Source organism: Amycolatopsis sp. NPDC114505, from assembly GCF_055633615.1.
Genome location: NZ_JBVKDV010000002.1, coordinates 2,104,187 through 2,159,491, shown reverse-complemented (window position 1 = coordinate 2,159,491; position 55,305 = coordinate 2,104,187). Strand labels below are relative to the sequence as shown.

53 protein-coding genes and 1 pseudogene (2 of these 54 only partly in view) are annotated in these 55,305 nt (G+C 72.9%); 27 read left to right on the top strand and 27 right to left on the bottom strand.

Annotated features, from left to right (window positions below):
• Positions 1-1,130 carry the 5' portion of an MDR family MFS transporter gene (locus tag ACZ7OU_RS28070; RefSeq protein WP_470257410.1) on the bottom strand. 439 nt of this gene lie to the left of the window's left edge, so only the first 1,130 of its 1,569 coding nucleotides appear in the window; the start codon lies at positions 1,128-1,130; its stop codon lies off the left edge, out of view.
• 90 nt (positions 1,131-1,220) lie between these two features.
• Between ACZ7OU_RS28070 and ACZ7OU_RS28065 the strand changes: the two genes are divergently transcribed.
• On the top strand, positions 1,221-1,817 hold the full coding sequence (locus ACZ7OU_RS28065) for a TetR/AcrR family transcriptional regulator (RefSeq protein WP_470257409.1): 597 nt from the start codon (positions 1,221-1,223) through the stop codon (positions 1,815-1,817).
• Positions 1,818-1,927: 110 nt separating this feature from the next.
• On the opposite strand, the gene ACZ7OU_RS28060 is transcribed toward ACZ7OU_RS28065, so the two are convergent.
• From ACZ7OU_RS28060 to ACZ7OU_RS28045, 4 genes are all read right to left on the bottom strand, one after another.
• A complete protein-coding gene (locus tag ACZ7OU_RS28060; RefSeq protein ID WP_470237088.1) occupies positions 1,928-2,845 on the bottom strand; it encodes an ABC transporter substrate-binding protein in 918 nt (305 codons plus the stop codon).
• 76 nt (positions 2,846-2,921) lie between these two features.
• Positions 2,922-4,211 (bottom strand): LLM class flavin-dependent oxidoreductase, encoded by a 1,290-nt coding sequence (locus ACZ7OU_RS28055; protein WP_470257408.1) that lies wholly within the window; start codon positions 4,209-4,211, stop codon positions 2,922-2,924.
• Positions 4,208-5,344 carry an LLM class flavin-dependent oxidoreductase gene (locus ACZ7OU_RS28050; protein ID WP_470257407.1) on the bottom strand — a complete coding sequence of 379 codons (1,137 nt, stop codon included), beginning with the start codon at positions 5,342-5,344 and terminating at the stop codon, positions 4,208-4,210. The genes ACZ7OU_RS28055 and ACZ7OU_RS28050 overlap by 4 nt, the downstream gene beginning before the upstream one ends.
• Positions 5,345-5,475: 131 nt before the next feature.
• Positions 5,476-7,392: a hypothetical protein gene (locus ACZ7OU_RS28045; RefSeq protein WP_470257406.1), complete on the bottom strand. Its 1,917-nt coding sequence runs from the start codon at positions 7,390-7,392 to the stop codon at positions 5,476-5,478.
• A 434-nt stretch (positions 7,393-7,826) separates the two neighbouring features.
• Here ACZ7OU_RS28045 and ACZ7OU_RS28040 point away from each other — a divergent pair, with 434 nt between their 5' ends.
• Together ACZ7OU_RS28040 and ACZ7OU_RS28035 are read left to right on the top strand one after the other, a co-directional pair.
• Positions 7,827-8,417: an RNA polymerase sigma factor gene (locus ACZ7OU_RS28040; protein WP_470237092.1), complete on the top strand. Its 591-nt coding sequence runs from the start codon at positions 7,827-7,829 to the stop codon at positions 8,415-8,417.
• Positions 8,410-9,288, top strand: a complete 879-nt coding sequence (locus tag ACZ7OU_RS28035; RefSeq protein WP_470257405.1) for a CU044_5270 family protein — start codon at positions 8,410-8,412, stop codon at positions 9,286-9,288. Before ACZ7OU_RS28040 ends, ACZ7OU_RS28035 begins: the two co-directional genes overlap by 8 nt.
• Before the next feature lie 2 nt (positions 9,289-9,290).
• On the opposite strand, the gene ACZ7OU_RS28030 is transcribed toward ACZ7OU_RS28035, so the two are convergent.
• Positions 9,291-9,986, bottom strand: coding sequence for a nitroreductase (locus ACZ7OU_RS28030; RefSeq protein WP_470257404.1), 696 nt, complete (start codon positions 9,984-9,986; stop codon positions 9,291-9,293).
• On the bottom strand, positions 9,983-10,492 hold the full coding sequence (locus ACZ7OU_RS28025; RefSeq protein ID WP_470257403.1) for a DUF4863 family protein: 510 nt from the start codon (positions 10,490-10,492) through the stop codon (positions 9,983-9,985). Before ACZ7OU_RS28025 ends, ACZ7OU_RS28030 begins: the two co-directional genes overlap by 4 nt.
• Before the next feature lie 109 nt (positions 10,493-10,601).
• On the opposite strand from ACZ7OU_RS28025, the gene ACZ7OU_RS28020 reads away from it, so the two are divergent.
• Together ACZ7OU_RS28020 and ACZ7OU_RS28015 are read left to right on the top strand one after the other, a co-directional pair.
• Positions 10,602-11,228: a TetR/AcrR family transcriptional regulator gene (locus ACZ7OU_RS28020; protein WP_470257402.1), complete on the top strand. Its 627-nt coding sequence runs from the start codon at positions 10,602-10,604 to the stop codon at positions 11,226-11,228.
• 45 nt (positions 11,229-11,273) lie between these two features.
• A complete protein-coding gene (locus ACZ7OU_RS28015) occupies positions 11,274-12,161 on the top strand; it encodes a S1 family peptidase (protein WP_470257401.1) in 888 nt (295 codons plus the stop codon).
• A 2-nt stretch (positions 12,162-12,163) separates the two neighbouring features.
• On the opposite strand, the gene ACZ7OU_RS28010 is transcribed toward ACZ7OU_RS28015, so the two are convergent.
• Positions 12,164-12,544, bottom strand: a complete 381-nt coding sequence (locus ACZ7OU_RS28010) for an ATP-binding protein (RefSeq protein ID WP_470257400.1) — start codon at positions 12,542-12,544, stop codon at positions 12,164-12,166.
• A gap of 221 nt (positions 12,545-12,765) precedes the next feature.
• Between ACZ7OU_RS28010 and ACZ7OU_RS28005 the strand changes: the two genes are divergently transcribed.
• Together ACZ7OU_RS28005 and ACZ7OU_RS28000 are read left to right on the top strand one after the other, a co-directional pair.
• Positions 12,766-13,008 (top strand): hypothetical protein, encoded by a 243-nt coding sequence (locus ACZ7OU_RS28005; RefSeq protein WP_470237099.1) that lies wholly within the window; start codon positions 12,766-12,768, stop codon positions 13,006-13,008.
• Positions 13,009-13,080: 72 nt separating this feature from the next.
• Positions 13,081-14,226, top strand: coding sequence for an NAD(P)/FAD-dependent oxidoreductase (locus ACZ7OU_RS28000; protein ID WP_470257399.1), 1,146 nt, complete (start codon positions 13,081-13,083; stop codon positions 14,224-14,226).
• Positions 14,227-14,264: 38 nt separating this feature from the next.
• On the opposite strand, the gene ACZ7OU_RS27995 is transcribed toward ACZ7OU_RS28000, so the two are convergent.
• From ACZ7OU_RS27995 to ACZ7OU_RS27985, 3 genes are all read right to left on the bottom strand, one after another.
• Positions 14,265-17,954 carry a CARDB domain-containing protein gene (locus ACZ7OU_RS27995; RefSeq protein WP_470257398.1) on the bottom strand — a complete coding sequence of 1,230 codons (3,690 nt, stop codon included), beginning with the start codon at positions 17,952-17,954 and terminating at the stop codon, positions 14,265-14,267.
• Positions 17,955-18,075: 121 nt separating this feature from the next.
• On the bottom strand, positions 18,076-18,948 hold the full coding sequence (locus ACZ7OU_RS27990) for a TIGR03619 family F420-dependent LLM class oxidoreductase (protein ID WP_470257397.1): 873 nt from the start codon (positions 18,946-18,948) through the stop codon (positions 18,076-18,078).
• 42 nt (positions 18,949-18,990) lie between these two features.
• Positions 18,991-19,896 (bottom strand): FkbM family methyltransferase, encoded by a 906-nt coding sequence (locus tag ACZ7OU_RS27985; RefSeq protein WP_470257396.1) that lies wholly within the window; start codon positions 19,894-19,896, stop codon positions 18,991-18,993.
• A 42-nt stretch (positions 19,897-19,938) separates the two neighbouring features.
• Between ACZ7OU_RS27985 and ACZ7OU_RS27980 the strand changes: the two genes are divergently transcribed.
• The 4 genes from ACZ7OU_RS27980 to ACZ7OU_RS27965 are packed head-to-tail and all read left to right on the top strand — an operon-like array spanning position 19,939 to position 24,573.
• Positions 19,939-21,174 carry a sialidase family protein gene (locus ACZ7OU_RS27980; protein ID WP_470257395.1) on the top strand — a complete coding sequence of 412 codons (1,236 nt, stop codon included), beginning with the start codon at positions 19,939-19,941 and terminating at the stop codon, positions 21,172-21,174.
• A gap of 5 nt (positions 21,175-21,179) precedes the next feature.
• Positions 21,180-22,073 (top strand): isocitrate lyase/PEP mutase family protein, encoded by an 894-nt coding sequence (locus tag ACZ7OU_RS27975; protein ID WP_470237104.1) that lies wholly within the window; start codon positions 21,180-21,182, stop codon positions 22,071-22,073.
• Between the two features lie 57 nt (positions 22,074-22,130).
• Positions 22,131-24,122, top strand: a complete 1,992-nt coding sequence (ligA, locus tag ACZ7OU_RS27970; protein WP_470237105.1) for an NAD-dependent DNA ligase LigA — start codon at positions 22,131-22,133, stop codon at positions 24,120-24,122.
• A gap of 58 nt (positions 24,123-24,180) precedes the next feature.
• Complete coding sequence (locus tag ACZ7OU_RS27965) at positions 24,181-24,573, top strand: hypothetical protein (RefSeq protein ID WP_470237106.1); 393 nt, start codon at positions 24,181-24,183, stop codon at positions 24,571-24,573.
• Positions 24,574-24,577: 4 nt separating this feature from the next.
• Here ACZ7OU_RS27965 and ACZ7OU_RS27960 read toward each other — a convergent pair whose 3' ends face one another.
• Together ACZ7OU_RS27960 and ACZ7OU_RS27955 are read right to left on the bottom strand one after the other, a co-directional pair.
• Positions 24,578-24,718 (bottom strand): hypothetical protein, encoded by a 141-nt coding sequence (locus tag ACZ7OU_RS27960; RefSeq protein ID WP_470237107.1) that lies wholly within the window; start codon positions 24,716-24,718, stop codon positions 24,578-24,580.
• A 41-nt stretch (positions 24,719-24,759) separates the two neighbouring features.
• On the bottom strand, positions 24,760-25,599 hold the full coding sequence (locus tag ACZ7OU_RS27955) for a phytanoyl-CoA dioxygenase family protein (protein ID WP_470257394.1): 840 nt from the start codon (positions 25,597-25,599) through the stop codon (positions 24,760-24,762).
• Positions 25,600-25,681: 82 nt separating this feature from the next.
• Between ACZ7OU_RS27955 and ACZ7OU_RS27950 the strand changes: the two genes are divergently transcribed.
• The gene (locus ACZ7OU_RS27950; protein ID WP_470257393.1) at positions 25,682-26,653 is read left to right on the top strand and encodes a LacI family DNA-binding transcriptional regulator; all 972 of its coding nucleotides are present in this window, start codon (positions 25,682-25,684) and stop codon (positions 26,651-26,653) included.
• Between the two features lie 4 nt (positions 26,654-26,657).
• Here ACZ7OU_RS27950 and ACZ7OU_RS27945 read toward each other — a convergent pair whose 3' ends face one another.
• Positions 26,658-27,107, bottom strand: coding sequence for a hypothetical protein (locus ACZ7OU_RS27945; protein WP_470257392.1), 450 nt, complete (start codon positions 27,105-27,107; stop codon positions 26,658-26,660).
• Between the two features lie 132 nt (positions 27,108-27,239).
• Between ACZ7OU_RS27945 and ACZ7OU_RS27940 the strand changes: the two genes are divergently transcribed.
• Both ACZ7OU_RS27940 and ACZ7OU_RS27935 read left to right on the top strand, forming a co-directional pair.
• The gene (locus tag ACZ7OU_RS27940) at positions 27,240-28,421 is read left to right on the top strand and encodes a sensor histidine kinase (protein ID WP_470257391.1); all 1,182 of its coding nucleotides are present in this window, start codon (positions 27,240-27,242) and stop codon (positions 28,419-28,421) included.
• A gap of 29 nt (positions 28,422-28,450) precedes the next feature.
• Positions 28,451-29,089 (top strand): response regulator, encoded by a 639-nt coding sequence (locus ACZ7OU_RS27935; protein ID WP_470257665.1) that lies wholly within the window; start codon positions 28,451-28,453, stop codon positions 29,087-29,089.
• Here the strand turns inward: ACZ7OU_RS27935 and ACZ7OU_RS27930 are convergent.
• On the bottom strand, positions 28,982-29,530 hold the full coding sequence (locus tag ACZ7OU_RS27930) for an RDD family protein (protein WP_470257390.1): 549 nt from the start codon (positions 29,528-29,530) through the stop codon (positions 28,982-28,984). The genes ACZ7OU_RS27935 and ACZ7OU_RS27930 overlap by 108 nt on opposite strands.
• A 157-nt stretch (positions 29,531-29,687) precedes the next feature.
• Here ACZ7OU_RS27930 and ACZ7OU_RS27925 point away from each other — a divergent pair, with 157 nt between their 5' ends.
• On the top strand, positions 29,688-31,355 hold the full coding sequence (locus ACZ7OU_RS27925; RefSeq protein WP_470257389.1) for an alpha/beta fold hydrolase: 1,668 nt from the start codon (positions 29,688-29,690) through the stop codon (positions 31,353-31,355).
• 342 nt (positions 31,356-31,697) lie between these two features.
• Here the strand turns inward: ACZ7OU_RS27925 and ACZ7OU_RS27920 are convergent, their stop codons facing one another.
• The 4 genes from ACZ7OU_RS27920 to ACZ7OU_RS27905 form a co-directional block, all read right to left on the bottom strand.
• The gene (locus ACZ7OU_RS27920; protein WP_470257388.1) at positions 31,698-32,807 is read right to left on the bottom strand and encodes a hypothetical protein; all 1,110 of its coding nucleotides are present in this window, start codon (positions 32,805-32,807) and stop codon (positions 31,698-31,700) included.
• A gap of 36 nt (positions 32,808-32,843) precedes the next feature.
• The gene (locus ACZ7OU_RS27915; RefSeq protein ID WP_470257387.1) at positions 32,844-33,920 is read right to left on the bottom strand and encodes an NAD(P)/FAD-dependent oxidoreductase; all 1,077 of its coding nucleotides are present in this window, start codon (positions 33,918-33,920) and stop codon (positions 32,844-32,846) included.
• Positions 33,920-35,353: a LodA/GoxA family CTQ-dependent oxidase gene (locus ACZ7OU_RS27910; RefSeq protein ID WP_470257386.1), complete on the bottom strand. Its 1,434-nt coding sequence runs from the start codon at positions 35,351-35,353 to the stop codon at positions 33,920-33,922. The genes ACZ7OU_RS27915 and ACZ7OU_RS27910 overlap by 1 nt, the downstream gene beginning before the upstream one ends.
• Positions 35,354-35,529: 176 nt before the next feature.
• Positions 35,530-38,151 carry a CHAT domain-containing protein gene (locus ACZ7OU_RS27905; RefSeq protein WP_470257385.1) on the bottom strand — a complete coding sequence of 874 codons (2,622 nt, stop codon included), beginning with the start codon at positions 38,149-38,151 and terminating at the stop codon, positions 35,530-35,532.
• Positions 38,152-38,317: 166 nt separating this feature from the next.
• Between ACZ7OU_RS27905 and ACZ7OU_RS27900 the strand changes: the two genes are divergently transcribed.
• The 5 genes from ACZ7OU_RS27900 (at position 38,318) to ACZ7OU_RS27880 (ending at position 44,597) form a co-directional block, all read left to right on the top strand.
• The gene (locus ACZ7OU_RS27900; RefSeq protein ID WP_470257384.1) at positions 38,318-39,409 is read left to right on the top strand and encodes a S8 family peptidase; all 1,092 of its coding nucleotides are present in this window, start codon (positions 38,318-38,320) and stop codon (positions 39,407-39,409) included.
• A gap of 11 nt (positions 39,410-39,420) precedes the next feature.
• On the top strand, positions 39,421-39,990 hold the full coding sequence (locus tag ACZ7OU_RS27895) for an RNA polymerase sigma factor (RefSeq protein ID WP_470237119.1): 570 nt from the start codon (positions 39,421-39,423) through the stop codon (positions 39,988-39,990).
• Positions 39,991-39,995: 5 nt separating this feature from the next.
• Positions 39,996-40,451, top strand: coding sequence for a hypothetical protein (locus tag ACZ7OU_RS27890; RefSeq protein WP_470257383.1), 456 nt, complete (start codon positions 39,996-39,998; stop codon positions 40,449-40,451).
• Between the two features lie 82 nt (positions 40,452-40,533).
• The gene (locus ACZ7OU_RS27885; RefSeq protein WP_470257382.1) at positions 40,534-41,730 is read left to right on the top strand and encodes a metal-dependent hydrolase family protein; all 1,197 of its coding nucleotides are present in this window, start codon (positions 40,534-40,536) and stop codon (positions 41,728-41,730) included.
• Positions 41,731-41,867: 137 nt separating this feature from the next.
• Complete coding sequence (locus ACZ7OU_RS27880) at positions 41,868-44,597, top strand: helix-turn-helix transcriptional regulator (protein ID WP_470257381.1); 2,730 nt, start codon at positions 41,868-41,870, stop codon at positions 44,595-44,597.
• Here ACZ7OU_RS27880 and ACZ7OU_RS27875 read toward each other — a convergent pair.
• Positions 44,580-45,392, bottom strand: coding sequence for an alpha/beta hydrolase (locus tag ACZ7OU_RS27875; RefSeq protein WP_470257380.1), 813 nt, complete (start codon positions 45,390-45,392; stop codon positions 44,580-44,582). The two genes, ACZ7OU_RS27880 and ACZ7OU_RS27875, sit on opposite strands and share 18 nt — an antisense overlap.
• Before the next feature lie 50 nt (positions 45,393-45,442).
• Between ACZ7OU_RS27875 and ACZ7OU_RS27870 the strand changes: the two genes are divergently transcribed.
• Positions 45,443-46,048: an SGNH/GDSL hydrolase family protein gene (locus tag ACZ7OU_RS27870; RefSeq protein ID WP_470237124.1), complete on the top strand. Its 606-nt coding sequence runs from the start codon at positions 45,443-45,445 to the stop codon at positions 46,046-46,048.
• Positions 46,049-46,267: 219 nt separating this feature from the next.
• Positions 46,268-46,384 (top strand): annotated as a pseudogene (locus ACZ7OU_RS27865) (DUF6924 domain-containing protein); the annotation flags it as partial.
• A 3-nt stretch (positions 46,385-46,387) separates the two neighbouring features.
• On the opposite strand, the gene ACZ7OU_RS27860 reads toward ACZ7OU_RS27865, so the two are convergent.
• From ACZ7OU_RS27860 to fae, 5 genes are read right to left on the bottom strand one after another with little or no spacing between them, the layout of a single operon-like run.
• Positions 46,388-47,509 carry an iron-containing alcohol dehydrogenase family protein gene (locus tag ACZ7OU_RS27860; protein ID WP_470257379.1) on the bottom strand — a complete coding sequence of 374 codons (1,122 nt, stop codon included), beginning with the start codon at positions 47,507-47,509 and terminating at the stop codon, positions 46,388-46,390.
• A gap of 10 nt (positions 47,510-47,519) precedes the next feature.
• Positions 47,520-48,437, bottom strand: coding sequence for an NAD(P)-dependent oxidoreductase (locus ACZ7OU_RS27855; RefSeq protein ID WP_470257378.1), 918 nt, complete (start codon positions 48,435-48,437; stop codon positions 47,520-47,522).
• A 1-nt stretch (position 48,438) separates the two neighbouring features.
• Complete coding sequence (locus tag ACZ7OU_RS27850; RefSeq protein ID WP_470257377.1) at positions 48,439-49,929, bottom strand: aldehyde dehydrogenase family protein; 1,491 nt, start codon at positions 49,927-49,929, stop codon at positions 48,439-48,441.
• Positions 49,917-51,026: a mandelate racemase/muconate lactonizing enzyme family protein gene (locus ACZ7OU_RS27845; RefSeq protein WP_470257376.1), complete on the bottom strand. Its 1,110-nt coding sequence runs from the start codon at positions 51,024-51,026 to the stop codon at positions 49,917-49,919. The genes ACZ7OU_RS27850 and ACZ7OU_RS27845 overlap by 13 nt, the downstream gene beginning before the upstream one ends.
• Entirely contained in the window at positions 51,023-51,556 is a 534-nt protein-coding gene (gene fae, locus ACZ7OU_RS27840; protein ID WP_470257375.1) for a formaldehyde-activating enzyme, read from the bottom strand. Before fae ends, ACZ7OU_RS27845 begins: the two co-directional genes overlap by 4 nt.
• Positions 51,557-51,700: 144 nt before the next feature.
• Here fae and ACZ7OU_RS27835 point away from each other — a divergent pair, with 144 nt between their 5' ends.
• The 5 genes from ACZ7OU_RS27835 to ACZ7OU_RS27815 all read left to right on the top strand — a co-directional run bounded on the left by ACZ7OU_RS27835 (position 51,701) and on the right by ACZ7OU_RS27815 (position 54,241).
• Positions 51,701-52,513 (top strand): IclR family transcriptional regulator, encoded by an 813-nt coding sequence (locus ACZ7OU_RS27835; protein ID WP_470257374.1) that lies wholly within the window; start codon positions 51,701-51,703, stop codon positions 52,511-52,513.
• Positions 52,514-52,540: 27 nt separating this feature from the next.
• Entirely contained in the window at positions 52,541-52,876 is a 336-nt protein-coding gene (locus ACZ7OU_RS27830) for a hypothetical protein (RefSeq protein ID WP_470257373.1), read from the top strand.
• A 48-nt stretch (positions 52,877-52,924) separates the two neighbouring features.
• Complete coding sequence (locus ACZ7OU_RS27825) at positions 52,925-53,455, top strand: hypothetical protein (RefSeq protein ID WP_470257372.1); 531 nt, start codon at positions 52,925-52,927, stop codon at positions 53,453-53,455.
• Positions 53,456-53,506: 51 nt separating this feature from the next.
• The gene (locus ACZ7OU_RS27820) at positions 53,507-53,668 is read left to right on the top strand and encodes a hypothetical protein (protein ID WP_470257371.1); all 162 of its coding nucleotides are present in this window, start codon (positions 53,507-53,509) and stop codon (positions 53,666-53,668) included.
• Between the two features lie 69 nt (positions 53,669-53,737).
• Positions 53,738-54,241, top strand: coding sequence for a hypothetical protein (locus ACZ7OU_RS27815; protein ID WP_470237136.1), 504 nt, complete (start codon positions 53,738-53,740; stop codon positions 54,239-54,241).
• Positions 54,242-54,294: 53 nt separating this feature from the next.
• Here the strand turns inward: ACZ7OU_RS27815 and ACZ7OU_RS27810 are convergent, their stop codons facing one another.
• Positions 54,295-54,768 (bottom strand): DinB family protein, encoded by a 474-nt coding sequence (locus ACZ7OU_RS27810; RefSeq protein WP_470257370.1) that lies wholly within the window; start codon positions 54,766-54,768, stop codon positions 54,295-54,297.
• Positions 54,765-55,305, bottom strand: partial view of a class I SAM-dependent methyltransferase gene (locus ACZ7OU_RS27805; protein WP_470257369.1) — the 3' portion only. 65 nt of this gene lie beyond the right edge of the window; the window shows 541 of its 606 coding nt (coding positions 66-606); its start codon lies off the right edge, out of view; its stop codon occupies positions 54,765-54,767. The genes ACZ7OU_RS27810 and ACZ7OU_RS27805 overlap by 4 nt, the downstream gene beginning before the upstream one ends.

Below are 55,305 nucleotides of genomic sequence, written 5' to 3'. Positions count from 1 at the left end.
ACCGCCATCGCGATGCCGACGATCCACAGTGGCGTCGCGTGGTCGACCGTGCCCAGCCCGAGGAAGCCGAGCACGAGGATCACCGCGCCGGAGACGATGTACGGCTTGATCTTCCCGGTGCGGCTGATCAGCCGTCCGGAGACCGTCGAGGACACGAGCACGCCCGCCATCAGCGGCATGGTCAGCAGGCCGGCTTCGGTGGGCGTGTACCCGCGGCCGATCTGGAAGTACTGGCCGAGGAACACCGCGCCGCCGAACATCGCCATGCCCACCGCGAGGCTCGCGACGATCGCCAGCGCGGGTGTCCGCTGGACGACGATGTGCAGCGGCACCACGGGTTCACGGACCTTCTTTTCGACCACCACGGCGACCGCGAGCAGCACGATCCCGGCCGCGACCATGACGGCGGTCGGCCACGACAGCCAGTCGAACGTGTTGCCCACGAAGGACACCCAGATGAGCAGGACGCTCACGCCGGCGGCGATGAGGCCGGCACCGAGGTAGTCGACGCGGACGTTCTCGCGGCGGACGGTCTCCAGCTTCAGCGTGCGCTGCAGCACGACGAACGCGAGCACCGCGATCGGCACGCCGACGAAGAAGCACCAGCGCCAGCCGAGCCACGGCACGTCGACGATGAGGCCGCCGAGCAGCGGGCCACCGACCGTCGCGACGGCCATGACGGCGCCGAGGTAGCCGTTGTAGCGGCCGCGTTCCCGCGGCGGGATGATCGCGGCGATCACGACCTGGACCAGCGCCTGCAGGCCGCCGACGCCGATGCCCTGGAACGCCCGCGCGGCGATCAGCTGCCCGGTGTCCTGGCTGAAGCCGCTGATCATCGACCCGGCCACGAAGATCACGATCGCGACCTGGACCAGCGTCTTCTTGTTGAACAGGTCGGCGAGCTTGCCCCAGATCGGGGTGGTGGCCGTGGCGGCCAGCAGGGTGGCCGTGACGACCCAGGTGTACTGCGTCTGGGTGCCGTTCAGCGAGCCGATGATCAGCGGCAGCGACGTCGACACGACGGTCGAGCTGATCATGGCCACGAACAGCGCGAGCAGCAGCCCGGACAGGGACTCGAGCACCTCGCGGTGCCGCATCGACCCGGGCGAGCCGGTTGTTTCGGACTTCATGGGATCCCTTCGCACGTTCCGGACCATCATTGCCCACTGGGCAAACTTGCACAATGGGCAATCTATTCCCCGGTCGCTACGCTGGGTCGCATGGACACCCTCGACACGCTCCGCACCCGCAAGAAGGCGGCGACGCGGCAGTCGTTGCACGAGGCCGCGCTGCACCTGGCGATGGAGCGCGGGCTGGACGGTGTGACGGTCGAGGACATCGCCGACGCGGTGGGCGTGTCCCGCCGGACGTTCTCGAACTACTTCACGAACAAGGAAGACGCGATCCTGCACGCCGACCGCGAGCGGACGGGCATGCTGGTGTCCCTGGTGTCCGGCCGGCCGGCGGAGGAGCAGCCGTGGCAGGCGCTGCGGACGGCCAGCCGCGAGCTGTACCACGGGCGGGAGGTCCCGGATCGGGAGTGGGTGGCGCAGCTGCGGTTGCTGCGGCGGCACCCGTCGCTGCTCGCGCAGCAGGCCGGCGACCAGATCACGTTGGAGCGGGACCTGGCCGCGGTGCTGGTCGCCCGGGGGCACGACCTCGACGAGGCATTGGCGCGTCTGATGACGGCGACGTTCCTCGCGGCCGTGCGGACGGCGAGTGTGCTGTGGCTGGAGGATTCGGCGGAGCGGTCGCTGCCGGATCTGGTGGAGGAGCTGCTGGGCCGGGTCAGCTTCAGCTCGGGCGGAACGCCTTGAGCAGGGCTTCCGCGTAGCTTCCGGTCAGCGGCGGCCGGCTGCTGCAGGTCACGTCCGGGTGAAACACCTCGGCTCGTGCGGGCCGGAACCCGCACGAGCCGAGGCCGGGATCAGGCCAGACCCTGCTGCGCCAGCCAGTCCTTCGCCACGTCCGCGGCCTTCTCGCCTTCGGAGTCGACGCGCTTGTTCAGCTCGCGCATCCCCTCCGTCGTGAGCTTCGCGCTCACCGCGTTGACCGCGGCCGTGAAGTCCGCGCCGCGCTCGTCGAGGACCTTCTTGGTCACCGCCGGGACCACGTTCTCGGTCGGCACCATCGCCAGGTCGTCCTTCAGCGCGACGTACTTCGGGTCACCCGCCAGCGGGCTCACCGAGTCGACCGGGATGACCGTGACCGCGCCGGAGTCGAGCTGCTGCGCCCGCGGCCCGAGCTCCTGGACCGTCTGGAACGTCGCGTTCGTCAGCTTGTAGACGTCCGTGAAGCCCTTGAAGCACGTCAGCCGCTTCTCGCACTCCGGGCCACCGGCCAGGACGACCTTGTCGAGCTTCTTCAGGTCGCCGATGGTCGCGAGGCCCTTCGACTGCGCGAGGTCGGCCTTCACGATGTAGGTGTTCTTGTCTTCGGCCGCGGCGTAGTCCAGCAGCGAGACACCGCTGGGCTCGAGCAGCTTCGCCAGCTGCTCGTGCTCGCCCTTGGCGTCCTTCACCGGGTCCGCGCCGAACCCGGCGGCGATCGCCGAGCCCTGGTACTCCGGGATGAACTGCAGCTCACCGGACTTCAGCGACGGGTAGATCAGCTCCCGCGAGCCCAGGTTCAGCTTGCGCGTCACCGGGTAGCCCTTGGCCTCCAGGGCCTGCGCGTAGATCTCGGCCAGGATCTGGCTGTCGGTGAAGTTGAAGGACGCGACGACGATCGGCGCCCCGCCCTTGCCCGCCGCGGCGGGCTTGTCGTCCCCACCGCCGCACGCCGTCAGGCCCAGAGCGGCCACCGCCACCAGCGCGGCCACTCGGATGTTCCGGGTCCAGCCCACGTCCCACACTCCTCAGTCAAGATCGGACGGTCTCCGACCCTAGCCAGACCCACCGACAGAAACCACATACTGGGATTCACGAAGCGAGGTGCTCACGCAGCGTCGAGCCCGCGTATTCGGTGCGGTACCGGCCCTTGCGCTGCAGGATCGGCACCACGTGGTCGACGAACGCGGTCAGCTCGTAGGGCAGCGTCGATCCCATGATGGTGAACCCGTCGACCGCGCCGGCGTCCTGCCAGGTGAGCACGTGGTCGGCGAGCTGCTCGGGCGTCCCGACGAAGTGGACCTGCCCGGCTCCCCCGGTGATCGCCGCCGCGATCTCGCGCAGCGGGGCGTCCGGACGCTCCCGGGCCGCCGCCGCGAGCTGCTGCAGGCGCGAAGACCCGCCTTCGGCCCGCAGCTCGGCGGGCAGCGGGGCGTCCGGGTCGAACGCGTCCGGGTCGAGACCGGCGGTGTACAGCGCGTTCTGCCAGCGGAACTCCGGGCTGGCCAGCTCCTCGAGCCGCTCCGCCCGGGCCTTCGCCTCGGCCTCGGTGCCGCCGAGGGTCACCATCAGGGCGGGCAGGACGCGCACCCGCCGAGGGTCCCGGCCCGCCGCGACGACCTGGGCATCCAGCTCGGCGCGGAACTTCACCGCCGCCTCCAGCGACGGCGGGCCGGAGAACACCAGCTCCGCGTACCGGGCGGCGAGCCCGATCCCGGCGGCCGACTGTCCCGCCTGGACGAGCACCGGGTGGCCCTGCGGCGACCGCGGGAACGGCAGCACGCCTTCGACGTCGTAGAACTTGCCGTGGAAGCGCGGCGCGTGCAGCTTGGCGCGGTCGGCCCAGACGCCGTTCTCGCGGTCGCCGACGATCGCGTCGTCGTCCCAGCTGTCCCACGCCCGGGTGACGACGTCGACGAACTCGTGCGCGCGCTCGTACCGGTCGGCGTGGTCGGGGTGGGCCTTCTCGCCGAAGTTGGCCGCGGCGAGCGAGGTGATGGTGGTGACGATGTTCCAGCCGGCGCGCCCGCCGCTGAGGTGATCGAGCGTCGCGAACCGGCGGGCGAGCTCCCACGGCTTGTTGTAGGTCGTCGAGCCCGTCCCGATCAGGCCGATCTTCTCGGTGACCGCGGCCAGCGCCGACAGCACCGAGATCGGGTCGAACTGCGTCTGCGGCAGGTGGGTGGCGCGGTACTCGGCGATGGCGATGTTGTCGGCCAGGAAGATCGAGTCCATCAGGCCGCGCTCGGCCGTCTTCGCGATGTTCGCGTAGTACGGCAGCCCGAGCACCCCGCGGACGTCGTCCTCGACGACCCGCCACGCGGACTCGTGGTAGCCGTTCGGCCAGATGAAAGCGTTGAAGTGCAGGGAATCTCCGGTCACAGCGCGGCTCCTTCGATGGTGGCGGCCGCGTCGGCGGCGGTGCGCCCGTGGACGGCGGGGCGGCCGCCGTACGGGTCCTGGTCCGTCCAGAGTGCCGTGGGCGCGGCCGCGCGCACCACGGGGACGACTTCGGCGGCGAAGCGCTCGAGCATGGCGAGCTGCTGCTCGTGCGGGAGCATGGTCGGCAGGCTGAAGGACTGCAGGTCGTGCCCGAACGCCTCGTGCCACCACAGGATCTTCTCGGCGATCTGCTGCGGGCTGCCGACCAGCACCGGCCCGCGCGCGATCGCGTCGTCGATGGTCGGGAACTCCATCGCGTTGCCCGGCGTGTGGTTCCCGGGCTGGTTGAAGAAGGCGACGATCTTCTCGTAGGTCGGGCCGAACGCCTCCCGCGCCTCCTGCGTCGTGTCGGCCAGGTAGAGGAAGCCCGCCCCGGCGCCGACGAAGGCGAACCGCGGGTCGTGGCCGTGCTCGGCGTACTGCTTGCGGTAGTGCTCGATCAGCACGGTGTAGTTGTCGCGCGGCTGGATCGCGTTGGCCGAGAAGAGCGGGTCGCCCCACTTCGCGGCCAGCTCGGCCGAGGTCGCGGTGGTCGCCGAGCCGTGCCAGATCCGCGGCGCGCCGGCGAACGGGCGGGGCAGGCTGGTCACCTCGGCCAGCGGGCCGCGGAACCGGCCCTCCCAGGTGACGTCCTCTTCGCGCCAGAGCCGGCGCAGCAGCTCGTACTTCTCGGCGAGCGCGTCCCACTGGTCGCCGTTCGTGATGCCGAACATCGGCAGCTGGCGCAGCTCGTTGCCCTTGCCGATCACCAGCTCGAGCCGGCCGCGCGAGAGCTGGTCGACGGTGGCGTAGTCCTCGGCCACCCGCAGCGGGTCGTGCACCGACAGGACCGAGACGCCGGTCTGGATCCGGACCCGGCTGGTCGTCGCGGCGATCGCGCCCAGCAGCACGGTGACGCCGCTGCTCAGGAAGTGACCCGCGTGCCGTTCACCGAGCGCGACGGCGTCGAAGCCGAACTCCTCCGCGTACCGCGCCGACGTCAACGCCTGGGAGAAACGCTCGTCGGGGCGGACCAGCCGGCCGGTCACCGGGTTGGTCAGGTGGGGCAGGATGTCCAGAACCTGGAATCTCATGGGGGTGGCTCCGTGCTCGCGCTTGTCCGTTCCTGGTCAAGCCCGATCTTCGCGAAGCTATTCCCGGACGCGCGCGCGTTCCACATGCTGAACGCCTCGCCGTCCCGGCGCGGGGACGGCGAGGCGCCGGGTCAGCTCACGTTCTTCAGGAACAGCGACTTCGCCGTGCTGGTCTTCGACGCGTCCACGCCGTGCCCGCCGGTGTAGTCCCGCTGCTCGTTGTGCGCCCAGTCCGTGATCGGCCGGCCGCCGACGTCCAGGTGGTGGAACGCGGTGCCGTCCCAGCCGAACTGGTAGATCCGGTTGTGGTCCGGGTAGTACGGCGTGTACGCCGCGCCGGCGGTGAGCTGCTTGGTCATGGTGTTGTCGAAGAAGACGTTGCGCGGGCCCGAAGAGCCGGACCACTTGACCGCCTTCTGGCCCGTGGACCAGTAGATCGGGAACCACGACGAGTCGTCCGGGGCGTCGCCGCCTTCGTCACCGCAGTGGGCGGTGCAGTTGCCCGAACGGTGGGCGAAGGACACCCGGTTGGTGTTCAGCTCGAACAGGTTGTCGCGTTCGTAGCCGCCGTGGATGTTGAAATCCGAGTCGATGTCGTTGCCGATCACGACGTTGCCCGACGCCGACCACTGGAACGTGAAGTGCCGCAGGTCGCGGGTGGTGTTGCCGGCGTAGAGCGAGTCCCAGACGCGGGAGCCGCGGAAGTAGCCGTTGCCGCCCTTGCCCTTGTTCCACGAGCCGTCCATCTCGTTGTTCACGATCTGGAGGTTCTTGGCTTCCTCGGTGACGATCGGGTGCGAGCCGGTCATGATCGCGTGCGTGCCGCGGACCCAGGAGTTCGCGGCCCACTTGAACACGATGCCCTGCATGGCCAGCGACGGCGCGAGGTTGCCGTAGTTGTCCTTCGCCTGCTCCTGGGTGACCCCGGGCGGGGCGTCCTGGGTGAAGGAGAAGTCCTCGAAGCCGACCCCGACGACCGGATCCACGATCGGCGACGCCTTGGACGCGTAGGTCGCGCCGTCGATCGGGGCCGAACCGTCCGAAGTGGAGTCGACCGGCACGTCGTACTCGAGCGGCTTGTCGATGGACACCGTGTGGTTCTTGGTGTCGAGGGCGGTGATGGTGAACCACTGCTGGCGCATGTGGAGGTTCTGCAACGGCCAGGTCGTGGGGACGGCGTTCATCGACTGGTAGAACTTCATCGTGTTGGCGGCGCGGATGTTGATGAAACCGCCGACCTTCATGTTCGTGGTCTTGGCGCTGGTGGCCAGGTAGACGGTCCTGTCGCCGGTCCGCGCCGCGAAGCCCTGGTCACCGGGCTTCTCCCGCAGCTTCGCGCCCGCCTTCCAGTGGACGTTGATCGTGCCCTCGAAGATGTCCTTGCGGTTGGCCGGGGCGCTCTTGTACTGACTGGCGTAGCCGGGATCGACGCCGCGCGACTGCACGCGGAACAGGCCGCGGCCCGGCCACAGCCAGCCGCCGGAACCGTCCTCGTAGGTCATCTCGTGCTGGTCCCACTGGTCGCCGTCCGGGGTCACGACGTCGTACTCGGTGTTCTTGTCCGGCTTGAAGAGGAACTTCGTCCTGTCCATGCCGGCGCCGCGCAGGATCAGGTAGTTCGCGTCGACGTGGATCTCGTGGGTGACGTTCAGGGTGCCGGCCGGGAAGGCGATCAGGCTCAGCTTGGTGTAGCTGCCCGAGGGCGAGCACGACGAGTGGATCTTGTCGATGGCCGCCTGGATACCGGCGGTGTCGTCGACGCCGTCGTCCGGCTTGACCTTGTAGGTGGCGGCGAGCTGAGCGGCGGTGATCGTGCAGCTCGCGCTCGGGTTGACCGCGTCGGGGCCGGGCAGGTTCTGGCCGCCGCGGAAGCCGGCCTTGCTCCAGTCGTAGAGGCCGGGCACCGGGGCGGCGCGGTTGCCGGCCGAGGTGTCGAGCGTGGTGAGGGCGCCGGGACCGGGTGCCGCGGCCGACGGGCTCAGGCCGCCGAAACCGGCCGCGGCGCACGCGGCGACGGCCACGATCGCGACGGTTTTCTTGCGTGACAAGGGAACCTCCGAACATGTCGAGCCCGCGGGCTCGCGTGGGAGCACGCCGGGATCGGGCGTGCGTGACTCGTCCGGGAAGGGTGACCCGCGGATGCGGCCGGCCGCCGGCGTGACCCGTCCGGCGGTGTTACGGCCGAGCGGCGGCCGTCGATGCGGGGATGCGCTGTGCGGGGAAGGACTCGGCGCGCGAGGCGATCGCCTGTCTGGTCAAAGGATCCTCCGTAGCTGACTGGTTTTCACCAGGACTGCTTGAAGGCGGCGGTGACCCGACCATACAAGTCGGCCGCCAGTTAGTAAAGTAACCTTCCGAATACCGAGCGTCTCGCATCCAGTGAACCGCACGTGACCTGCGTCACTTACCGGGCGTGATCCCGGAACCCGTTCCCGCACCGGTGAGAACAGCAGATGACACTCTGCGCAGCGAGAGGCGGGCGATGACCCCGGAAGACACCGAAGCCGACGACGACGCGAGCGTGATCGCGCGGTCGCGGCAGGAGCCGAGCCTGTTCGCGGTCATCTTCGACCGCCACGCCCGGCACATCCACCGCTACCTGGTCCGGCGGCTGGGCCCGACCGCGGCGGACGACGTCCTCGCGGACACCTTCCTCATCGCGTTCGGCAAGCGCGCGAAGTTCGACCTCACGCGGCCGGACGCCCGGCCCTGGCTCTACGGCATCGCCACCAACCTCGTCTCGCGCCGGTGGCGGGCCGAAGTGCGGGAGCTGAAGCTCCGCCTGGCCGTCGGGCCGCCCGCCGTGGACGACGGCCACGCCGACCGGGTCGCCGACCGGGTCAGTGCCCAGGCGCTGGGCGCGGACCTCGACCGGGCGCTGGCCGCCTTGCGCCCGCGCGAGCGGGACGTCCTGCTGCTCGTCGCCGCGGAAGGGCTGGGCTACCAGGAGGTCGCCGAAGCGCTGGGCATCCCCGTCGGCACCGTGAAATCGCGGCTCAACCGCGCCCGCACCCGCGTCCGCGCCGAGCTCGGCGCCCTCGACCTCGTGAAGGAGACCTTCAGCCATGGATGAGCTCGACCTGATCCGCGACCGCGCGGACACCATCGGCTTCGCGCCGGCGGAGCACCTCACCCCGGCCCGGGAGCGGCTGCTGGCCACGGCCCGCGGCGAACGGCCGCACCGGTCCCGGCGCCTGTTCTGGGCCGCCGGCGCCTCGATCGGCCTGGCCGCGGCGATCACGGCGGTCGTCGCGCTCGCGCCGGCCGATCGGGTGGGCATCGGCGCCGGCGTCGCGCACGCCGACCCGGTCAAGGTGCTGACCGAAGCGGCGAGCAGCGCCCTGAAGGAGCCGGCCAAGCCGCCGCGTCCGGATCAGTTCCTGTACGTGAAGACCGAATACGCCATTCCCCCCGACCGCGAGGTCTGGCTCTCGGTCGACGGCACCCGGGACAGCCTGATCGGCAGCGTCAAGGAAGGTGGCTGCCGCGACGGCAAGGCGCCGATGTACGGCACGAACGACCCCCGCGCGGAAGGGACGCTCGAGGACTGCCTACCCGAGTCGGTCTACCGGACGGACCTGCCGACGACGGCCGACGCGATGCTGGCCTACCTCTACGGAAAGGAGGCCGATCGCGACGGCCGGGCCACCTACATCGGCAAGGCCGTCTACACCCTCGCCTACGAGCAGGTCCTCCAGCCGGCGTCCTACGCGGCGCTGTTCGAGGCGGCGGCGAAGGTGCCGGGCCTGACGGCCCTGGACCACGTCACCGACGGCGCCGGCCGCCCGGGCGTCGGGATCAGGTTTCCGGTGCCCCCGGGCTCCTCGCCGAAGGCGCAGCCGATCGTGCTGGTTTTCGACGCCACGACGTACCAGTTCCTCGGTACCGAGGACAGCGCCGTGATGGTGAAGACCTACGTCGACGAGGTGGGGCAACGCCCCTGAGCTCAGCCCGGGTCCCGGAGGCCATCGTGGAAGGTCGCGAACGCCGACACCGGCTCGCGCGTCGTGCGGTGCTCGCTCAGCCGATGCCCTTCGTCGGCGTACCCCAGCGCCACTCCGCAGACGATCACGTGGTCGTCCGGAATGTCGACGTGCCGGCGCAGGACCGGGTGGTAGTCGATCAGCGACGCCTGCGCGCACGTGTGCAGCCCCGCCCCGCGCGCCGCCAGCATCAGTGCCTGCAGGAACAGGCCCGCGTCGACCAGCGCTCCCTCCAGCGGCAGCCGGCTGACCGTCAGGACCATGCCGACCGGTGCGCCGAAGAAGTCGTAGTTGCGCCGGTGGTGGCCGAGACGGCCGGCCGTGTCGCCGGGCTCGATGCCGAGCGCGTCCCGGTAGAGACCTTCGCCGAAGCGGCGCCGGCGTGAGCGGAACGGCTCCCGCCACTGGTCCGCGCCGGGCTGGTAGGCGAACTCCCCCGCCGAGCGGCGGCCCTCGTCGTGCGCGCACAACAGGTCCGCGCTCAGCGCCCGCTTCGCCGCGCCGGTCAGCACGTGCACCCGCCACGGCTGGCAGTTGGAGTTGCTGGCCGAGCGCGCCGCCAGGTCCAGCAGCCGCTCGAGCTCCGCGCGGGGCACCGGGTCCGGCCGGAACGCCCGGCAGCTGCGCCGCGTCAGCAGCGCCTCCTCGACGGTGCTCACTCGGCCGGCGGCGTGATGTCGTAGGAGATCCGGCCCGCCGGCAGGTAGAAGAGGGCGATCAGGGCGCCGCCCTTGACCTCCGGGTAGTGGTGGCTGCCCGGGCCCGGCGCGGTCCAGCCCGGGCCGCTCCAGCCGCGCGGGCCCATCAGCTTCGCGCCCGCGTCGAGCGGCACCACCAGGTTGAGCTCGCCGTACGGGTGCTGGTGGTACTGCCCGCGGTAGGGCTCGGCGCTGTCCATGTACACGGCGGTGACGCTGAAGTAGCTGAGCACGTCCTGGGGGTCGGCGATCCGGCTGCGCCGGTACTTCGGGCCGTCGACCTCGATGTTCGCCGCCCAGCCGGCCCGGACGCCGTCGGTGATCATGCGCGCGAGGTCGTCGTACAGCGGGCTGCCGGGGCCGTGGTGCTCGTTGAGCCAGTCCTCCAGTTCCCCGCCCGCGGTCCGGTTCTTGACGTCGTCGAGAAAGGGGATGCTGCGGTCGATCAGCTGCTGGGCGGTGGTCATCGTGGGGCTCCTTCCGGGTGGTGCTCCGAAGGTAAGCCGACATTTCGTTACAGTCAAGCAACGTAACTTAACAGCGATTGACCGTAACGTATCCGCTACGCTCGACCCCATGGTGTCCACACCCGACGAAGCCGCCCCGCGGCCCGGCGGCCGTCCCCGCGACGCCGCGCTCGACGAGGCGATCATCCTGGCCACCCGGGAACGCCTCGTGCGGGACGGCTATTCGCTCATGACCATCGGCGACATCGCCTCGGACGCGAAGGTCAGCCGCCCGACGCTCTACCGGCGGTGGAGCACGAAGTTCGACCTGGTCGTCGACGCGCTCGACTACGGCTTCCGCAAGCAGCGGGACAGCTACGCCGTCGACCTGGCCGGCCTGGCGCCGCGGGAAGCCTTCGTCGAAGCCGTCCGCCGGCTGGACCCCGCGTACTTCAACCCAGACGCCATGGTCCTCATGGGCAACTTCGCCGGCGAGGCGATCCGGACGCCGGAGCTGCTCGGGATCCTGCGCGAGCACGCCGTCGAACCACGGGTCACGCTGGTCGAGAACGTGCTGACCCGGCTGCAGGAGGCCGGCGCGGTCCGGGGCGACATCGACAAGCACACCATCGCGACGCTGTGCTTCGGCAGCTACTTCGCCGCCTTCTACCGCGGCGAACGCGGGGACGACATTCCCGAATCGGTCGTTTCGGTGCTGTGGCCGACGATCGCAACGGCGTCGCGCAGGCGCAAATAGGGTTTTCGCACAACCATTTCGGCCTCTCATCCGTGCATTAAGAGTGTGAGGACGACTTCGGATCGACGGCGGCGCTTCCGCGCGCGTGCCGTGACGGTCGCGGTGCTGGTGGGGGCCGGTATCGCGTTCGCCAACGCCGCCATCGGCACCCCGGCGGGCCCCGTGCTGGCCGCGGCACTGGGCGGGCACAGCCTGCCCGACACTAGCGCGCTGGGCCGCGACCCGGCACCCGCACCGCCGCCTCCGGCGACGACGTCGACGCCCAAGCCCAGCCCGATCCTCCCGTTCAACGCGAAACTGACCTCGGACGACATTCCGGTCCCCGGCGGCGGCGTGCGCGACGGCGCCTGCAGCGGCTCGCTCGTGGCGCCGCAGTGGGTCGTCACCGCCGGGCACTGCTTCCACGACCTCAAGGACGCGCGCATCGGCGGCCGGCCGCCGTACACGATGACCGTGACGATCGGGCGGCTCAAGGACACCGACCCCGGCGGCCACACGGCGGTGGTCGTCGACGTCCGCCAGTCGCCGGTCAACGACCTGGCCGTCGCGAAGCTCAGCGCGCCGGTGGACGACATCACCCCGGTGGAGCTGGCCTCGAAGCGCCCCACGGTCGGCGAGGAGCTGCAGTTCGCGGGCTGGGGCTCGCACTCGGCGACCGTGCTCGGCCCGTCCGACCACCTCAAGCGCGGCCACTTCCGGATCTCGGGCATCGCGCAGTCCACGCTGGAGGCGTTGCCGATCGGCACGCGCACCGTGGACAACGGCCCCTGCCCGGAGGACTCGGGCGGCCCGTTCTTCGTCTCGGACGACGGCGACCGCACCGGACGCCTGGTGGCCATCGTGAACACCGGGCCGCCGTGCCCCCAGCCGGGCGCGGAGACGATCGCCCGGGTCGACGTGGTCGCCGGCTGGATCCGCGAGCAGACCGGCTGAGGTCAGCCCGCGAGCGGGATCTCGGCCCAGACGGTCTTGCCGCCGTCGCGGCGGTGGAAGTGCCCGCGCCGGCCGGAACAGGCGGCGACCAGGGTCAGCCCGGTGCCCGCCGGGGCCGTGTCGGGCACGACCGGGTCGAACCACGCCGACCCGCCGGCGTCCTCCACCCCGATCCAGACGGCGGCGTCCGCGCAGATCAGCAGGGCTCGCAGCGGCCCGGCGGCGTGCCGGACGGCGTTCGTGGCGAGCTCGCCGGTGATCAGCACGACGTCCTCCGCGACGTCGTCCGGCACGTCGCCCGCGGTCAGCTGCTCGCGCGCCCACGACCGCACCAGCCTGACCTGCGCCGGATCCGCCTCGAACTCGAAACTTTCCTGCGTCATGTCTTCGGCACCTCCCCCAGAAAGGTTTCCCCCGGATCGGGGATGACCAGGCCGAGGCGCTTCTACACGTCAATTAGCACGAACGGACGCATCCGCTCGTCGCCCGTCGGCCATTGACCGGGCGATTCCTGCCGTTCACCGCAGGCGGGGGCGCCGGGCTGTTACAAATCGCGGCCGGTGCGCGACACCACCGTGGAGCATCACAGGGAGAGCGGGGGTCGATGACGGGCGAACGACAGGTGCGGCTGCAGCTGGGCACCCGCGCGGTCTCGGTCCCCGCCGGGCACGGCCGCGAAGTACTGGAATACGCCGGGGTGACCGTTTTGCGCGTCGAGGACGGCGAACCGGTCGAGCAGGCGTGGGTCCCGGTCGGGACCTGCCCGAGCTTCGCCGACGACGAGGCGCTGATCGCCGCCTGGCACGCGGCCGTGCAGTGGACCCGGACGACCCCCACCGGGGCGTGAGCTGAACCACAGCTGTCACAGGGATCGACCGCGCGGTGTCTTGATGCCGAACCCGGCATCGAAGGAGACACCATGACCGAGCCCACCGAGGTCGTCGTGATCGGCGGCGGATACGCCGGCGTCATGGCCGCCAACCGCCTGACCCGCCGCGAGGACGTCGCCGTCACCCTGGTCAACCCGCGCCCGCACTTCGTCGAGCGGATCCGCCTGCACCAGCTCGCCGCCGGCTCCGGCGACGCGGTCGTGGCCTACCGCGACGTCCTCGCCGAGCGCGTCCGGCTGGTCGTGGACAGCGTGACGCGGATCGACGCGGCCGCGCGCACCGTGACGCTCGCCGATGGCGGCGCCCTCGGCTACGACTACCTGGTCTACGCCGTGGGCAGCGCCGGCGCGGGCGTGCCCGCGTTCGCCTACCCCGTCACGACTCTCGAGGAGGCGCGGCAGCTGCGGCCGGTCCTCGACGGCGCGGCCGCGGTGACGGTCGTCGGCGCCGGCCCGGCCGGGATCGAGACCGCGGCCGAACTGGCGGAAGCGGGCCGCGCGGTGACGCTGGTCTGCGGCGGCGAGCTCGGGCCGTACCTGCATCCGAGCGGCCGGCGCGTGGTCGCCGGACGGCTGGCGAAGCTGGGCGTGACCGTCCTCGCCGACGCCGTGGTGAGCGAGGTGACCCGCGATGCCGTGCGGCTCGCCGACGGCCGTGAACTGCCCAGCCCGGTGACTGTCTGGACCGCCGGCTTCGGCGTGCCGGACCTGGCCGCGCGCAGCGGGTTGAGCACCGACGACCTGGGCCGCCTGCGCACGGACGAGACGCTGACCAGCGTGGACGACGACCGGATCGTGGCGGCCGGCGACGCGGCGGCGCCGTCGGACCTGCCCTACCGGATGGGTTGCCAGTCGGCGGTCCAGCTCGGCCCGCAGGCCGCCGAGACGGTGCTCAGCCGGCTCGCGGGCCGCCGGCCCGAGCCGGTCGAGGTCGGCTTCGCCGGCCAGTGCCTGAGCCTGGGGCGGCACTCGGGGATCTTCCAGTTCTCCCACCGTGACGACACCGCGATCCGCCTCCACCTGCGGGGGCGGCTCGGCGCGAAGGTGAAGGAATGGGTGTGCCGCAGCACGGTCTGGCAGCTCAAGTACGAAAGCCGCAAGCCCGGCGTCCGCAAGTGGTGGGTCAAGGACGCCCGGCGCCGCGAGCTGCTGGAAGCGCAGCCCGCGGCCGCCTGACCGGCCGGGTGCCGGGGACACCCCCGGCACCCGGTCCCCTACCCGGCCCTGCGCCGGCCCGAGACCACCGCCGGGACGGGTGCTCCGTTGATCACGAACTGCGACCCCGGTTCGATGACGACGTCTCCCTTCGCCGAGCCGGAGATCGTCACGTTGGTCAGCGTCGCGCTGCCGCGGGCACCGCTCATCGCGAGGATGCCGGCCCCGTTCCTGGACTGGTCGATCTTGACGTTCGTGACCGCCGCCGTCACCACTCCTCCCCCGGTCTTGAACTGGATGCCGTCGTAGGTCGAGTCGTGGATCTCGGTGTCCCGCAGCGTCACGCCCGGGATGTCCTTGCCCTGTGCGAAGAACGTGATCGCGCCGAACTGCTGCTGCTCGCCCCAGAACACGCCGCCGCAGCGGTAGAGGGCGTTGTTGGCGATCGTCGTCTGCCCGGAGAACGGCAGCGGGTCGTGGTCGGTCGCCAGCATGATGCCCGGGTAGTTCATCGTGTCGTAGACGAGGTTGTTCTCGATCCGGTTGCCGTACCCGCCGTAGACCGCGATCCCGTTGGCGCGCCAGGGAAGCTGGATCGTGTTGTTGGTGAACACGTTGTCGTGCCCGATGTCGACGGACGGGTCCTTCACGTACTGGTTGGCCCACACCGCGAGCGAGTCGTCCCCGGTGGTGCGGAAGGACGAGTTGAACACCCGCGAGTTGCGCGTGCCGTTGGTGAAGTTGATGCCGTCGGCGTAGGTGTCGCGGATCCGCATCCCGCTGAAGTCCAGGCCGTCGGCCGGGCCCCACAGCTCGGGCTTGTTGCTGTAGTCGCGGCCGACCCACACGCCGACGTTGGCGTGCTCGATCCAGACGTTCGCGATCTTGGTGCCGGTGCCGAACCGGCCGTTGAGCCCGACGCCGCCCTCGGCGTTCCCGTCCCCGCCGCGGATCCGGCCGGAGCCGAAGATCGCGATGTCGGAGAGCTGGACGTTCTTGTCGATGTCGAACCCGAAGTTGCCCTCGTGCGGGTGGTTGATGGTGCCCGCGTCCTGCGGCTGGATCAGCGAGTACAGCTGCGAGCGCCACATGCCGGCACCGCGGATCGTCACGTTGGAGATGCCGATCTGGTTGTACTGGCCGCCGCCGTTGGGCACGGTCGGGTCGTCGGTGAGGATCTTCGCCTCCTGCCGCCACTGTCCTTCCGGGATCCAGACGCAGGCGATCTTGCCGTTCTGGTCGTCGGTGACCGCGCGCTGGATCGCCGGCGCGTCGTCGACGCCGTCGTTCGGCACGGCGCCGTACTCGGTGATCGACGTGCATTCGGCCGGCTTCGGCAGCGCGGGCGCCACCTGCTCCAGGTCGACCAGGTCGATGACGTAGTACGCCGCGTTGTCGCCGTTGTCCCGCTGCAGCTTGAACTTCGTGCCCGGCGGGTAGGACTGCGCCAGCAGCGCGTGCGACTCGTCGAACAGCCGCCGCGCGTCGCCGCCGGGCCGGTTCGTCAGCCCTTCGGGGTCGTCGGTGGTGCCGTAGAGCCAGCTGTGCGTCGAGGACAGCGTCAGCTTCTGCGCGAAGGTGCCGTTGACGTACAGGCTGAGCGTGTAGTCCTGCCCGCCGCCCGCGGCCGCGTCGGGGACGGAGTTGCGGACCACGATCGAGTTGGCCTGGTTCGTCGACGTGACCTCCACGTACTGGCCCTGGCTCGCCAGCCGGACGGACTGGCGGCCGGACGACTCGGTCGCGAAGTTCGTGTGGCCGAACGTCCGCAGCGGGTCGGTCTGGAGCAGTTGTCCTTGGTACTGCGCGGATTCCGCTTCGTACTCGGTGTACGGCACGGCCGCGCCGCGGCCCACCACGATCGCCCGTGAGAGGTCGTTGTTGGACTCGTTGGTCTCCGCGACGGTGTTCGCCGAGTCGGCCGTCGCGGTGAGGGTCGCGCCGCCGGTGGTGGCGGTCCACGTGCCGGAGATCGCGACGTTCGCCGTCGCGCCGGCCGCGATCGCGGCGGTGGCACCGGTCAGCGTGGTGGCGCCGGCGGTCAGCCGGGTCACCGAGGTGCCCGCGGCGCTCGTGCCGCGGTTGTGCACCGCGACGGTGAACGAGACCGCCGTGCCGGCCGCCGGGTTCGGCGGGTTCGACGTGATGCCGGTGACCTCGAGGTCCGGGCCCGGCGCCTGCGCGATCACGAGCTGCGTCGGCGAGGTGAACGTGTTGTTGGTGTCGTCCTGCTCGACGATCGTGCCGGCCGGGTCGACCGTGGCGGACACGCTGTAGGTGCCCTGCGGCCGGGTGCCCGCGTTGACCGTCACCGTCGTGGACGCGCCCGCCGCGAGGGAACCGACGGCCGCGTTACCGACGACGGTGCCACCCAGGCTGACGTTGACGGTCGTGGCCGCCGCGGTCGCGGTGCCCGCGTTCTTGACGGTCGCGGAGACCGCGAGCTGGCTGGTCTCCGTCGGGTTGGCCGGGGTCCAGGTCGTGCCGGTGACGACCAGGTCCGGGTTCGGCGCCGGCGTGCCGAGCACCTGGAACTCCGCGACCTGCGCGCCGGGCGCGCCGGAGTTGGCGGAGAACTGCAGCCGGACGTCGGCCGCCCGCCCGCTGACCGGGATGGTCACGGAGTTCTGGTTCGCGGCCGGGTCGAACCGGTAGTCGGCGCGGGCCTTGAGGGAGGTGAACGCCGGGGCGCCCTGGTCACGGCCGAGGACCTCGAAGTTCTGCGTCCGCGTGGCCCAGGCCGAGTCCGGGTTGAGCTTGACGACGACCTGGTCGAGGTCGGCGTTCGCGCCGAGCTTCACGGTCAGCGTGCTCGACTGGCCCGAAGCTTCCCAGTACGTGGCGGTGCTGTTGTCGTTCGCGTTGGCGGCGACGAAGGAGAAGACGCTCGAGGACGCCTCGATCGCCTTGCCCGCGGCGAGGTTCTGGCCGGCCTGGGTGCCCTGGCGCACGACGTGGTTGCTGTCGGCGGACTCGTGCCCGGCGGCGTCCTTGGCCCGCACGAAGTACTCGACGCGCGTGCCGGCGGGCCGCGCTTCGGCGAACGTCGTGCCGGTGACCGTGGTGACGGCCGTTCCGTCGCGGTAGACGGTGTAGCCGGTGACGCCGACGTCGTCGGTCGAGGCCGACCACGTCAGCGCGACCTGGCCGGAGGACGGCTCGGTGAGCGTCAGGTTCGCCGGCGCGGTCGGGGCCTGCGTGTCGCCGGTGTCGGGGCCGTACAGCTCGAACTCCGAGAGCTGCGCGGCGGGCCACTGCGTGTTGGCGGTGACGTTCAGCCGGACGTACCGGGTCGACGCCGTCACCGGGATCGTGACGGTGTTGGCGCCCGGCGCGAAGGCGTACCCGCTCGACGCGACGAGGTCGGTGAACGTGGTGCCGTCGGTGCTGCCGCGCACGGCGAGGGTCTGGGTGCGGGCCTCCCAGCCGGTGGGCAGCTTGAGCACGATCCGCGAGAGGGACTTCGCGGAGCCCAGGTCGGCCTGGATCCACTGCGGGAAGGCGTTGTTCGCGGACTCCCAGTACGTGGCCTGGTTCCCGTCGGCGGCATTGGCGACGGGATAGCCGGGCAGCGCGCTGCTCGCCGACACCGTCCTGGTCAGGGGCACGTCCGCCGCGGCCGCCGCCGCTTCGGGTGAGCCGGGTGAGCCGGGTGGGCCGCTCGCCGCCGAGGCGAGGGAGAGCCCGGCGACGGACAGCCCCACGGCGAGGAATCCGGCGACGAGCCGGGACAGGCGCGTACGAGTCATGGCGTCTTCTCTTCTTCGAGACGGCGGGGGACGGGGAGCCTGAGCCACCCGAGTCTGCAACAAGTGAGCGCCGTCACGCAAGAACCAGACACCGATCAGAAAATTTACGACTCCTTCGCTGTCACTCGGCTGGCCCAACCGGACGAACGAGGGCGAACCGCTCGGCGAAGGCCGCCATCTCCTCGCGTTGGCCGACCGGGTCGGCGGTCGTGGGGCTCACGACGACGCGGGTGACACCCTGCCGCGCGAGCGTCTCGGCGTCCTCTTCGGACATTCCGATCGAGCCCCATCGCGTGTGCTGCAAGGCATCCGGGTCCCGGCCGGCTTCGCTCGCCGCGGCCCGGGCCTGCTCGAACTGACGGCGGCGCTCGTCCGGGGTGAGCAGGCCGCCGGGGAAGAAGCCGTCCCCGCGTCGCCCGGCCCGCCGCGCGGCGGCGGCACTCGACCCCCCGACGTGGATCGGCAGGGCGCCGCCGACGGGCTTAGGGAAGCTGCACACGGCGTCGAGGGGGAAGAACTCCCCCGCGTGGCTGACGCCGTCCGAGCCGCCGGCCCAGAGCAGCCGCAGGACGTCGATCGCCTCGTCGGCCCGGCGGCCGCGGGTGGCGAAGTCGACGCCGGCCGCCGCGGCTTCACCGGGCAGCGCGCCGACGCCGATGGTGAGCAGCCGCAGGCGTCCGCCGGACAGCAGGTCGACCGTCGCCAGCCGCTTGGCGAGCACCACCGGGTGGTGGTAGGGCAGCAGCAGGACGCCGGTGCCGAGCAGGATGCGCCGCGTGCGGGCGGCGACGAACGTCAGGCACTCGAGCGGGTCGCCGTAGGGCAGCGCCGGGTCCAGCTCCATCGGCCCGATCCTGGCGCCGGGATACAGGGCGACGTGCTCCGGCACGTACAGCGATTCGAAGCCGAGGTCTTCGGCCTCCCGCGCGAATCGCGTGAGCGTGGCGGGGTCGACGCCGAAGTGGGGGGTGCTGTAGCTGATTCCGAACTTCACGCGGCACGACGCTAAACACTGACGCGCGCGTCAAGGCAAGGGTCAGCGGAGCGCGAACACCATCCCGATGTCGGCCGCCTGCTGGACCGCGTCCTGCACCGTCTCGACGGCGAACCCGCGCGTGGCGAAGACTTCGCGGACGCGGTCACGGTTTTCGGCCCACCGTTCGACTTCGACGACGGCCTGCCGGACCAGCGGCCAGTGCCGCTCGTCGATCCCCCGCAGCACTTCGAGCTCGGCGCCTTCGACGTCGACCTTGAGCAGGTCGATGCGGTCGATCCCTTCTTCGTCGAGCACCGGCGACAGCGGCCGGACGCGCACGCGGTGCGTCTCGAGGTCGCGCATCACCTTCAGCTGCCGCCCGACCAGCCCGCGCAGGACCGGCGCCGGCACGCGGCGGGCGGCCGGGCCCATGCCGCCCTGGCGGATCATCTCGACGATGCTGGCGGTGACGCGCTTGCGCTCCGCCTCGACGTTGCCCTCGTCCCGCAACGACGACGAGAAGATCGTCGCGCCTGGGAAGTAGCTGAAGTCGAGCTCGTCCTCACCGGCCGCGAGCCCGAAGGGCAGCGCTTTCAGCCGCCCGGCGAAGAAGTCCCGGCTGTTGCTTTCCAGCTTCTCGTAGAGCGGCGGCAACGGCTCGAAGGCGTAGATCCGCACGTCACCGCCGAGCCGTTCGTAGACCGCCGCGGAGAAGACGCCGATGTTGGCCCCGACGTCGAGGACGGTGGCACCGGGTGCGAGCTCGACGCCGTGGGCGAAGTAGCCGCCGACTTCTTCGCGGAGAAAGGACACTTCCCAGGGGTTGACGCTGTGCAGGTCCATGGTCACGCGCAGAGGCATACCAGGCCTGGCGCCGGTGATCCAGCCCCATTGGTAGGTGACCCGGCGACGGCGCGCACCCACGGGCCCGGCCGGGCACCCGGCGTGGTCCTTGACGAACCCCACCGGCCTCCTTAGGTTGTCCAGACATAGGACGTCAGACATCCCATGTCCTACCTCGACGAGGAGGTCGAACCGGTGTCCCCGATTCGCAGGCTCAGCACGATCCTTCTGGCGGCGGCCACGACCGCGCTGTCCTTCGCCCCCGCCGCCACGGCGAACCCGACGCACGGATGCGCGTCGTCCGTGGCCTTCACCTCCGGGACCGAGGGCTACGACACCTTCCGCATCCCCGCGGTGGTCCGGGCCGCCAACGGGGCACTCGTCGCGTTCGCCGAAGGGCGGCGGGACTCGGCCGGGGACTCCGGGGCCATCCAGACCGTGGCGCGCACCTCCCGTGACGGCGGCTGCACCTGGGGGCCGCTGTCGGTGGTGGACAGCAACGGCGACGCCACCGCCGGCAACCCGACGCCGGTCCTCGCGCGCGACGGCGACCTGGTCCTGCTGACCGTCCACAACGGACCGGTCTCGGAGAAGCAGATCATGTCCGGGCAGGCGTCCGCGCTGGACACCCGCCGCGTCTTCGTCCTGCGCAGCCGCGACGACGGCCGCACCTGGTCCCCCGCCCGGGACATCACCGCCGACGCGAAGCTGCCCGGCTGGCGGTGGTACGCCACCGGCCCCGGGCACGCGACGGTCCTGCGGCACGGCCCGCACGCGGGCCGGATCGTCGTGCCCGCCAACCATTCCAGCTCCCCGCCGGCCGGCTCCCCCGACGTCGGCACCGAGGCGAAGTACTACGGCGGCCACGACCTCTACAGCGACGACGACGGCCGCACCTGGCACATCGGCTTCACCGACGACCGCACCGACGGCGTCGTCGCCGCGAACGAGACGACCGCGACCGAGCTGCCCGACGGCACCCTCTACTTCTCCAGCCGCAACCAAGGCTCCGCCGCCGAGCACCGCGTCGACGGCTACAGCGTCGACGGCGGGAAGACGCTGGTCCGGCCGTACCAGGTGCAGCCGTCGCTGTCCGGGACGAAGGTCGAGGGCAGCGTCCTGCAGACGACGATCCCGTGGCTGCTGGTCTACTCGGGCCCGGCCGACCCCGCCACGCGCGCCGTGATGCAGCTGCGGCTGAGCACCGACCGCGGGCACACCTGGCGCGCGGGCCGCACGCTGACCACCGGGCCGGCGGCCTACTCCGACCTCGTGCAGGCCGGCCCGGCCACGCTCGGCGTCCTCTACGAGACGGGCACGGCCGGTCCGTACGAGAAGATCGTGTTCGAGCGGGTGGGTTTGGCTCCGGGACAGCTCGGGAACGCCCCCGCGAGGAGGTGATCGACGTGGCCGATCTGCTCGGACCGCGCGTGCCCGGTCCAGCGCGGCTGCGGGAGCTGCTGGCCGGGGACGACCTCGTCGTCGCGCCGGGAGCCTACGACGCGCTGAGCGCCCGGCTGGTCGAGGCGGCCGGGTTCCCGGCGGTCTACATGACCGGCTTCGGCACGACGGCGTCGCTGCTCGGCCGTCCCGACGTCGGGCTCCTGACGATGACCGAGATGGTCCAGGCGGCGAGCCGCATCCGCTCGGTGGTGGAGGTCCCGGTCATCGCCGACGCGGACACCGGCTACGGCAACGCGCTCAACGTCATCCGCACGGTCCGCGAGTACGAAGCCGCCGGCGTCGCGGCGATCCACCTGGAGGACCAGGTCGCGCCGAAGCGCTGCGGGCACCTCGAAGGCAAGCGCGTGGTCCCGGCACCGACCATGGTCGACCGGGTGCGGGCCGCGGTGGCCGCCCGGTCGGACCCCGACTTCCTGCTGATCGCCCGCACGGACGCCCGTGCGGTCGAAGGCCTCGACGCGGCGATCGACCGGGCCCGCCGCTACCGGGACGCGGGCGCGGACATGCTGTTCGTGGAGGCGCTGCAGTCCGAAGCCGAGATCGAACGGGTGGCCGAGACGTTCCGCGACGTGCCGCTGCTGTTCAACTGGGCGGAGGGCGGGAAGACCCCGCCGGTGGGGCGCGACCGGTTGCGCGAGCTCGGGTTCCGGCTGGTGATCTGCCCGATCTCGACGCTGCTGGCGGCGACCGAGGCGATGCGCGCGGTGCTGGGCCGGATCGCGGCGGATGGGACGCCGGTCGAGGCTGTTCGTGAGTTGCCAGGGTTGACGGACTTCGCGGAGCTGGTCGGCCTGCCGGAGGTCGGGGAGATCGGCGAGCGCTTCGGCGACGGCTGAGGCCGGACCGGGGATGACCACGGGAAACTGTCGTACCCGACCGGTAACGTCCTCCCCGTGGAAGCTCGGGAGCGCATACAGGAACTGGCCGACCGCATCGTGGTCCTCCGCGACGCGTACTACCGGGGTTCGCCGTTGGTGGCGGACGCGGAGTACGACGCGGTCGAAGACGAGCTGCGCGGGCTCATCGCGGCGAACCCGGACCTGACCCCGGACCCGAACCCCCTCGACCAGGTGGGCGCCCCGGCGGTCCTGCACGCCCCGATCCGGCACTCGCGGCCCATGCTCTCCCTGGAGAAAGCCACGAAACCGGAGCAGGTCGAGGCCTTCTTCGACCGCTTCCCCGGCCAGCCGGTCGTCGTCATGCCCAAGCTGGACGGCCTGTCGCTCGCCGTCGTCTACGAGGACGGGCGGCTGCGCCGGGCCGTCACCCGCGGGGACGGGACGACCGGCGACGACGTCACCCCGCTGGTCCGGGCCCTGACCGACGGGATCCCGGACCGGGTCGAGGCGCCGGGGCGGGTCGAGGTGCGGGGCGAGGCCGTCATGCTGCGGTCCACCTTCGCCGCCTACAACGTCGCGCACCCGGACAAGCCGCTGATCAACCCGCGCAACGCCGCCGCCGGCACGCTGCGGGCCAAGGACCCGGCCACCGTCGCCGAACGGCGGCTGCGGTTCTTCGCCTTCGACCTCGACACCGATCCCGACAGCGCCGAGACCGACCTCGGCCGCGCACTGCAGACGCTCGGCTTCACCGCGGCCGACATGCGCCGCTGCGCCGACGCTGCAGCCGCGCAGGCCGTGATCGGCGAGATCGAACAGCAGCGCAACGAACTGGACTACGACCTCGACGGCGCCGTGCTGCGGCTCGCCGACCGCACCGCCTACGCCGCCGCCGGCACCCGGTCGAGCTCGCCGCGCGGGGCGCTCGCCTTCAAGTTCGCCGCCGAGGAGAAGACCACCGTCCTGGCCGATGTCATCTGGGACGTCGGCAAGACCGGCAAGATCGCCCCGGTCGCCTGGCTGGAACCGGTGTTCGTCGGGGGCACCACCGTCACCCGCGCGACGCTGGCCAACCAGGAGGTGATCAAGGCCCGCGGCATCAAGATCGGCGACACCGTCCTGGTGCGCCGCGCCGGGGACGTCATCCCGTTCGTGGCCGGCGTGCTCGACGCGTCGAAGCGCACCGGCGCGGAGCGGGAGATCGTGCCTCCGAGCGCGTGCCCGTCGTGCGGGCAGCCGCTGACCGAGCAGGGCAACAGCCGGGAGCTGTTCTGCACCAACGTCGCCTGTCCCGCCCAGACCGTGCGGCGGCTGATCCACTGGGCGTCACGGGCCGCGGCGGACATCGAGGCCATCGGCGGCGTCTGGATCGAACGGCTGGCCGAGTCCGGCGACCTCGAGCACCCGTCGGACTTCTACGCGCTGACCAAGGAACGGCTGCTGGAGTTCGACCGCATCGGCGAGGTCTCGGCGGCGCGGATGATCGAGTCGATCGACGGGAGCCGGGCGGTCGGGCTGCGCCGGGCGCTGATCGGGCTCGCGATCCCGATGGCGTCCGAAGGCACCGCCGCGCGCCTGTGCCGGGCGGGGTTCGGTTCCCTCGAGGACGTCGTCGAGGCCGGGGTGGAGGGGCTGGTCGCCGTCGAGGACATCGGGCCGAAGGTCGCCGCGTCGCTGATCGAGCACCTCACGCGGCTCCAGCCCGAGCTCGAACGGCTGCGGGAGCGGGGCGTGTCGCTGGACGTGCGCGAGGAGGACCTCCCGCCGGTGGTCGCGGCCGGTGCTCCCCTGGCCGGCAAGACGGTGGTGGTCACCGGCTCGATCAGCGACCCACGCTCGGGCGAAAAGGTCCCGCGGCCGACGTTCCAGAGATTGTGCGAGAAGGCCGGTGCGACCATCGCGTCGTCGGTCTCGGCGAGCACGGACCTGCTCATCACCGGTGCCGACGTCGGGGCCGCCAAACTCACGAAGGCGGAGAAGCACGGCGTGACCGTCGCCGACCAGAGTGAAATCTGGCCGCAGCTGATCGAAGCCGGAATCATCTGACGCGGGGGCTCGTGAGATGCTGCGACCGCGCAGCAGGCCCGAGGGAGAGGCGGAGCGGGTGACCACCTGGACCGATGTGATCAACTTTGTCCGGACGCGGTACGAGGTCCTGGAGGACACCGAAGACTGGCTCCGGTTCCGCCTGGAGGGTCCGGACGGCCGGACGCAACAGGTGACGGTGCACCACGTGGAGGAACTGCACGGCGGCGCGTGGGTCGAGATCTCCTCGCCCGTCGGCTGGGCCGACAAGCTGGACCTGCGGCGCCTGCTCGAGCTGGCCGGGTCGTCGGCCGTCGGCGGCGCCGCGGTGGTCGACGGGGTCGCGCTGCTCAAGCACACCGTGCCGCTGGAGGACCTCAGCATCGAGCACGAGTTCGAGCGCCCGCTCAAGGCAGTCGTCGCGCGGGCCGACTCGCTCGAGCACGAGCTGACCAAGTCGGACGAGTTCTAGCCGCTCACACGTGCATTGCGAGCCACAGCGCCATCCAGGCGAGGCACGCGAACGCGCCGCCGACTCCGAACGCCAGCAGCACCCGCCGCAGTCCCGCGACGATCCCGGCCCGGCCCGACACTTCGGTGATCCCTGCATCAGCCATGCCGGAGTGTTGCCGCGCACCGGGATCGGCAAACATCCGGTTCAGGATTCGCCCATCACCAGTCCCTCGATGGTGTGCTTCTGGGTGATCGGCTCCAGCGTGTCGACGACCGGGCAGCGCAGGTGGGCGCGCACGGATTCCGGGAGTGACGCCCAGAAGTCGTGCGTCACAGCGGTGTCGTGGCGTTCGTCGTTGCCGGCGCCCGGCGCGTCGAGGCCCAGCACGAGCACCGGCCGGGACTTCGCGGAGTGGTTCGCGGTGCCGCGGTGGACGGTCAGCGCGGAGCGGATCGAGATGTCCCCCATCCGCGGGAACTTCCGCGCCGCCAGCGATCGGTAGCGCGGGTAGGCCGAGCGCGGCGGGAACATGCCGTGGTCGAACGCGGCGCCGTCGTCCCAGTGGGTGCCGGGCGCGATCTCGAACGGGCCCATGTCCGGCTCGGTGTCGACGGCGGTCACGTTGACGGCCAGGGAGTTCAGCCTGCGGTGGCGGGCCGTTTCGTCGGGCATCGGGAAGTCGCGGTGCCACGGCTGGTCGACCGCGCCGGCGAGCGGGACGTCGAACCCGATCTCGACGATCCGGTACTCCGGGCCCAGCACGGCCTCGGCGACCGCGGTGATCCACGGGTGCGCGGCCAGGTCGGCGAAGCCGCGCAGCTGTTCGGGGTGGATCTCGACGTAGTAGCGGTTCGGGCCGCGGCCGACGGCGCCGTCCGGCCGGGCGCGAGCCTCGGCGAACGCCGTGTCGATGTCTTCGCCGAGCCGGCGCACCCACTCGCGCGGGAACGCCCGCGGCAGACCGATGATGCCGTCCTCGTGGAGCCGGCCGGTCAGGGACTCGACTTCGGCGGCGGGCAGCGGGGCGATCGGATCCGTGGTCATTTGAGCCTCCGAGGCGTCACGACGGCGTGGCGTCTTCAGTTTGCAACGTGGCATGCCACGTTGCAAGAGGTAGGGTGCCGTCGTGAACCCGAAGTTGCGGGACGTGGCCGAGCACGCCGGGGTGTCGGTGCGGACGGTGTCCAACGTGGTCAACGGCTTCCGCTACGTGGCCCCGGCGACCCGCGAGCGGGTGCAGGCGAGCATCGACGCGCTCGGCTACCGGCCGAACATGGCCGCCCGGACGCTGCGGCAGGGCCGGACCGGGCTGGTGGCCCTGGTCGTCCCGGAGATCGATTCGCCGTACTTCGCCGAGCTCGCCGCGCGGACGGTCCGCATCGCCGGCCGCCGCGGCCTGACCGTCCTCATCGACCAGACGGACGGCGATGCCGAGCGGGAGAAGGAGCTCCTGCACGGCCGGCGCAGCCAGCTCGTCGACGGCGTCCTGTTCAGCCCGTGGGCGGTGGCCCCCGCGGAGCTGGCCGCGCGCACCGACACCGTGCCGCTGGTGCTGCTCGGCGAGCACGACGGCCCGGCCGGGGTCGACCACGTCGCGATCGACAACGTCGCCGCCGCGCGCGAGGCCACCGGGCACCTGCTGGCGACCGGACGCCGCCGCGTCGCCGCGCTGGGCATCCAGCCGGCGTCGCTGAACGCGACCGCCCGCCAGCGTCTCGCCGGGTACCGCGACGCGCTGGCGGACCTGCCCCGGCTGGAGGTCCCGGTCCGGCGCCTGCACCGGGCCGACGGCCACCGCGCGATGCTGGAGCTGCTGGACCGCGCCGAGCCGCCCGACGCCGTCTTCTGCTTCACCGACGAGCTCGCGCTGGGCGCGTTGCGCGCCGCCGCCGACCGCGGCCTGAGCGTGCCGGACGACGTGGCGTTGGTCGGGTTCGACGACATCGAGGACGGCCGGTTCAGCGTCCCGGCCCTGACGACGGTGTCACCGGACAAGGACCGCATCGCCGAGCTCGCCCTGGACCGCCTGGCCGCCGAGCCCGGGCCGCCGCGGTCGATCGTCGCCCCGCACCGGCTCGTCGTGCGCGGGACGAGCTGACCGCTCAGGCGTCCCGGTTCACCACACGCAGGATCAGCCACTGGTCGAACCACGCCCCGGCGGTGGTCACGACCAGCATGACGAGGCCGAGGATCAGGTGCGTGTAGCTGTGCAGCGGCGCCGCGCTGTCGGTCAGCTTCGTCAGTCCGATCTGCAGCCCCAGCCGCAGCGCGAAGAGCACGGCGACGAGGACCAGGGCCTGCTTGCTGCGCCACACCGCGCGCAGGTACTTGCGGCGCCGGGACAGCAGCGTGAACCACAGCGTCAGGTGGACCGCGACCAGCGCGAGCGGCAGGTACACCACCCACGAGTACCGGTCGCTGAACTGCAGGCTGAAGTCGTTGCTCGCCACCAGCAGGCCGACGAGCACGAAGTACCAGCCCGGCAGGCCTTCGATCTTCCCGGACCGCGGCACGGCCTCCACTTCGGCCTCCCGCATCAGAAATCGGTTCATGCTCCGAGCGTGGCGGGATCCGCGGCGGAAGCGATCAACCGGCGGTACGAGAATCTCCCACCGTCTCATACCCAGGTACGAACTCCCGGCGCGAACGCGGCGGACGGGCGCCGGGTGGGGCACGATCGGCGGATGACCTTCGCCGGCCACCCGGGCATCCCGTGGACCGGCCGCCGCGGCCCGCTGGTGGCCGAGGCGGCCGTCCTCGGCGTGCTGGTGGCGCTCGACCTGGTCTTCGCGGCCCAGGCCCTGCCCGGTCAGGGCCAGCTGGTCACCGTCGCCGCCGAGTTCGCGCCGGGCGTCGGGCCGGTCGTGGCGCTGCTGGCCGTACTGCGCCGCCGGTTCCCCGACCGGGTGGCCGCGCTGGCCACCGCCGTCTCCGGGCTTTCGCTGCTGGGCTCGGCGGTCGCGGCCGCGCTCGCGACGACGGGCGCGCGGCTCCCGCCCCAACCCGGCGCGGCCGAAGCCCTCGCGATCGCGCTCGTGGTCGGCGCCTGCTGCCACCGGCTCTCACCCCGGGCGGCCGCCGTCCAGGCCGTGCTCGGCGGCTGCGCGGCCACCCTCGCCCCGATCCTGCGCTACGGCACCGGCTCCCCCGCCGCGCTCTACGCCGCCGGGGCCGCGGTGGTCTGGGGTGGCGCGCTGGCCGGCGGGCTGGTCCTGCGCGACGCCGACGTCCGCCACCGCGTGGACGTCCTGGAACTGCGGTCCGCGGAACGGCTCCGGCTCGCACGCGAGCTGCACGACCTCGTCGCCCACCAGATCACCGGCATCGTCGTGCGCGTCCAGGCCGCGCACCGCGTCGCCGAGCGCACCGGCGGCGACACCGCGACCTTCGCCGAGCTGGAAACCGCGGGCGCGACCGCGCTTTCCGCGATGCGGCGGCTCGTCGGCGCGTTGCGGACCGGCGACGAAGACCTCTTCGTGCCGCCCGCCGACCTCGCCACCGCCGTCGACCGCGCGGTGCCCGACGACGACCGGATCCACCTCGACGTCAGCCCGGACCTCGCGACGCTGGCCGTCGCGCCGGAGGTCGTGACCACCGCGCACCGGCTGCTCACGGAGTCGCTCACCAACATCCGCCGGCACGCCCCCGACGCGGCCGAGGTCCGGGTGCTCGTCCACCACGAACCGCGCGGCGAGCTGCGCGTCGAGGTGGTCAACGACGGCGCCGCCCGGCCCGCCCGCCGGGGCGGCTACGGCCTGCTCGGCATGGCGGAGCGGGTCGCGGCGGTGGGCGGTACGGTGCAGGCCGGACCGGCGGAAGGCCGGCGCTGGCGCGTGCTCGCGCGGCTGCCGCTCGAACCCGGCTGAGGCGAGGGGAGACGGGGTTGCCGACGCGAGTGCTGATCGCCGACGACCAGGCGATGGTCCGCGCAGGGTTCCGGCTGATCCTCGAAGGCGAGCCGGACATCGAGGTCGTCGGCGAGGCCGCCGACGGCGACCAGGCGGTCCGGCTGGCACGCGAACTGCGCCCGGACGTCACGCTGATGGACATCCGGATGCCCGGCGTCGACGGGCTGCGCGCCACGGAACTGCTGGCGGGCGCGGGCGTCCCGGACCCGTTGCACGTCGTGATGGTCACGACGTTCGGGCTCGACGAGAACGTGCACGCGGCCCTGCGCGCCGGCGCCTGCGGGTTCCTGCTCAAGGACGCCGGGCCGAACCTGCTCATCGAAGCCGTGCACGCGGCCGCGCACGGCGAGGCCCTCGTCTCCCCCGCGATCACGACGCGGCTGCTGGCGCACTACGCGCGTCGCGGTCCCCGGACCGCTCCCGAGCCCGAAAACCCGCTCACCCCACGGGAACTCGACGTCGTGAAGGCCGTGGCCCGCGGCGAGACGAACGACGAGATCTGCCGCTCGCTGGTGGTCTCACTGCCGACGGTCAAGACCCACATCGGCGCGGTCAAGCGCAAGCTCGGCGCCCGCAACCGCACCGAGATCGCCATCTGGGCCTGGGAAAGCGGCCTGGCCCGCTGACCTCGGCACGCGGACGACGACCGTGCGCGCGACGACGTCACCGAACCGCTGGCGGCGCCGCGTCACCAGCATCACGACGATGCCGACCAGTCCCCACGCGAAGCCGTCGACCAGCATCAGCAGCTGCCGGACCACGAACACCGACAGCGGCGGGTGCGCACCGTCCAGCGTGACGACCCGCAGGCGCAGCCAGCGCATCGCCGGCGTCTGCCCGCCGTGCCGGTGGGGCCACCACACGGTGACGAACAGCAGGCCCAGGAAGTCCAGCACCAGCATCGTGTACAGGACGACCTTGAGAAACGTCAGCAGCCCCGGGCCGTGCGGGTGGAACAGCCAGACCACGGCGATCGCGAGCAGCAGCATCGGCACGAAGACGAGCAGCTCGTCCAGCAGGAACTGCAGGAGGCGGCGCCCGACGACACCGATTCCCGGACGGGTCATGACCCCATGATCACGGTCCCGGCGTCCCGGCGCGCGCTGAGCCGTCTCATACCCGGGACCGAGCCGCGAGCCCCGATCTAGTCCTCCGGGCTGATCACCGCCCGCCGCGGCCGGGCCAGGCTCGGGCGCACCCACCCGGCGACGGAAGGACCACCCGGTGCGCATTTCCCGGACAGGACTGGCGGCCGCGACGGCCGTCCTCTTCGCGGCGGCGGTGCCCGCCGCGGCCGCGGACCCGCTCACGCCGTACACGACCCAGCAGCTCCAGTGGGGCGACTGCCCCTTCAAACCGGCCACCGGCGACGCGCCCACGCAGTGCGCGCTCGTCACCGTGCCGCGGGACTGGGCCACCCCGGCCGCGGGCGCCGACCTCCAGGTGTCGATCAGCCGCGCCGCCGCGACCGGTGAGCGGCAGGGCGCGCTCCTGCTGAACCCGGGCGGGCCGGGCGGCCAGGGCACGCCGCTGGCCGGCTCGCTCGCCGCGCTGGAACCTTCGGTGCACCAGCTCTACGACTTCGTCGGCATGGACCCGCGCGGCACCGGCCACGCCGGCACCGACGACAAGGGTTTCCAGTGCCAGGTCCCGACCGGCCGCCTGCCGCAGGGAATCCTCGACGCGCGTGACCGGTCGGCGGCGAGCATCGCAGCGCACCAGCAGATCCCGCGGGCCACCGCCGAGGCGTGCCAGAGCGACGCGGTCGCGCCGTACATCACGACGTGGCAGACCGCGCACGACATGGACCTGATCCGCGCGCTGCTGGGCGACGAGAAGCTGAACTACCTCGGCTACTCCTACGGCACCTGGCTCGGCGCCAAGTACGCGTCGCTGTTCCCCGAGCACACCGGCAAGACCGTGCTCGACTCCAGCGTGAACTTCCAAGGCCGGCTGCAGGCCGACTTCGAGGCGTTCCCGGTGATCGACCAGCGCCAGTTCGACGATTTCTACGTGCCGTGGCTGGCGCGGAACCTCGGGGAGCAGCTGGGCGGGACGCCCGCGGAGGTCAAGGCGGAGTGGGAGCGCGTCCGTGCCTACTACGGCACTCACGGCGTCTCGCCCGACACCTTCGACGGCATCTTCGTCGGCAACGGCAGCGAGCTCCAGTGGCTGCTCGGCGCGCTGGTCTTCCTCCAGGGCGCCGCCGCGCTCGACGGGACGTCCGCCACTCCCCCGGCGAAGCTGGCGGACTCGATGGATGCGGTGTCGCGCAAGGCGTTCGGCGTCCCGGCCGCGTCGCTGACGCCGGAGCGGGTGGCCGCCGCGGCGCCGGACTACACCCAGCGCCCCGGCACCCGGTTCGCCGTCGCGTGCGGTGACCAGCCGACGCGCCCGGCGTCCTGGTACGAGCGGCTCAGCGACCGGCAGGGCCCGCGGTACCCGCTGTTCGGCTGGGCCTACGGCCTGGGCGAGACGTGCGGCTTCTGGTCGGACGCACCCCAGCACGAGCTGCCGGACGTCCCCGCGTCGGTGGCGGCGAACATCCTGGTGGTGCAGGGGGAATTCGATCCGCAGACGGGGTACGAGCAGGCGTCCGCGGCGGCGCGTTCGGCCGGCGTCCCGCTGGTGTCGGTGGACGATTCGCCGTTCCACGGCCAGTACGCGCTGGCGGGCAACCCGTGCGTCGACGGCCTGGTCAACGTGTTCCTGACCAAGAACTCCCGGCCCGGCAGCACGACGTGCCCGGGCGTCCCCCTGATCGGCGAGGACCAGGTGTACCCGATCGCCGGTCCGGTGCGCAGCGCCGCGCCGTCCGTCCCGACGCGACTCTCTTCGGACGGTGCTGTGCGCACGCGGGTCCGGGACGAGGTCAGTGCGATGAACCGCTGACGACGCGTTCGGTCGCCGGGATCGGCTTGCCACGGGGCCCTTCGCGGAACAGGACGCTCAGGTTCGCGCCGGAGCCGGCGACCCAGGCCGGCCGGCGCGGCCGGTCGCTCAGCCCCGCGACCCCGAAGACGTGGGCGCCCCGGGCGGTGACCGTGGTGCCGTCGCCGTAACGGATTTCGGGGTCCGGCGCGTGGTGGTCCTTGACGTGGTCGTCGGGCGCGTACCGGTGGCCGGAGGTGGTGTCGACGACGGCCCGGGACGGGAACTTCCCGGCGTCCCGGCGCGCGCTGAACGGCTCGGCGGATCCGCCCCGCGCGTGGCGGATCCGCCGAGCGACGGCGGTTATCCCGGTTCGCCGGCGCTGTCCGCCGGCTCCGGGTCGCGGGTGAGCAGCTCGACCTCCACGCAGGCCCGCCGGTTCTCGATGCGGAACTTCTCGGTCTCCACGCGCAGCTGGGCTTCCCGCATCGGGTCGCACGAAGAACAGTGCGCCAGCTCGGCTTCGTAGAGCGTGCCGTCGGTCGGCAACGTCACCTGTCGGGCGTCCGTGACCTCCTGGTCGGGCCGCGGCAGCGCGTCGCCGAGATCCTTCATGGTCCGCTCGACGTCGGCGGTCCGGTCCTCGACGGTCCGCCACGGCGTGTCGCCGATCCGCCACTCGATCGACTCCACCCGGGTCGACGCCTTGTACACCTCCATGACCCGCCGGACGTAGTAGGTCACCGCGTGGCACGGGTTCTGGTTCACCAGCGTTCGCCGCGTCGTGCTCTGCGTCTCCGCGTCCTCGAAGCTCGACACCACGACGGAACGTTCCGCCTCGGTCGACTGCGACGCGGTGATCGCGTTCTGGGTGAACTGCGAAGAGGCCGTCGCCGCCGACGCACCGCTGGCCACGGTCGTCTCCGTCGCGACGCCGAACTCGCCCCGCACCTCGGGAGCGCCGAAGAAGCCGGCGAGACCGCCGCCCGCGGACACCGACGTGTCGGCGTGCGTGCGGATGTCCACGAGGCTGTCGGTGTAGGCCGACGCCGACGAGAACCGGCTCGTCTGCGACAGGGCGCTCATGGTCTGCCGGAACGACGAGTGCACCGAAAGCCGCTCTTCGGCGGCACGCACGCGGCGGTAGCGGTCGAACTCGTACAGCTCCACCGTTTCGCCCGGCAACAGGGTGACGGTGTAGAGCAGCGGACCCTGCTGCCGGCCGGTCAGGCTCAGCATGTGCTGGTAGGTCACCCGCAGCTGCAGCACGCCCTGGTCGAAGCGCCCCAGCGTGAACACGCGCCCCTCGTAGAAGTACTGCGCCCGGTCGTACGGCAGCCACGGGACGGGCCGCGGGCCGCGGCACTCGCGCGGGGTCCGTTCCTCACACCCGCCGCCACAGCCGGAACAACCGTCCTTTTCGCCCTGATCGGCCGAAGCCGGCTCCGGGGATTCCTGTGCCTCCACAGACATCGCCACTCCTCCACTGGTCACTGATGTCCGAACTGGTCACCTCATCGGTACGGGGACCCGTAGTTCTGATACATCGCGAAGGGGTCGCTGCCGGGCCCGCCAGAACGGGGCGTGCGAGAACCGCGTTTCCGCGCGGTAGATCCGTTGGTATGTCTCGTAATAGGCTGCGGCAGTGTCCTCGACGAACCGCCGGTAGGCCTCGACGTCACCACCGAGCAGGACCGCCGCGGCCCGCTCCGCCGAGCGCAGGGCGAACGGCACCCCGCCACCCGAGAGCGGATCCACCGCCAGTGCCGCGTCGCCGACCGCGAGCCGGCCGGGTTCCGCGCACGGCCGCAGCAGGTGCCCGCCCACGGCGACCACCGACGGCACGCCGCCAGGAACCGCCCCGGCCAGCCGGCGCACGTACTTCGTCGCGGCCAGTGCCGCGGCCCAGCCCGCCTCGGACACGAGCCCGGCCCGGGCGGCAACAGACGGCTCGGTGAAACAGGCGATGACACGGCGCCGGCCGGGCACCGGGGACGCGTACCACCACCCGATTTCCGCGGACTCCACGAAGGTGTCCCCGAGATCGGCGTCCGGAGGCAGGGCGACGACCCGGGCGACGCAGACCAGCCGGTCCAACCGGTCACGCCGGGCTCCCCCGCGGCACGAAAGCCTTGCCGCGCGCCCGGTCGCGTCCACGATCGACGACGCGTACGCGGGCACGGCCGCCTCGACCCGGAACCCGCCGGGTACGCGCTCGACCCCGGTCGCCGGGTGGCGCAGGACGGTGACACCGGCCGCGACGGCGGCGTCGGCGAGCATCCGGTCGAAGCGGGCCCGGTCGACGTGCCAGCCGGGGCCGTACGGGTCCAACAGGGACGGCCGGACCGTGACTTCGCCGGTCCCCCAAGCACTGGCGGTCTGGTACGACGGCAGGGATCCGAGCGTGTCGCCGGCACCCAGCTCCCGCAGCATCGGCGCGACAGCCGCGGCCAGCGTCTCCCCCAGCCGCGTCCGCGCGTAGTCCGACGGCTCGTACATCGCGACGCTCATCCCGCCGCGCGCGAGCCGCAGTGCCGTGGCGGCGCCGGCCGGCCCGCCGCCGGCCACCACCACGTCGAACCGCATCACAGCACGCGGTCGGTTTCCACGAGGTCGTCTCCTTGCCGCGTGACGAAACCCAGTCCCGCCCACCGCCCGTGCACGAAGTCCTCGAGCTCCTCCGCGCCCCGCATCCACTCCACCGGACGCGAGCCGCGGGGGGCGTCGAAGGGCGTGACCTGGTCCGGGACCTCCGCCCACCAGCTGCGGCACAGGTGGAGGTCGCCCTGCCACGGCACCGACAGACCGGCTGTCACCGCTCCGGGCCCGACGCCGGGTCCCAACCGGAACGAAGGGTGCGGGCCCTGGCGGAGCTCGTCGACGAAGTTGCCGGGGTCCAGCAGGAACTTCCCTGCCTCGATGCCCGGGCCCAGCGCACCGCCGACGCAGTTCTCGAGCGCGGCCCGGTCCAGTCCCTCCGGGGTGATCGCCGCCGCGACCGGCGGGGAGTCCGCGCCCGCGGGCCAGTCGTCGTCGACGTCGCCGGCCGCCCACTTCCGGATCATGCCGCGCTGGGTGGGCGTCAGGAACAGCTCGTCGGATCGTCCGTCGTCGTCGTTCAGCTTCGGCATGTGCCCGGGCCCGGCCGTGGTGACCCGCCGCCGGACGTCGGCCTTCACCTTGGCGGAGGTCACCGGGTGTCGGAAGCGGTGCCGGCCCCGGGCGGCGGAGTTGACCGCGCCGATGTCGTTCGCGGCCTGCAAGATCGGGTAGATGTCGCGCACGTACGAAGGACGGGCGGTCTTCACGGCGTCGTCGGCGAGCGCGTGGACCAAAGCGTCCCACAGCCGCACCACGTTGCCGACGGCCGGCGCGAACGTCGGCGGGCCGACGATCACCCACGCCCGCTCGGCGTCGTACGCGGTTCCCCCGATCCGGACGGTGGCCGACACCGGCCCGTCCGCGACGTCGTCGTACCACTCGTCGACGTCACCGGACTCGTCGAGCGGGTGGTTCGACGGGGAGCCGGACTTCCCCCGGCCCCCCTTCACGAGCAGCCGGCCGTCCGCGTCGGTCGAGATGTCGCCCAGGTGCACCGCGACCGGCTGCCGACCGTCCACAGTGAACGTCCCGTCGAGCCCGGCCTCGGCGGCGGCCCGCCCCGAGACGCTGCGCGCGCCGCTGTCGATGACCAGGTCGTCCCGCGGCAGCCCGGCGTTGCGGTCCCCGCCCCGGTGGCCGATCCGCGGCGACGCGGCCTTGCGGTTGGCGAGCCGCACCGTCCACTCGATTTCGGCGTCCGCCGCGGTCAGCTCCGCGACGCGACCGTCGTCGTGGGAGGCGAACAACCGGAACCGGGCGGCCTGCCGCTTGATCCGGCCGTCAAGATCCCGGTACCGGCCGTCACCGGGAACCCCCGGTTCCCCGCTCTTTTCCGGGCCGAAGAAATAGCCACTCGCACTGTCTCCCACCCGGGCGATACCGATCGCCGGGTGGATCCGGACCGCGACAATCGCCATGGCGGCATCACCTCGAAGAGAATCGTTCACCGGCCGGCCCCGGAAAGCGCCGGACCCGGCCGTATTCGGAAATAGTTCCGGGCCACTCCCGCCGCTAGTCGTCCGGCTCCTCGCCTCGTTACACATTCTTTCGGACGGGCGGGCGAATTCATGCGATCGGAGCAGATGATCGCCGATCAGTGCCCCGCGCCGAAACAGCTGAATCCCACCGCCGCGACCAAGGAGCCGATCCCGTTGCCCCGCAACGACTCCTGGGCTTCGGCGAGGGCGACGGCCGGGGCCAGGCCGGCCACGAGCCGGGTGTGGAACGCGGTCATCAGCGGCATCGTCTCCGCGTCGGGCACCGGCACCACCGAAGCGATGAGCTGCGCCGTGCCGAGGGCCGCGAAAGTCGCGCTGAGCCCGAGGAGCTCGTCGCCGGTGCACACGACCGACCGCCCGCTGTCGCACGAGGCCAGCACCACGGTCCGCGCCGCGCGGTCCAGCCGCTCGAGGTCGTGCACGACCAGGGGCCCGTCGTGGAGCCGCAGGTCGGACAGCAGGGGCTGGTCGACCGCGAGCCGGCCGTGGGCGGCGAGGTGCAGCACGTCGGAGTTCTCGACCGCCTTCAGGACCGCCTCGACGGTCGCCGCCTCACCGACGAGCGGCGTCGTCCGGTGCAGTGCGGCCACGGCGTGCGCCTCTTCGTACGCGCCGGCCAGCCCCGGCCCCGCCGCGACGCTGACCGTGCCCAGCTCCGTGGCGCGGTGCCGGGCCGCCGACCGCCACAACGTCGCCGACGGCGACACCGTCACCGGGCGCCCCGAGCACGAGGGCAGCGCCGACCACGGCACGCTGTGCAGCGCGCCGGTCGGCACCAGGATCAGCCTGCGGTCCCCGAGTTCGGGCAGCGCCCGCAACAGGACGCGGTCGAGCTCGTCGCCCGCGTGGTCCAGCAGGCCGAGCGCGGCCGCCCGGGCCGGCGCGGGATCGGCGCGGCCGGCCAGCCGGCGCAGGGCGAACGTCACCCTGGCGACCAGCCCGGCGACCCGGTCGTTCGCGCCCAGGAACCGCAGCCGCAGCCGGCCGCCGACCAGGGTCAGCGCGTGCAACGAGCCGTTGAGCTGCACGAACTCCACCAGCGCGGCGTCGCCGAGGTCGAGCTCCGACGGCTTGACGGGACGGACCCGGTGGCGGTCCGCGACGCCGGGTGTGAGCCGGGCGCGCTCGCGGATCCGCCGTTCGAGCGCGGCCTGGCGGGCACTCGTCCTCGGCGTCGTCCCGCCCGGGGCGCCGACCTCGCGCAGGGTGGCCCGCAGCTCCGCGAGCAGCGCGACGAGCTCCGGGTCCTCGGGCGGCCGCAGCGGCCGGGTGGCCAGCCGGTTCGCCCGGCCGCGTTCCGCCCATTCGAAGACCTGGCCCGGCCGGCCGGACCGCAGTGCGACGCGCAGGCCCAGCTCGCTCAGCTCCGTCCGGTGCGCGGCCGACCGCGCCCGCAGGTCGGTCGCGCCGAGCGAGGCGGCGTGCTCGTCGAGGATGCCCAGGCCGGCCCGGACCGCGCGGGTGGCGGCGGGGCCGTCACCGTGGTGCCACGCGAGGACCGCCCGGGCGTACCAGGCGCGGGCGCGGAGGGCCGCCGGTCCGCCGCGGGTGGCCGCACCCGCCGCGCGCAGGTGGGCGTCCCCGCGGACGGGGTCGCGGCGGCCGGCCGGGAGCCGGGCGGCGACGAGGTGGGCTTCCAGCGCCGCGGCCGGCCAGCCGGCGGACGTCAGGACCTCGACCATGGTCACGACCCGGTGCGCGGGCACCCGCGGCCGGCCGGCGGAGGCCAGCTGGACCTTGAGCACGACCAGCCGCGCCAGCTCGGCCCACTCGCGCCGGTCCTGCCGGGTGAACTCCCGGTAGGCCCGCCGGGCCTGCTCGAGCGCCGTCGGCCAGTCCTCGCCCAGGTACGCGGCCTGCGCCAGCAGGAGCCGCGCTCCCGGCACCAGCAGCAGGCGGCGCTCGCGTTCGAACGCGAGCACCGCCCGGCGGGCCGCGTCCGCCGCTTCGACCCGGGCGCCGACCGACAGCAGCAGCTCCGCCTGGTCGGAGTACACGGGCCCCAGCTGCCCGCCGAGCTCGCCGATGATGCGCTCCGCGCGGCCGAGGTGGGCCAGCGCCGCGGGCACGTCCCCGCGCAGGGTTTCCAGGAAGCCGAGGTTCTCGGCGATGATGCCGACCGCCAAGCCGCGGCCCAGCTTCCTGGCCAGGCCGTCGGCCTCGCGGAGGTGCTCCTCGGCGGCCGCGAACGCGTGCCGCTCGGTGTCGAAGATGCCGCGGTTCACCAGCGCGCGCTGCAGGTTGAGATCGTCCCCGGCGCGGCGCAGCGACGGGATCGCGACGTCGTACTCGGCCTGCGCCGCGGCGAGGCGGCCGATCTGGTGCAGCAGGTCCGCGCGCTGCGCCCGGGCCCGCGCACGGCCGCCGCCCTCGAGCTGGCCGACCGCGGTGTCGATCTCGCTCAGCGCCGCCTCGGCCCGGCCCCGCTGCACCAGCGCGGCCGCCAGCGGGATCCGGGTCTCGCCCGCCAGGTCCGCGGCCCCGGCCCGGTCGGCCAGGACGATCGACCGCCGCAGGTGCCGGATCGCGCTCCCGACGTCCCCGCACTGCAGGACCGCCCGGCCCCAGGCCCGTTCGGCGATCGAGGCCGCGGCGTCGTCGTGCTCGGCGGTGGCCCGGCGGACCGCGCGTTCGGCGAACGGGGTCGCACGGCCCGCGTCGGCGTCGGCGTGGCGCAGCGCCGCCAGCGCCTGGTCCCGCACGGCCATCGGTTCCATGCCTGAAAGCATGCCCCTCCTTGGCGGTACCCGGAACTGTTTTTCCGATGCTGGAATCAAACGGGCCGCGGGCTGCTCCGTCGGATATGAGCATCCCACGCTGCGGAGAGGGCGGATCATGGCGGAACAGAGTGAACTGATCGTCGACATCAAAAGCCTGGCGACGGTGAGAAACCGACTGAAAGCACTCGGAGTCCGGAAGAATGGCTCGAAACCCGAGGTCGACGATCGGCTCCAGCTCGCGCTGATCAAGGATCTCGAGAACCTGCCGGGTTACGCGGAGGAAGCCCGGCGCGAATACCGGAACGAGATCGAAGTGCTCGAGCGCCGGAACGAGCGTGATTTCACCGACCTGGACGTTCTCCTCTACGACCTCCGGACCTGGTTCGCGGCCACCACCGGCAGCGTCCCGATGCTGGGCAAGAACCGGGACACGTTCATCGGGTACCCGCAGCACAAGAGCTACGGCGACCCGCGGCCGCTGGCGGCACCGCCGCGGCTCGCCGCGGCCGAGAAGGTGCAGGGCGACATCCGCGTCGGCGTCGTCGACACCCCGTTGTACATGCACCCGTTCTTCACGAAGGAGCTCGTCGAAACCGACGTCGAATCCACGCCGGCCGCCGACGGGACCTACGGCGCCTGGCAAGGCCATTCGACCTTCGTGACCGGCGTCGTCCACCAGTTCGCCCCGGACGCGCACATCATCGTCAAGGCCGGGCTCGACGGCGGCACCGGGCGGAACACGGTGTGGGAAACCGCGAAGAAGATCGCCGACTTCCAGGACGAGCGGATCGACGTGCTGAACCTCTCGTTCGGGACGACGACCGCGGACGCGCAGGCGCCGCTCGCCCTGCGGCGCGCGATCGACGCGGTCAAGCGCGGCAACGAAAAGCTCGTGATCGTCGCGGCGGCCGGCAACCGGGGGTACCTGCGGAACCCGCCGCTGGCGATCTGGCCGGCCGCGATGACGGAGGTGGTGGCGGTCGGCGCCACGGACGCTTCGTTCAGCATGGACCGCGACTGGGTCGACGTCACGGCGGACGGCGTCGACGTGCCCGGGCTCTACCTCGAAGGCACTGTCCGGATGTCCCGCGGCCCCGTCGACTTCGCCGGTTACGCGAGCATCAGCGGGACGTCGTTCGCGGCGGCCCGGGTCAGCGGGCTGATCGCGAAGGCACTGGCGAGCGACCCCGATCCCGCCAAGGCGTTGCAGAGCGCCGTCGACGGGAAGCTCGCGACGGTCTACCGGCCGGCCTGAAGGACATCGCGATGCGGGACGATCCCGAGGTGGTCGCGCTCGTGAAGCGGGCGCGGGACGGCGACCAGCGCGCGTGGGACGCGCTGGTCGACCGGTACGCGCCGCTGGTGTGGTCGGTGTGCCGGCGGCACCGGCTGTCCCGGGCGGACGCCGAGGAGGCCGGCGCCAACGTCTGGCTCCGCCTCGTCGAAGGCTTGGGAAACCTCCGCGATCCGGCGGCGCTGCCCGGCTGGCTGGCCACGGTCACCGCCCGGGAGTGCCTGCGCGTCCTGCGCGGCCACGGACAGCAGATCCTCGTCGGCGAGTACGACCGGATTCCCGACGAAAAGACGCCGGAGGCCGACGCGGAACTGCTGAGGCAGGAACGGAACATCGCACTCCGGCAGGCGTTCGCCGGACTGCCCGAACGGTGCCGGCGGTTGCTCGCCCTGCTGTTCGCCGATCCGCCGTCGTCCTACACGGAAGTGTCGGAACGGCTCGACATCCGGATCGGCGGAATCGGTCCCACCCGGAAGCGGTGTCTCGACGCGCTCCGCCACAGCGCGCCCATGGCCCCGTTCGCAGAATCCCCGGAAGCGTGAACGGCATGACGGAGCACGGGCAGAGCGACGAGGACCTGCTGGCCGAGCTGGGCGCGGCACTGCGGGAGGCCGAGGACGTCCCGGGCTGGTTCCTCGACACGGCGAGAGCGGCGTTCGAGTGGCACACGCTCGACGCGGAACTGGCGATGCTGACCCACGACTCCGCGACCACCCCCGAACCCGCGGGCTCCCGCGCGGAGCCGCTGTCCCTGCGCTCGATGACCTTCGCCGGCCGGGAGACGACGATCGGGATCGAAGTCGACCCCGACGCGCTGCACGGCCAGATCGCACCCCCACGGGCCGGCGAGATGGAGATCCGCCCCCGCGAGGGCCGGCCCACGACGGTGCCGGTCGACGACGACGGCTGGTTCGTGGTCTCCCCGAAACCGGCCGGCACGTTCCGGTTCTTCTTCCGGAGCGCCGGCGGGCAGGTCGTCGTCACCGGGTGGACCACCCTCTAGGTCACCGGGCCGCAGATCTCCGTACCCCGGCTCCGTACTTGCCCCGACGTGCGCGGCCCCGGAACGGGTGATCGTGGCCCGCATGACGAAACAGCTTCAGGTGACCGAGCGGCGCAGGCTCACCGCCGTCCGCGCGGCTCGGTTGTTCGATGGTGCGGGGTCGGCGTTGGTCGCCGAGCCGCTGGTGGTGCTCGATGGCGCCACGATCCTCGGTGTCGAGTCCGGCGGGACCGCACCCGACGGGGCCGACGTCGTCGACCTCGGTGGGGCGACGCTGCTGCCCGGGCTGGTCGACACGCACGTCCACCTCGCGTTCGACGCGAGTGTCGACCCGGTCGCCCGGCTCGCCGCTCGTGATGACGCGCAGGCGCTGGCCGCGATGGCCGAAGCCGGGCGGGCGTCGCTGCGGGCCGGGGTCACCACCGTGCGGGACCTCGGGGACCGCGGCTATCTCTCCCTGGCCCTCAAGGGCCGCGTGGACCAGCCGACGCTCGTCGCCGCCGGGCCGCCGATCACCAGTCCCGGCGGGCACTGCCACTTCCTCGGCGGGGTCGCGGACGCGAGCGAGGCCGGGGTGCGGGCGGCGGTGCGCGAGCACGTCGAGCGCGGCACCGACGTCGTCAAGATCATGGCCAGCGGCGGCACGATGACGCCGGGCACGCGCCAGGAGCGCGCGCAGTTCGACCGGGACGTCCTGCGTGCCGCCGTCGACGAGGCGCACCGACACGGGCTGCCCGTCACCGCGCACGCGCACGGCACCTCGGCCATCGCCGACGCCCTCGCCGCCGGCGTGGACGGCATGGAGCACGTGAGCTTCTGGTCCGCCACCGGCGTCGACCACCCCGAGGAGCTCCTGCGCGCGGTCGTGGACCGGGGTGTGGCCGTCGGCGCGACGGTCGGCATGGTGCCGGTCGAAGGTCTCGCTCCGCCCGAGGAGCTCGCCCGGCGCATGCCCGGGGTCGTCGCGAACTACCGGCGGCTCGTCGAGCTCGGCGCGCGGATGGTCGCCGGCACGGACGCCGGGATCGCGCCGGTGAAGCCGCACGGCGTGCTGCCGTGGGCGCCGCTGATGCTGCGCCAGGTCGGCCTGTCGCCGGCCGACACGCTGCGGGCGATCACCTCCGTCGCGGCGGGCGTCTGCGGGCTCGCGCACCGCAAGGGCCGCGTCGCGCCCGGGTTCGACGCCGACCTGCTGGCCGTCGACGGCGATCCGCTGGCCGACCCGCGGGCGCTGCTCCGGGTCCGCGCCGTGTGCGCGCGAGGGACGTGGATCGCATGAAGAAATTCCTGAGGTTCCTGGTCGCCGGCCTGGCGCGGGCCGCGTGGTTCCCCGCCCCGATCTGGCCGGCCGGACCGAAGTTCCGCTGGCCCGGCGAACCACGCTGAAGCGGCCTGGGAGCCGTATCGTTGCCGCTCATGGAGCGGGGCTTCGTCGGCCGGACCGGCGAGCTGGACCTGCTGCGCGCCCGCCTCGAGGAGGCGCGGGCCGGGCGCGGCCGGCTCGTGCTGGTCGTCGGCGAGCCGGGCATCGGCAAGACCAGCCTGGCCCGCGAGCTGACCCGGGACGCCGAGCGGGCGGGCGTCCCGGTCGGCTGGGGACGCGCGAGCGACGACGAGGGCAGCCCGCCCTACTGGGTCTTCCGGCAGCTGGCCCGCTCGCTGGACCGGCCGTTCCCCACCGGGGACACCGGTGGCCCGGCGGAGGCGCGGTTCACCGCGTTCGAGGCCTTCGCCGACAGCCTCCGCGAAGCGGCCGCACCGCACGGCCTGCTCGCGGTGCTCGACGACGTGCAGTGGGCCGACGCGGCGTCGCTCGCCCTGCTCGTCCACCTGGCCCGCGACCTCGACCGGGCGCCCGTGCTGCTCGTGGTGACCTACCGCGACACCGAGGCGACCGGCCGGGCGGCCCTCACCGCGGCCCTGGCGGCGCTGGCCCGCGAGCCGGTCCTGACCCGGATCCGGCTGGCCGGGCTGACCGAGGCCGAGGTCGTCGAGCAGCTCGGCGGCGTCTCCCCCGAGATCGCGACGCTGGTCAGCCGCCGGTCCGGCGGCAACCCGTTCTTCGTGACCGAGCTGGCCCGGCTGGCCGGCACCGCCGGGGACGCCCTGCCGGACGGCGTCGTGGACACCGTCCGGGCGCGGCTGGCCCGGCTGGGCGAGCCGTGCCGGAAGCTCGTCGCGACCGCGGCCGTGCTCGGCCGCGACGTCGACCCGGCCGCCCTCGCCGACGTCACCGGCCGGCCCGCGGCCGACGTCCTCACCGACCTCGACGAGGCCGCGGAAGCCGGCATCGTGACCCCGCACGGCTTCAAGCACGACCTGATCCGGGAGTCCGCGGCGGCCGGGCTGCCGACGGCGGCGCGGCTCACCGCGCACGCCCGGATGGCGGCGTGGCTCGAGCGGCGGGACCCGTCGCGGACGTCGGAGATCGCGCACCACTGGCTGGAGTCGCTGCCGGTCGGCGACGCGGGAAGCGCCGCGCTGTGGGCCGAGCGGGCCGGCGACCAGGCGCTGGCCCAGCTCGCGTGGGAACGGGCGGCCGAGCTCTACCGGCGCGCGCTCGACGCGGCGCCCGCCTCCCCCGCCGACCGCGCGCGGCTGCGCCTCCGGGAAGGGATCGCCCTCCTGCGCGGCGGCGAGATCGAGCGCGGTTCCCGTGTCCTCGAGACCGCCGCCGACGCAGCCAGGGAAGCCGATGACCCGGCCGTGCTGGGCGAGACGGCGTTGGCCATGGAAGGCCTGTCGGACCCGTGGGGCAGCTTCAACGGCGCCAAGATCGCGCGGGAAGCACTCGCCGGGCTCCCGGCCGGCGACGATCCGCTGCGCGCCCGGCTGCTCGCCCTGCAGGCGGGCGAAGCCGGGTTCCTCGGGGGTGCCGAGGCCGAAACTGCGTCCGCCGAGGCGCTGGCGATCGCCGAACGGCTCGGCGACCCGGACGTGCTCCGCTCGGCCTTGCGCGCCCGGCAGATGGTGCGGTCCGGGCCCGAGGGCGTGCACGAACGGCTCGCCCTCGCCCACCGCATGATCGCCCTCGGCGAAGCGGGCGACGACGCCGATGGCGTGCTGTGGGGCCGGTTGTGGCGGTTCGACGCGCTGCTCATGCTCGGCCGGTTCGGAGAGGCGGAGCAAGAGCTGGGCGCGCTGCGGCTGCTCGCCGAACGTCTCCGGCGGCCCCTCGCGCGGTGGCACCACCTGCGCAGCTCCGCCACGCTCGCCATCGCGCGCGGGCAGTTCGACGACGCCGTCGAGGCGCTCCGGCAGAGCTTCGCGCTCGTCGCCGACCGGGCGCACATGTCGCTGCAGGGCGTGCCGATCACCGTGCTGGCCGCCATCGCCGGGCTCACCGGCCGGACCAGCCTGGTGACGCCCGAGATGGAACGGATCTTCGCCGAGAACGCCCCGCCGTTCGTCGGCCTGATGCACGCCGCGTGGCTGCTGCACGCCGGCGAGCGGGACCGGGCGGGCGAGCTCTACCGCCGGGCCTGCGTGCCCGAGCGGACGCCGGTGCCCGCGACGCTGCCCGTGGCCGCCGTCGCCGTCGAGCTGGGCGCGGAGTTCGGGCCGCCGGACGCGGTCGAGCGGGCGGCAGCACTCCTGCGTCCGCACGCCGGGCTGTTCGTAACCGGCGGCGCGGGCTCGGTCCTCGTCGCCGGCTCGGTCCGGCACTTCCTCGGGCTCGCGGCCGCGTCCGCCGGCCGGCTCGAAGAAGCTGTCCGCGAGTTCAAGCTCGCCGCCGCGGCCGACGACGAGGCCGGCACGCCGCCTTACGCCGCGCTGGCCCGCTTCGGGCTGGCCAAGGCGCTGGCGCGGCGCGCGCGGCCGGGAGACGTCGACGAGGCCCTCGCGCTCACCGCGTCCGTGTCGGCCACGGCCGATCGGCTCGGGATGGCTCCCCTCCGCCAGGAGGCCGGTGCGCTGGCGGCCGCGCTGCGCGGGGACACGCCGGGCCCGCTGACCCGCCGTGAACGCGAGGTCGCCACGCACGTGGCCGACGGGCTGACGAACAAGCAGATCGCCGCCCTGCTGCACATCTCCGAGCGGACGGCGGAAAGCCACGTGCAGCACATCCTCACCAAGCTCGGCTTCACCAACCGCGCCCAGGTCGCGACCTGGGTGACGGCCGGCGGGTCACCGCGGCACGAGTGACAGCACGGCGTCGACGACGTCGGGTCCTTCGAGCAGCACCGGGTCGTTGTGGTCGGCGCCCGGGACCTCGACCAGCCGCGCCGACGCCGCCGCGGCCACCTCCCGGCTCTGGGCCGGCGGGACGAGCGAGTCCCGGCCGCCCAGGACCACGACCGCCGGGACGCGCAGGCGGGCGACCTCGTCGCGGACCGGGAACCGGTCGCGCAGCAGCAACCGCACCGGCAGGAACGGGTAGACGTCGGCGCCGACCGACGCGAGATCCGTGAACGGCGACCGCAGGAGCAGCCCGGCGGGCGGGTGCTCGAGGGCGAGTTCGGCGACCACCGCGCAGCCGAGGCTTTCGCCGAAGAAGAGCAGCCGCTCCGGCGGTACGCGCTGCTCCTCGACGAGGAAGCGGTGGGCCGCGCGGACGTCGAGGGCCAGGCCGATTTCGTCGGGAGACCCGGGATTGCCGCCGTAACCCCGGTAGTCGAACAGCAGCACCGCGAGACCCGCCTGCGCGAGCTTCGCGGCCAGTGGCGCCCGGCCTGCGCGGTTGCCGCCGTTGCCACCCGCCACCAGGACGGTCGCCTTGGCCGCCTGAGCGGGCCGGACGAACCACGCGCCCAGCTCCAGCCCGTCGGCGGTGCGGAGCCGGACCTCCTCGGCGCCGGGCAGCACGACACCGGCGGCGGGCACGGGCGAGGTGTCCGGCTGGTAGATCAGGCGCCGCTGGAAGATCCAGACCAGCGCCAGGACCAGGACGACGACCAGCACCAGCCCGAGCAGCACCCGCACGACCACGGTCCTAGTCAAGCGCACCCACCCCGGGAAACAACGACGCGGTTCGGACGTTGTACCGGGCGATGAGCATTCTCCGATTCTGCGTCCTCGGCGACTCCTTGGCGGCCGGCGTCGGCAGCGCACGTGCCGAGGACACGCTCGGGCAGCGCCTCGCCCGGCGGCTGCGCGCGGCGGGCCACACCGTGGACCTGCACGGCTTCGGGGTGCCGAGAGCCCGCTCCGATGATCTGGAACGCCAGGTCGGCGTCGCGCTCCGCACCGGCGTCGACCTGGCGCTGATCGTGATCGGCGCGAACGACCTCGCCCGGTTCGTCCCCCCGGCGGTCGCGGCCGGCCAGGTGCACGACGCCGTGGCCCGGCTGGTCCGCGCCGGCGCGCGGGTCATCGTGGTCCCGGCACCCGACCTGGGGATCGTCTCGTGGGTCCCGGAGGCCTACCGGCAGCTGGTCTCGGCGGCGAGCGGCCAGTACGCGCAGGCCCAGGCCGACGCGGTCATCCGCGCGGGCGGCTCGGTCGCGGCTCCCGGTCCCGAGCTCGGCGCCCGGTTCACCGCGGATCCCACACTGTTCTCGGCGGACCGGTTCCACCCGTCGTCGGCCGGGTACGGGGTGATCGCGGACGCGCTGGCGCCCCACGTGCTGGCCGTGGCGGCCGATCTCGCCGCGTAACCGGGCGCCGTAACGATCTTTGACCGAGCGTGTCCGGACACCCAGCGGCGAAAGGCTCCTGGCCCGCGTCACACCCGTGGACGACCGGGCGGTCGAAACCTCGGCGTGGAAGCGTTGCGGCAGAAGCAGGCGAGCGGCGATCATCGGTCCTCCTCACGGACGGGACGACACTGACCCCGTCGCGTACCTCTCCCAGACCAAGAACGCGACCTCGAGCCGTTCCGGGTGGTGCCCGCCGAGCTGTGGAGCGTGGAGAACAACATCAACCTGGCCAACATGGACTGGGCGGACTTCACCCACTCGACCGGCGCGGACGGCGTCTTCCGCGGGTTCTGACCGTCAGTACACCGAGCCCAGCAGCTCGGCCACCTCGGCCTCCGACGGCAGCCGCGGCGCGTTCTTCGTGACCGCGTCGGCGACCGCGTCCGCCGCCAATGCCGGGATATCGTCGCGGGTCACGCCGAGGTCGCGCAGCGGGCGCTTGATCTCGATCGCGCCCGAGATCTCCCGGACCGCCTCGATCGCCGCACCCGGCGACAGGCTCAGCGCGCGGGCCGTCGTCTCGTACGCCGTGGCCGCGGCCGGCGCGCTGAACGCCATCACCTCCTCCAGCACCGCGGCGAGCGCGACGCCGTGCGGAGTGCCCGTGTGCGCGGTCAGCGCGTGCCCGATCCCGTGGACCAGCCCGAGCCCGGACAACGTCAGCGCGTGCCCGGCCAGGTGCGCGCCGAGCATCAGCCCGGACCGCGCCTCCAGATCGGCGCCGTCGCGGTAGGCCGCCGGGAGCCAGCGCCCGACCAGGCTCACCGCCTGCGTCGCGTAGGCCGCGGAGAACGGCGTCGACCCGCGCGAAGCCAAGGACTCGATGCCGTGCACCAAGGCGTCCAGACCGGTGGCGGCGGTGACGCGAGCGGGCAGGCCCAGCGTCAGTTCCGGGTCCAGGACGGCGATCCGCGGCTTCACCGACGAGTGTCCGATGTAGACCTTCCGGCGGGCGCACCGGTCCTCGGTGACGCCGAAGCCGTTGGCCTCGGCGCCGGTGCCGGCCGTGGTGGGCACCGCGACCAGGGGCAGGCCGTCGCTCGCGTCCCACAGCCGGTCCGCGTCCGCGGCGGCCGCGCCCGGGTTGCCGGCGAGCAAGGAGATGCCCTTCGCCGCGTCCAGTGCCGATCCGCCGCCGAGCGCGAGCACCGCCGCGACGCCGAACGCGCGCAACGCGGCGGCCCCGCGGTCGAGCTCCGCCGTCGACGGGTTCGGGCCGACGTCCTCGTGGACGGCGTGCTCGATCCCGGCCGCGGCCAGGATCTTCTCGACGCGCCCGACGATCCCGGTGGCCCGCAGGCCGCGGTCGGTGACCACGAAAACCCGGGTGTGGCCCAGGGATTCGACGAAGCCGGGCAGCTCGGTCACGACGCCGGGGCCGTATTCGGTGCGGCCGGTCGGTTCCACGGACAGGCGCATGCGGTCTCCTTCAGACGGCCGGGACGGCGGGGAAGGGCAGGCGGAAGTCCCGGCCCGCCCACGTTTCGTACAACCGGACGGGACTCATCTCGCCGGCGAGGTCGCCGTGCACCGCCTTCGCGCGGCGGAAGATCTGCTCGACCAGCGCGGAGAGCTCGGCCGGCACCCCGGCGTCGCGGGCGAGGTCGACCGCGAGCCCGAGGTCCTTGCACGCCAGCACCATCGCGAACGAGTCGTCGTAGTCGCCGTCCACCAGGACCGACAGCACGTCGTGCTCGAGGAAGTGCGACGCGGCCGGGCTCGCCAGCAGAGCCGAGCGCAGCACGCCGAGGTCGACCCCGGCCTTGACGCCCATCGCGAGGACCTCGGACGTGGCGACGACGTGGCAGAACCACAGCAGGTTGATCATCAGCTTGACGGTGTAGCCGTGCCCGGCCGCGCCGACGTGGAGGATCTTCTCGGGATCGCCGAGCACTTCCAGCAGCGGCAGCGCTTCGCGGAAGTCGCCGCCGTCGCCGCCGGCGAAGATCTGCAGCGTGCCGGCTTCGGCACCGCGCGCCATGCCGCTGACCGGCGCGTCGAGCCGCCGGACGCCGCGGGCGTCGAGGACCTCTTCGGCGACGCGACGGGCCGCGGCGGGGGTCGAGGTGGACATGTCGATCCAGAGCGCGCCCGGCGGCAGGGCCGCGGCCGCGCCACCGCGCAGCAGGACGTCCTCGACGACGCGCGGGGTGGGGAGCATCGTGACGAGCACGTCCACGCCGCCGGCGCAGGTGGCCGGGTCGTCGACCCAGCGGGCGCCCAGGCCGAGGTGCTCCAGCGCCGCTTCGGAGCGGACGTCGTGGACCGTGACGTCGTGGCCGGCCAGGATCAGGTGGCGGGCCATGGGGCGGCCCATGTTGCCCAGGCCGATGAAACCGATCTTCATCCTAAGTCTCCGGGAGGTCGAGCCAGGTGGTCTTCAGTGCGGTGTAGGCGTCAATGGCGTGCAGCGACTTGTCGCGACCCGCGCCGGTCGCCTTGAAGCCGCCGAACGGGGTGATCACGTCGCTCGCGTCGAAGGTGTTGATCCACACCGTGCCGGCGCGCAGCCGCCGCGCGACGCGGTGGGCGGTCGTGACGTCGCGGGTCCAGACCGACGCGACCAGGCCGTAGTCGGTGCCGTTGGCCAGGCGGAGGCCTTCGGCGGGCGAGCCGTCGTAGGTGAGCACCGCCAGCACCGGGCCGAAGACCTCCTCGCGCTCGATGGCCGTGCCGGGCCGCACACCGTCCACAATGGTCGGTTCCATGGTCAGGCCGTCGTGCCCGCCGCCGTGCACGACCTTCCCGCCTTCGGCCCGGGCCGTGTCGAGGTAGCCGAGGACCCGGTCGAGCTGGACATCGTCCACGAGCGGGCCGAGGACCGTCGCCGGGTCGAGCGGGTCGCCGGGCCGGAAGGTCTCCTCGGTGATCTTGACGATCTCACCGAGCAGTTCGTCCTTCAGCCCGGCCGGCACGATCAGCCGCGAGCCCGCGTTGCACGTCTGGCCGGCGTTGTAGAAGATGCCCCACGCGACCGCCGACGCCGCGGCGGAGAGGTCGGCGTCGGGCAGGACCAGCTGCGGCGACTTGCCGCCGGCCTCCACCGCGACCTGCTTGCCGTTGGACTCCCCCGCGTAGACCTGGAACAGCCGCGCGACCTCGGGCGAGCCGGTGAAGGCGATCTTGTCGACGTCCGGGTGCCGCCCGAGGGCCTGGCCGACGACCTCGCCGCGGCCCGGGACGACGTTGAGCACGCCGTCCGGCAGACCGGCTTCGGTCGCCAGCCGCGCCAGCAGCAGCGTCGCCAGCGACGTCTGCTCGGCCGGCTTGAGCACCACGGAGTTGCCGGTGGCCAGGGCCGGGCCGAGCTTCCAGGACGCGATGAGCAGGGCGTAGTTCCACGGCACGACCGCGCCGATCACCCCGAGCGGTTCGCGCGTGATCCACGCGAGCGCGGTGCCGGGAGCGGGCGCGACCTCGTCGTAGGTCTTGTCGATCGTCTCGGCGTACCAGGCGATCGTCTCGGCGGTCTTGGCGACGTCGACGCGCTGCGACTCGCTGATCGGCTTGCCCATTTCCAGGGTGTCGAGCAGGGCCAGCTCCGGCGTGTGCGCCGCGATGAGGTCGGCCCAGCGCAGCAGGATCCGCTTGCGGTCGCGGGGCGGCAGGTCGCGCCAGCGTCCGTCCTCGAAGGACTCGCGGGCGGCGCGCACCGCGCGGTCGACGTCGGCCGCGCTGCCCGCGGGGATGCGGGCGATCTCGCGGCCGTCACGCGGGGATACGCTCGGGAACGTTTCGTCCGAAGTGGACTCGACGAACCTGCCGCCGATGAACGGCCGGGTCTCGGGCGTCAGCCGTCCGGCCGCCGCGAGCCAGTCCTGGTGGGTCAGATCCGCCACCGGTCCACCGCCTCCTCGTCCAGTTCGATGCCCAGGCCGGGTCGCCGCGGGACCTCCAGCTCGCCGGCCGGGGTGATCATCACGGGCTCGGCCAGCATGAAGTCGCGGCGTTCGGGCGTCCAGCCGGGCGGGTCCCAGGGGAACTCGAAGTACGGCCCGCCGCCGACGCCGGCCGCGACGTGCAGGTTCGCCAGCACGCCGATGCCGTTGGTCCAGCTGTGCGGGGTGAACGCGCGGTGCTTGAGCTGCGCGAGCTCGGCCAGCGTGCGCGCGCGGTGCAGGCCGACCGCGAGCACGACGTCGGTCTGGTAGACGTCGAGGACGTCTTCTTCGAGGTACCGCAGCAGCTCCGGCATCGAGTGGTGCATCTCCCCCGCCGCGATCCGCACGCCCGGGTTCTCGGCCCGGAGCGTCCGGAAGCCGTCGAGATCGGCGTAGGGCAGGGGTTCCTCGACCCAGAAGACGTCCAGCTCGGCCAGCCGGCGCACCAGCTTCCGGGTCTTGGCCAGGTCGGACGCGGCGCTCGTGTCGCCCGCCATCCGCCAGGACTGGTTGAGGTCCACCATGATCTCGAAGTTCGGGCCGAGCGCGTCGCGGACCGCGGCCACGGTGGCGACGCCGTCGTTCACGTGGTCGCGGTCGATGCGGATCTTCATCGCGCGGAACCCGGCCTCACGGGCGCGCAGGGCCGTCTCGACGCGCTCTTCGAGTGCCTTCAGCTCGGCCGAAGACGCGTACGCGGGCAGCGAGCGGGCGGCGTTGCCGAACAGCGTCGCCACCGGCAGGCCCGCGACCTGGCCGATGATGTCCCAGAGGGCGGCCTCGAGGGGCCAGAAGCGGCCGCCGTGGAAGTTGGCCGTCTCGATGGCCTTGACGTGCCGGACGATGTCGAGCGGGTCCTCGCCGAGGAACAGGTGCTCGACGGCCTCGAAGCCGGCCATGGTGTCGCCGGAGCCGATGCCGGTGACGCCGTCGTCGGTGTGGACGCGCACGATCGTGGCGTCGAAGTGGCGTCGCGGATCGGGGTCCCACGCGGCGTGCAGCGGCGGGTCCAGCTCGAGCCGCAGCCGGTCGAGGGTGATGGCGGTGATCTTCATCGGGTCACCATTTCGGGTGAGGGTGTGTAGAAGGGGTTGGCGGCGCCTCGGCGCGCGGCTTCGAGCACGTCGGCGATCGACGGGGTGCCCCGCACGGCGGCGCGGATCGCCCGGGCGGCGGCCTCGCGCTGGTTGACGAAGGCCTCGTCGAGGTCGGCCACCCCGGGGTCGACCCAGATGGCGGCGATGAGCAGGAGATCGCCGGTCTCCTCGGCGGGCAGGTCACCGGCCTCGATCGCGTCGACGACGCCCTGGGCGAGCCCGGCTTGCGCGGCACCCCAGGTGGCCCGCCGGTGCAGGTCGGTGCCGGCGGCGGCCTTGGGGACGAACAGCGTCGGCGGCCGCACGGGGACGGAGGGGCGCAGCACGGTCACGAACGGCACGTGGCCGGCGCTCGGCGTGGCGAGGGCGGTGGCCCAGGCGGCTTCCACCGGCCCGCCCCGGCGGCCCAGGACGACGTTCGTGTGGGCGGCGTTGGCGCCCTCGCCGACGAAGGCTTCGCCGATGAGCGCGGTGGACGCGAAGGTCATGGGGTGCTCCCGGTCGGTGGGGTGCGGCGGGATCGACGGTAGGAGCGCCCGGAAACCGCGGGCAAGGGACGGCGGGAGATCGCAACGCGGGTTGCGCTGGCGCCAACCGCGGCCGTCCCGGACCGCCGCTGTTAACTTTCCGGCATGGCACTCGCGGACGACACCCGGCACCAGGGGCACGGCCTCCGCCGCGACCTCGACCTGCTGGAAGCGCTCGCCTCCCCCGAGGCGCAGCGCGCCGGCGAGCTGGGCGTCGTGCGGCTCTCGCAGCTCACCGGGCGGGAGAAGAGCCAGGTCTCGCGGGCGCTCAAGGCACTCGCCGAAGAGGGCATCGTCGAACGCGATCCCGACACGCTCGGCTACCGGCTCGGCTGGCGGTTGTTCTCCCTCGTCGCCCGGACCGTCGAGGACCGCCTCATCCGGGCCGCCGAGCCGGTGATGCGGGACCTGTCCGCCGAGCTCGAAGAGACCAACCACCTCTGCGTCCTGCGCGACCAGGAGGTGCTGACGCTGCTGTCGGTGTCCGGGCACTCCTTCCGCGTGCACGGCTGGGAGGGCCGCGGCGTCCCGGCCCAGTGCACGTCGGCGGGGCGCGTCCTGCTGTTCGACGCCTCCCCGGACGATCTCTACATCCGTTTCCCCGCACCGGACACGCACCACCCACTGTCCGAAGTGCACACCCTGCCCGAGCTGTGGGCGAAGATCCAGCAAGCCCGCCGGGACGGCTATGCCCGCGTCCGCGAGGAGTTCGAGGAGGATCTCGTCGGGGTGTCGGCTCCGATCCGGGACTTCCGCGGCCGGGTCGTCGCGGCGTTGAACGTCTCCGCGCCCGCCGGACGCCTCGCCGACCGCCTCGACGACGCGGGCCGCGTCACCGCGGAGGCCGCCGCGCGGGTTTCTTCCCACCTCGGCTGGGAAGCGCGCCCGAAACCACCGCCGACGGCGCGGCTCACCTGACGACCATCCACAGTGGAGGGTCACCGGGTGGTGTGGGCACCCCCGTTGACGTGCGGCGTCCGGCCGGTGACGGCCACGCTGGCCCCCGCCGCGCGGAACCGCCCGGCGATCGCCTTGCCGAGCCCGGACCCGGTGCAGGTGACCAGCACGATGCGGCTCACGAAGAGGCCGCCGCAGCTCGCGGTCAAGCTCACCGACACCGGCCACACGCTGATCGACGCGAACGTCCCCCGGCTGCTCGACCACGAAGCGGGCCTGATCGACGGGCTGACGCGGGCCGAGCGCACGACACTCACCGGCCTGCTGGCCAAGCTGGAGGCGACCCCGCGCGCCCGCACTCCCCCTTCGGAAGGGGACGGCTGATACCTCGGCGGGAGGTTCCGGCGCTCCCGCCGAGCCAGACTCGGGCCCATGATCGCTCCGCTCACCGGCTCCCCCGCCGTCCGGGACGGCCGCCGCCCGCCGCGGTGGGCCGTCGTCGCCGCCCACGCCGTGCCGATGGTCACGCTGCCGTCCGGGATCTGGCGGCTCTTCCTCGCCGCCGGCGCCGACCTCGGGCTGCGGCCGTACCACCCGATCGGGTTCGGCGAAGCCGCCTACGTCGTCGGTCTGAGCGTGGTGTCCGAAGCATTGGCGCTGCTGACACTCGGCCTCGTCCGGCCGTGGGGCGAACGCGTCCCCCGGTGGATCCCGCTGCTCGGCGGCCGCCGGGTCGCACCGTTCGCGGCGATCGTCCCGGCGGCCGCCGGCGCGGTGGCGCTGGCGGTGATCTGGGCGTACGCCTTCCGCGACTTCCCCGGCCTCGGGGCCGTGACGTTCGCCGGCGCGGGCTGGCACGCCCTGCTCGTCGCCTGCTACCTGCCGCTGCTGCTCTGGGCGCCGCTGCTGGCCGCCGTCACGTGGGCGTATTGGCGACGGCGTCGCGGCGCCGGACAGGTGTAGCCGCCGGGCGGACCGGGTATCACTCCGCGCACGTCCTCGGAGGGAGCTGTCATGGGTATTCTCGTCGGGCTGCTGGTGATCTGGGCCGTCCTCGCCGTCCTCGGCATCGTCATCAAGGGGCTCTTCTGGCTGATCATCGTCGGCGCGGTCCTGTTCGTCGCGACCGCGGTGATCGGTTTCGTCAAGCGGGAGGCCCTCAGCCGCGGTAAGTGAGATCACGGTTGAACGCCGGAAATGGCGCTTCAATCGGCGGACGACCCGGAAGCGTGCTATTCGATCTCTATGACCGAATCACCGAATTACCCGAACTATCCCGAGTCGTCCGCCACCGGCCAGCCGGCCGCCGCGCCCGCTCGGCCCAGCACGGTCGAAGGCGCTTTCTGGGCGTTCATCGCCTCGACCGTCATCGGGCTCGTCGGCGGCTTGCTGATCTTCGGAAACCACGACGCGATCGCCGACGCGCTGCGCAATTCGAACAGAACAAGCGGCACCGGCCTGACCGAGTCGCAGATCGACCAGGCCGTGAACTTCGCGATGATCACGGCGGTCGTGATCGCGGTGATCATCGCCGCGCTGTACCTGCTGTTCGCGTTCAAACTGCGCGCGGGCCGCAACTGGGCGCGCATCGTGCTCACGGTGCTCACCGCCCTGCAGCTGATTTCCCTGCTGGTCGGCCAGAGCACGATCGTCGCCTACGTCGGCGTGCTCGCCGCGGCCACCGGCGTGGTGCTGTCGTTCATGACGCCGTCGAACGCGTACTTCGCGGCGGGCAAAGCGGTCCGCTAGAACGGAAACCGGGCCCGCCGCACCGCGGGCGGGCCCGGTCCCGCGGCCGGCGGTCACCGGCCCGTGCTGCCGTCGATCAGCTCGCGCAGGATGTCGGCGTGCCCGGCGTGGCGGCCGGTCTCCTCGATCATGTGGACCAGGGCCCAGCGCATCGACGGCGGCGAACCGGCCGGGCGGGCCACCGGCTCGGTCAGGTCGGTGCACGCGTCGATGACCGCGTTGGCCTCCGCGACGGCGGCGCGGTAGCCGGCCAGGAGTGAAGCGGCCGTCTCCTCGGGACGCGGCCGGAACGTGCCGGGCCAGTCGGCCGTGCGCTCGCCGAGGAACGTGGAGCGCTCCACGTGGGTCAAGTGCCGCACCAGGCCCAGCAGCGACGTGCCCGACGGCACGCCGGGTGTCCGGACCCGCGGTTCCGGCACGCCCTCGGCCTTGGCGGCCACCGCGGCGCGCAGCTGGTCGAGGAACCCGCGCAGCACCTCCTTCTCGCCGGGGCCGGTCCGCGGCGGCGGCGTGTCCCGGCGGGTCATCGGGCGCGCCGGATCAGCAGCAGGTGGTCGACGACGTCGGCGACCTGCCCGCCGGGTCCGGTGGCGCGGCGGGACAGGGCTTCGGCGCGCTCGACGGTCCATTCGCCGTCGTCGAGGTCCAGCGATCGGGCCACCTCGCCCGCGGACGGGAACCGCGCGTCCCGGCTCCACGACCACGGCGCGACCGACCCGTGGTCGACGACCAGCAGCCGTCCTCCCGGGGTCAGCGCCCGCGCGGCCCGCCGCAGGACGTCGGCGCGTGGCAGGGCGAAAGGCGTGTGCAGGTAGTGCGCCGAGACGAGGTCGAAGCGGCCCGCGGGGAACGTCACGGCCAGGTCGTGCCGCTCGGCGGTGACCCGGTCGCCGAGCCCGAGGTCGCGGGCCCGGGCGGCCAGGCGGGCGATCGCGACGCCGGAGATGTCGGCCGCGATCACGCGCCAGCCGTGGCGGGCGAGCCACAGCGTGTCGCCGCCGGCGCCGCTCCCCAGGTCGAGCGCCGTGCCGGGCGCCAGGTCGGCGACGACTTCGGTGAGCCTG

Coding starts and splice junctions, on each gene's coding strand:
- ACZ7OU_RS27910 (WP_470257386.1), bottom strand. CDS start 35,353: ATGGCGATTGTCGCGGTCCGGATCCACCCGGCGATCGGTATCGCCCGG.
- ACZ7OU_RS28020 (WP_470257402.1), top strand. CDS start 10,602: ATGGTGTCCACACCCGACGAAGCCGCCCCGCGGCCCGGCGGCCGTCCC.
- ACZ7OU_RS28025 (WP_470257403.1), bottom strand. CDS start 10,492: ATGACCACCGCCCAGCAGCTGATCGACCGCAGCATCCCCTTTCTCGAC.
- ACZ7OU_RS28005 (WP_470237099.1), top strand. CDS start 12,766: ATGACGGGCGAACGACAGGTGCGGCTGCAGCTGGGCACCCGCGCGGTC.
- ACZ7OU_RS27815 (WP_470237136.1), top strand. CDS start 53,738: ATGACCGAATCACCGAATTACCCGAACTATCCCGAGTCGTCCGCCACC.
- ACZ7OU_RS27890 (WP_470257383.1), top strand. CDS start 39,996: ATGACGGAGCACGGGCAGAGCGACGAGGACCTGCTGGCCGAGCTGGGC.
- ACZ7OU_RS27825 (WP_470257372.1), top strand. CDS start 52,925: ATGATCGCTCCGCTCACCGGCTCCCCCGCCGTCCGGGACGGCCGCCGC.
- ACZ7OU_RS27930 (WP_470257390.1), bottom strand. CDS start 29,530: ATGACCCGTCCGGGAATCGGTGTCGTCGGGCGCCGCCTCCTGCAGTTC.
- ACZ7OU_RS27845 (WP_470257376.1), bottom strand. CDS start 51,026: ATGAAGATCACCGCCATCACCCTCGACCGGCTGCGGCTCGAGCTGGAC.
- ACZ7OU_RS28035 (WP_470257405.1), top strand. CDS start 8,410: ATGGATGAGCTCGACCTGATCCGCGACCGCGCGGACACCATCGGCTTC.
- ACZ7OU_RS27980 (WP_470257395.1), top strand. CDS start 19,939: ATGTCCTACCTCGACGAGGAGGTCGAACCGGTGTCCCCGATTCGCAGG.
- ACZ7OU_RS27955 (WP_470257394.1), bottom strand. CDS start 25,599: ATGACCACGGATCCGATCGCCCCGCTGCCCGCCGCCGAAGTCGAGTCC.
- ACZ7OU_RS27905 (WP_470257385.1), bottom strand. CDS start 38,151: ATGGAACCGATGGCCGTGCGGGACCAGGCGCTGGCGGCGCTGCGCCAC.
- ACZ7OU_RS27855 (WP_470257378.1), bottom strand. CDS start 48,437: ATGAAGATCGGTTTCATCGGCCTGGGCAACATGGGCCGCCCCATGGCC.
- ACZ7OU_RS28010 (WP_470257400.1), bottom strand. CDS start 12,544: ATGACGCAGGAAAGTTTCGAGTTCGAGGCGGATCCGGCGCAGGTCAGG.
- ACZ7OU_RS27820 (WP_470257371.1), top strand. CDS start 53,507: ATGGGTATTCTCGTCGGGCTGCTGGTGATCTGGGCCGTCCTCGCCGTC.
- ACZ7OU_RS27920 (WP_470257388.1), bottom strand. CDS start 32,807: ATGTCTGTGGAGGCACAGGAATCCCCGGAGCCGGCTTCGGCCGATCAG.
- ACZ7OU_RS27810 (WP_470257370.1), bottom strand. CDS start 54,768: ATGACCCGCCGGGACACGCCGCCGCCGCGGACCGGCCCCGGCGAGAAG.
- ACZ7OU_RS27995 (WP_470257398.1), bottom strand. CDS start 17,954: ATGACTCGTACGCGCCTGTCCCGGCTCGTCGCCGGATTCCTCGCCGTG.
- ACZ7OU_RS27895 (WP_470237119.1), top strand. CDS start 39,421: ATGCGGGACGATCCCGAGGTGGTCGCGCTCGTGAAGCGGGCGCGGGAC.
- ACZ7OU_RS28040 (WP_470237092.1), top strand. CDS start 7,827: ATGACCCCGGAAGACACCGAAGCCGACGACGACGCGAGCGTGATCGCG.
- ACZ7OU_RS27870 (WP_470237124.1), top strand. CDS start 45,443: ATGAGCATTCTCCGATTCTGCGTCCTCGGCGACTCCTTGGCGGCCGGC.
- ACZ7OU_RS27945 (WP_470257392.1), bottom strand. CDS start 27,107: ATGAACCGATTTCTGATGCGGGAGGCCGAAGTGGAGGCCGTGCCGCGG.
- ACZ7OU_RS27960 (WP_470237107.1), bottom strand. CDS start 24,718: ATGGCTGATGCAGGGATCACCGAAGTGTCGGGCCGGGCCGGGATCGTC.
- ACZ7OU_RS27880 (WP_470257381.1), top strand. CDS start 41,868: ATGGAGCGGGGCTTCGTCGGCCGGACCGGCGAGCTGGACCTGCTGCGC.
- fae (WP_470257375.1), bottom strand. CDS start 51,556: ATGACCTTCGCGTCCACCGCGCTCATCGGCGAAGCCTTCGTCGGCGAG.
- ACZ7OU_RS27885 (WP_470257382.1), top strand. CDS start 40,534: ATGACGAAACAGCTTCAGGTGACCGAGCGGCGCAGGCTCACCGCCGTC.
- ACZ7OU_RS28065 (WP_470257409.1), top strand. CDS start 1,221: ATGGACACCCTCGACACGCTCCGCACCCGCAAGAAGGCGGCGACGCGG.
- ACZ7OU_RS27860 (WP_470257379.1), bottom strand. CDS start 47,509: ATGCGCCTGTCCGTGGAACCGACCGGCCGCACCGAATACGGCCCCGGC.
- ACZ7OU_RS27915 (WP_470257387.1), bottom strand. CDS start 33,920: ATGCGGTTCGACGTGGTGGTGGCCGGCGGCGGGCCGGCCGGCGCCGCC.
- ACZ7OU_RS27940 (WP_470257391.1), top strand. CDS start 27,240: ATGACCTTCGCCGGCCACCCGGGCATCCCGTGGACCGGCCGCCGCGGC.
- ACZ7OU_RS27835 (WP_470257374.1), top strand. CDS start 51,701: ATGGCACTCGCGGACGACACCCGGCACCAGGGGCACGGCCTCCGCCGC.
- ACZ7OU_RS28000 (WP_470257399.1), top strand. CDS start 13,081: ATGACCGAGCCCACCGAGGTCGTCGTGATCGGCGGCGGATACGCCGGC.
- ACZ7OU_RS28050 (WP_470257407.1), bottom strand. CDS start 5,344: ATGAGATTCCAGGTTCTGGACATCCTGCCCCACCTGACCAACCCGGTG.